Here is a 55012-nt window from a genome sequence, read left to right as displayed (position 1 = left end):
CTCGTCGAGGACGAGGTCGAGCAGACCTTGCGCAGTGAGGTGGGCCATCAGCCTCGAATCTAGGCGTTGCTGTCTGCGCTGTCGCGTGCAGGCTCCGTCTTGGTGGCCACGAAGCGGTAGCCGACGTTGCGGACCGTGCCGATCAGGGTCTCGTTGTCAGTGCCCAGCTTGGCCCGCAGCCGGCGTACGTGGACGTCGACCGTGCGCGTGCCGCCGAAGTAGTCGTAGCCCCACACCTCCTGCAGCAGCTGCTGGCGGGTGAACACCCGACCGGGGTGCTGGGTGAGGAACTTGAGGAGCTCGAACTCCTTGAACGTGAGGTCGAGCGTGCGGTTCTCGAGCTTGGCGGTGTAGGTCGCGTCGTCGATGACTAGGCCGCTGGAGGAGATCACGTGGCTCTCGTTGTCACCGTCGCGGCTGGCGGCGATGCGCCCGATGCCGAGGCGAAGGCGTGCCTCGAGCTCGGCGGGGCCGGCCGTCGTCAAGATGACGTCATCCATGCCCCAGTCGGAGGCCGCAACGGCGAGCCCGCCTTCGGTCAGGATCAGGATCAGGGGGCACTCGATGCCGGTCGTGCGGATGACCCGGGTCAGGCTGCGGACCTGCGCGAGGTCGTGGCGGCCGTCAACCAGGACGGCGTCGCACGGGGGTGCATCGAGCAAGGCACTCGCCTCGGCCGGGAGGATCTTGACGTGGTGGGGCAGCAGGGCGAGGGCGGGGAGCACCTCGACCGAGGACTGCGTGCTCTTGGTCAACAGGAGCAGGTGGGACATGGGGTGAGCCTCCGTGCCGCGTAGTAGCGGGTCCATCTATGCGAAAAGGCCAAGGTGAGTCACCATGGCCTCGTTGCATGGTCAACAATACGTCATGTGTCGGAGCAATTGCCAAAGCGTGACGTGAATGACAGTGACGTGACGGTGCACTACTGGGCCGCCGCACGGGCCGCCGCGGGCACCGCCGAGGAACGTCTACCGGCTGGCTCCCTGGCCGACCTCCTGACGGAGATCAGTCGCCGGCATGCTGACCGGGACCGGTTCGACGACGTGATCGCATCCTGCTCGATCCTCGTGGGTGAGACCCCCGTCGGTGGTCGGGATCATGCGACGATCCGGCTGCACCCCGGCGACACGGTCGAGTTCCTCCCACCCTTCGCGGGCGGTTGAGCGGCCAAGATGCAGCGGCGGGTGAGTCCGGCTGGCATCATGCGGAGGTGTCACGCATCGGGTCCACCCTCTTGTCTGTCGCGCTGGCGGGTGTCATCACGCTGGCCGCATACACCGATCCGCTGTTCGTGGCCGCGGCGGTCCTGCTGACCCAGGTGCTGATCGCACTGGCGCCGAGCGCGGTCGACGTGTCGGGTCGATCCATCCATTCACCGCACTTCATTGCTGCGCTGAGCGGCGGGGTGGTCGCCACGACTGTCACGCTCGCACCGGACCTGTTGACGGGAGCCGAAGGGGCGTCCGCAGAGGTCGTCGGCGTCACCGACTTCGGGACGCTGGCCGGGATCCTGCCGGCCATCACGGTCTCGCTGTTCGTCGCTCTCATCGCGCAGATGCTGCGGTCTGACGGCCGATCGGATCTCGTCCCATCGACGGCCTACGCGGTGACTCTCGGCGTCTTCGCCGCCCTCACTGCGGGGTGGATCGGGGCAGTGCAGTCGTTCGGCGATGCCGAGGTCGTGGCGGTCGGCGCGGCCAGCCTCGCCACGGGGCTGCTGGTGTGGCTGATTCCGATCGACCGTTGGGTGTGCGCGTCGCTCTCCGTCATCGCCGGGGCAGGCGCGGGTGCGGTGGTCGCGCACCAGGTCGACTCGCCGATGACGTGGCTGTTCGGGGTGACAATCGGCTCCGCGACGGCCTTGTTCGCGGTGCTCGGCCAGGTGCTGGGACGTGCGTGGGCCCGTGGGCACATGCACCCTTCGGCCAGCTGGGGGTTCCCCGGTGCGTTGTCGATCGCCCTCGCAGCGCCGCTGCTCTTTGTCGGTGGCCAGCTCATCAACGCCGGCTTCTGACCCGGGTCCGCCGGGCCGCGACGTAAACTCCTGACATGACCGGACTCATCGCGCTGCTTGCTGCCGTGGCGCTGACCGCGGTGGTCGCGGCGGCGGTCAAGGCAAAGAATGGCCGGTTCTCGGGTGCCAGCCCACGGCCTGATACGGAGATGCTCACTCGTGCCGACATCGGCACCGCCCTGGGTGAGCGCGCGACCCTGGTGCAGTTCTCGTCCGCGTTTTGCGCCCCCTGCCGAGCCACCCGCGTCCTCCTGACCGATGTCGCGGCCAAGGTCGATGGCGTCGTTGCGGTCGACATCGACGCCGAGGAGCATCTCGACATGGTGCGGCGGCTCAACATCATGCGGACCCCGACGGTCCTGGTCCTCGACGCATCCGGGGCGGTCACGACCCGCGCCTCGGGCCTCCCACGTCGCGAACAGGTGCTCGCGGCGCTCGGGGAAGCTGTCCAGGACGCCCGATAACGGCCTGCCATTGCAGACTGAGCGCCAACATGTGGGACACCTGCCCATATAATGAGACTCGGGAGTGAATTCCGGCGAGGTGGTCCCTACTCTGGAGTCATGTTCCAGACGACACACTTGACGCGGCGCCGGGCAGTGGACAACTGCCTCACGCGCTCCGCGCTGTGTCGAATGCGCTGACACCTCTCGTCCGTCAGTTCACGCACGCCCAGGGTCGATCCGGGTCGTGCCCCAGCGCAGGAGCAACATGTCCTCACCCGCACAGGTGGACCCGCGTGGTCTTCGCGCGGTCGCCGGCATCTCGGCGGCTGTCCTCGCTCTGGTGCTGGTGACCCCTGAGCCGATCAACGTGATCGTGCTGGCCGGCCAGGTCGCGGTGTTCGCCGTCGCGGCAGTGTTCGGCCTGAACCGGTCGCCCTACTCGATCCTGTTCGCCACGGTCGTACGTCCGCGGATCGGGCCACCGGCCGAGCTCGAGGACGCCCGTCCGCCGCGGTTCGCGCAAGTCGTCGGGCTCGGATTCACCGGTGCCGCCCTGATCGCCTTCCTCGCAGGGGCGACGACGGTCGGCTACATCGCCACGGCGTTCGCGCTCGTGGCAGCCCTGCTCAACGCAGCCGTCGGCCTGTGCCTCGGCTGCGAGCTCTACCTGGTGCTCCGCCGGCTCGCGCCGGCGACCGCCTGACAACTTCATCGGTCCCACAGCTATCCCACGCAACGTCAACCGCCCGCCAGGGCACACAACGGAGGTACAGCATGAGCCGCGAATCCGCGCTCGTCACCGCAGACTGGGTCGAGGAAAACCTCAATGACCCGACCATCGTCCTCGTCGAGGTCGACGAGGACGCCGAGGCATACGACAAGGGGCACATCCCCGGTGCCATCAAGCTGGACTGGAAGAAGGATCTCCAGGACGGTGTCCGCCACGACTTCGTGAGCAAGGACAAGCTCGAGGCGCTCCTGTCGGCCAAGGGCATCAGCAACGATGACACGATCGTCTTCTACGGCGGCAACAACAACTGGTTCGCCGCCTATGCCTACTGGTACTTGAAGTACTACGGCCACGACAACCTCCGCCTGCTCGACGGCGGTCGCAAGAAGTGGGAGCTCGACTCTCGCGAGCTCAGCGGCGACGTGCCGAGCCGCGAGGCCACGACGTATGCCGCCAAGGAGCCGAACGCCGACATCCGTGCGTTCCGTGATGAGGTCATCTCGGCGATCGGCACCAAGAACCTGATCGACGTCCGCAGCCCCGATGAATACGCCGGCCGCCTCCTGGCTCCGGCGCACCTCCCGCAGGAGGCCGCGCAGATCGGCGGTCACATCCCGACCGCCGGCAACGTCCCGTGGAGCAAGGCTGCCAACGACGACGGTACGTTCCGCAGCGACGAGGAGCTCAAGGAGCTCTACGCCGACGCAGGTCTGGACGACGCGAGGGACACCATCGCCTACTGCCGCATCGGCGAGCGCAGCTCCCACACCTGGTTCGTGCTCAAGGAGATCCTCGGCCACCAGAACGTCAAGAACTATGACGGATCCTGGAGCGAATACGGCTCTCTGCGCAGCGTGCCGGTCGCCCTGGGCGACGAGCCGGGTGCTGCCTGATGTGCGGCGCGATCAAGGGCGGACCCTCGCTCGACGGCGTCGACGTCCAGAACCAGGCCGTGATCCAGGGCATCGTCACTCGTGACGGTCAGCCGGTCGGCAACGCATACGTGCGCCTGCTCGACCGCACCGGCGAGTTCACCGCCGAGGTCCCGACCTCGGCAACGGGTCAGTTCCGGTTCTTCGCCGGCCCCGGCGAGTGGACGCTGCGCACCCTCGCACCCAAGGCCGTCTCGGTCGACAACGCCGTGACAGCCGCCAAGGGCCTCGTGGCCGAGGTGGCCGTCGGGGTCTTAGCTGCTTTGTGGCGGGGTGCCCGGTCGGCGCGGGGCACGCCTCGATCCATTTTCTCGCGGCGCTGCGTCTCAGCGATTCAAGCCTTCTGTGGGATCGTGGCGCTGTTCGGTCGCTCCTACGGTAGAGTCGGGCGTAACGGACTACTACAGATACTCGTTGTTCGCGGCGTACTGTGCTTTCACATGAAGGCGCGGGAGTAGCACTACGCGTTGGCAGCACCATCAAACTCGGACCCACTGGGAGCGCAATGTTCAAGATTCGCCTTGCAGGCGCAGCGGTAATCGCACTTGCGATGACCCTGTTGTCATCGGGAGTGGCTCAGGCATACCCCGACTGCGGGATCTCGCTGACTCTCAGCAGGTCGACTCTGGTCGGTGGCGGAACGTTCCAGTTCACCGCCGACTCGGGTGAGGTCGATTGCGACTGGACCGTCACCTATGACGGCAAGACCAGGACCGGTGACGGCCAAACGTTCTCCGGGTCGTTCAAGACTGATGTCGTCGACAAGAAGAGCACGTCCAAGATCCGGGCGACGTGCACGTTCGACAACGCGACAGCCGGCGCCCTTGCCAGCACAAGCACCTCCGCCGATGTGACCCCAGCCTTCTACTCAGCCGGTGCAGGCGAGTCGGTGCAGACCGCGACGCAGGTCTGCAAGGTCTCTGCCAACGTCACGCTCCTCCCCAGGGGCACCAGCCCGGCCGCGGCCGATGATGGACTGCTCCCGAACACCGGTGGCTCCAATCTCTGGATCCTCATGCTCGGTGGAGCCTTGGTTCTGGGTGGAGCAGGTGCGACTTACGCAGCGCGCCATCGCCACAACTCACACTGACCATCGGAACGTCCGCCGTCATGTGCGCCCTGCCACTGGGGCGTGGATGATTTTCGACCCACGGGGCCTGGCATGAGATTCCCCCAGCTTCCCGAGCGGTCGGGGCAGACGCGTGGATCCAACCATCTGCCGTGGTACCGGCGGGTCACCCGTGCGCAGGTCGGCCTCGCGGCCGTCGGGGTGCTGTCAGTCCTCGGTGTGCTCTTCGCGGTCCAGGCTGCCCAGGCGGGCTCGTCACTGCGATTGGCAGCCAACCAGGCAGAGGTCCTGCAGGGACAGATCGTCGCCGGTGACACCGAAGGGGCGCAGGCCTCACTGGGAGCATTGCAACAGTCGGCTGCGCGCGCGCGAGACCAGACAGACGGCCCACTGTGGGACGTCGGGTCCCGCGTGCCCTTCCTCGGCCAGAACGTGGCTGCCGTGCGGACCGTTTCGGAGGTCGTCGATCAAATAGCGACTGAAGCCATGCCGCCCGTGGTCGGGCTGTCTGAGCAGATCAACCTCAACGCTTTCAGTCCGCGCAACGGCCGGGTCGACCTCGAGACCATCCAGGAGATCCGCCCGTCGGTCATCGCGGCAGCCACGGCACTGACGTCCGCCGACGACAAGCTCAAGCAGATCGAGACCGACTCCCTCCTGGTGCCGGTGCGTGGACCCGTCGGAACGGTCCAGCGCAAGATCGCGTCGGCGCAGTCGGCGGCGGTGTCCAGCCGCACCGCAGCTCGACTGCTTCCATCGATGCTGGGCGCCAACGACACCCGCCGCTACCTCCTCCTGATCCAGAACAACGCGGAGATCCGCCCGACCGGCGGCATCGCCGGGTCCTTCGCGATTCTCAAGGCGGACAAGGGCAAGCTCTCGATGGGCAAGCAGGGTTCCATCCTGGACCTCCGGCCGTTCGAACGGCCGGTCCTGCCGATGACGGCGGACGAGTCCAAGATCTTCTCCTCGTCATTCGTCACCGATCTGCGAGACGCGAATCTCACACCGAACTTCCCCCGCACGGCCCAGATCACCCAGGCCATGGTCGACAAGGGCCTGGACGTCAACGTCGACGGGGTCATCTCGATTGATCCGGTCGCCATGGGTCTCATCCTCGGAGGAACCGGTCCGGTCCTGCTGACGGACGGCACGTTGCTCGACCAGAGCAACGCCGTCGATGTGTTGCTGAACGGTGTCTATCAGAAGTACCAGGACAATGTGAAGCAGGACGATGTCTTCGAGAGTGCAGCGCGAAAGATCTTCAATGTGGTCAAATCCGGGAAGGGCGACTCGCGCACCATCATCGGCGCCATGGTCAGCTCTGCCACCGAGAACCGGTTGTCCGTATGGGCGTCGAAGCCGGCGGAGCAGCGTGAGATCGCCAAGACCGGTCTGTCGGGGATCGTCGGGGGCGATGAAGGGGACACTCCGCATGTCGGTGTCTACCTGAGCGATGCTGCGGGCGGCAAGATGGCCTACTACCTGGACTACGCGACGACAGTGCGCGCAGGCCGATGCCTCGCGGGCGACATACAGGAGCTCACGACCGCGACCGAGCTGACCTCCAACGCTCCCCAGAATGCCAAGCGATTGTCGCCCTTCATCACCGGCATCGGGCTCTACACGCCCCGGGGGACGATGCGGATCAACATGCAGATCTATTCGCCGTTCGCAGGTGGCATCGTCTCCGTCCGGGTCAACGGCAAGCCGCAGACTGTCTATGCCGACCGACACCTCGGACGAAATGTCTCCAGCGTCGCGCTGGTGATCAAGCCCGGTCAGTCCTACAGCGTCACGACCTCGATGATCTCCGGCCGCGGCCAGGCGAGCGATGCGATCTTCTCGACCACCCCCGGTATCCGGCCGACCTTCAACGACTTCCGGGTCAAGTCGGCCTGCAGCTAGAGCGGCCGAACGTCAGCCGACCTCATCAGGTGGCCTGAGCACGTCGTCGGGATACTTCTTGAGGTAGGCCCGCAGATTGTCCTCACGGAATGCGGTGTACATCTCCTGCGACTTGGCTTCGTCGAGGCGCACGATGCTGCCCAGGGCGGGGTCCGTCTCGGTGCCGGCCACGGGAGCGGTCAAGAAGATGACGTCCTTGGTCTGCACGCCGCGCAGCGAGAGCGCGAGCCCGCGCATGTCGCCCGTGGTCCACTGCGAGTCGACCGTGAGGTTCTCGGTCAGTGCGCCGACGGTGTTGATGAGCTTGACCGGGTTGCGCATCGTGCCCTTGGCGAGGATCTTGCCCATCAAGGCCCGCAGGAAGTTCTGCTGGCGGGCGATGCGATCGAAGTCGCCGCGGAGCAGGCCGTAGCGGGTGCGGACGTATGCGAGCGCCTGCTTACCCTCCAGCTTCTGCTCACCCGCCTCCCACTGGATCTCCTGCTTGGGGTCGTAGAACGCCTTGGGGATCGTCACCGGGACGCCACCGACGGCCGTCGACAGGTCCTTGAACCCCTCCCAGTCGATGATCGCGAGATGTTTCATCCTCAGGTCGGTGAGGTGCTCGACAGTCGAGATCGTGCCTGACGGCCCGTAGGAGGAAAAGGCAGCGTTGATCTTTTCCTGGCCCTGCGCCTCGCCCTCTTCGTTGTAGATCGTCGTGACGGTGTCACGGGGGATCGACATCAAGAAGGCGTACTTTCGGTTGGCCGTGATGTGCACGATCATCAGGGTGTCTGAGCGGTACTTGCCGGCAGGCCACTCGGCCGCCTCGGCGTCCTGAGAGATCGAGGTGTCGGCGGACTCGCCATCGACCTTCTTGCCCTTGTCGGAGCCGATCAACAAGATGTTGAGCGCCTTGCCCTTGTCGGGGTCGGGGCGATCCTTCTCCTTGAGCTTGGGCTCGACCTTCTCGAGGTTGTCGAGCTTGTTGTTGAGCATGTAGGCGTAGGCGCCGGTGCCGACGATCACCAGACCGAACACGATGGCGAGGGCCACCAGGGCGCGAAAGGTCTTGCGGTGGCGTCGACGTAAGGAGTCGCCGTCGGCTCTCCGCTTGCCAGCGTCGCGGTAGCGGCTGCCGATCTTGCCTGCCATCGTGCTCCGTTCTCAGGGAATCCAGTCCATTCTGTCGGGTTGGACCAAGGCGGCCAAGTCGACTCCAGGTCATACCTCGAGGATCAGCGTGGTCGGACCGTCGTTCGTGAGGGAGATCTCCATGTCTGCTCCGAAGATCCCTTCCGCGACCGGCGCGCCCAGGTCTCGGAGTGCAGTACAGAACTGGTTGTAGAGCGGCTCTGCAACGGGTCCCGGCGCCGCAGCGGTCCAGGTGGGCCGGCGGCCCTTGCGCGCGTCGCCATACAGCGTGAACTGACTGACGACCAGGATCTCGGCCCCCACCTGGGCTGCCGACGTCTCATCGCGAAGGATGCGCAGGTTCCAGATCTTGGCGGCCAGGTGGGCCGCAGCCTCGGACGTGTCGTCATGGGTGATGCCGAGCAGGACCATCAGGCCGGTCCCGATCTGGCCCACTGCCCGGCCCCCGACATCGACGCGGGCCTGGGTGACTCGCTGCACGACGGCTCTCATGCCGTCACCCTATTGCGCCACCGTAGACTGGTATGTATGCCGTTCGAGATCCCATCCGACCTCCACCCCGACCTGATGCCGGTCGTGTGGCTGCTCGGCAACTGGCATGGTGACGGCCACGGCGACTACCCGACGATCGAGCCGTTCACCTACGAGCAGGACGTCGTGTTCGCTCACGACACCCGGCCGTTCCTGCACTACTTCAGCCGCACGTGGATCACCGATGACAAGGGCGACCGGGTGCGCCCTGGGGCCATCGAGACGGGGTTCCTGCGGCCCAAGACCGACGGTCAGCTCGAGCTCGTCCTCGCGCACCCCACGGGCTATGCCGAAGTCTGGTACGGCGAGATCGACGGCCCGCGCGTCACTCTTGCGACCGATGTCGTCGCGCGCACCTCCACGGCCAAGGACTACACCGCCGGACAGCGGATGTACGGACTTGTCGAGGGCGACCTGATGTACGCCTATGACATGGCAGCTGGTGGCCAGGAGATGCAGTCTCACCTGTGGGGGAGGCTCAAGCGTGTCTGACAGCCCGCTGCTCGCCCTGCCCGGCGCAGTGGGCGGAGACGCCCCGGACGGTGCAGTCGCGGCCCACTATGGTTCGATCTCCGCCGAGCAGCGCCGGTTGGCCGGGGGCGACACGTTCGTCGACCTGTCCCACCGGGACGTCGTCACGGTCACCGGACCCGACCGCCTGACCTGGCTCCACTCGCTGACGACGCAGTTCCTCGAGAACCTCGCACCAGGCATCCCCACTGAGGTCTTGCTGCTGTCGCCGCAGGGCCGCATCGAGCACGGCTTCTCCGGCGTCGACGACGGCGAGACGTTCTGGGCGCACACCGAGCCCGGGGCGGGTGCCGCGCTCGTAGCGTTCCTCGACCGCATGCGCTTCATGCTGCGCGTCGAGGTCACGTTGGTCAGCGACACCTGGGCGGTCATCGGCCGGCCCGGGTTGCGGTGGGAGATCCGACCACGTGCGTCGCTCCTCGACCTGCCCGCCGAGCTCGGCAGCCCGGTAGGGCTCTGGGCCTGGGAAGCTGAGCGCATCGAGGCGGGCGTGGTGCGGGTGGGCCTTGACACCGACGATCGGACGATCCCCAACGAGGTCGGGCTGCTCGGCGTCGCCGTGCACCTCGACAAGGGGTGCTACCGGGGCCAGGAGACCGTCGCGAGGGTTCACACCCTCGGTCGCCCGCCTCGTCGCCTCGTACGGCTGCTGCTCGACGGGTCGGTCGACCACCTCCCCGCGCACGGATCGGATGTCACGCTGGAGGGCGTTCGAGTGGGGTTCGTTGGCTCCTCAGCCCGGCACCACGAGCTGGGCCCGATCGCGCTTGCGGTGGTCAAGCGCAACGTCGATCCCGGGCCACGCTCCTGGCAGACGGCGTCGCCGCCAACCAGGAGCTGCTCGTCGACCCGGAGGCCGGCCTCCACGTCCGGCCGGTTCTGCGCTGATGTCCTCCCGGCGCTTCGCGATCCTGGGAGTCTGCACCGCCAACATCTGCCGATCGCCGATGATCGAGGTGTTGCTGCGTGCGCAGCTGGACCGCGACCAGTTCGAGGTGGCCAGCGCCGGGGTCCAGGGGTGGAACCGCCAGCCGATGGACGCCATGGCCGCGATGGAGCTCATGCGACTCGGTCACTCCGCGACCAACTTCCGGTCGCACGCGATCGACTCCTACCTGGTCGACTCGGCGGACCTGATCCTCACCGCGACCAGAGTGCACCGCTCTGAAGTTCTGGCGATGAACCCGCGCGCCCTGCGCAAGACATTTACCCTGATGGAGTTTGCCGCGCTCACCGCGCTCACCGCGCTGGTCGACGGTGACGACCCCCGCGCGCTCGTCGCGCAGGCCGCTCGGCAGCGCAGCAAGGCGCCAGCCAAGGTCGACATTGGCGATCCCTATCGCCGCAGCCCGGAGATCCACCGGAAGACTGCCGATCAGATCGCCGATGCGGTCCAGACGATCAGCAGCCGGCTCAACGCCTTGGCGACAGTGGCCTAGTTGCGGCGCGAGCCCCCCTTGCCCCCGCCGGTTGCCCGATCGAAGAACTCGGGTCCATACCCGTAGCCATAACGCGACAGCTCCTTGACCGGAGACATGTTGAGCACCGTGCCGAGCAGCCTTGCGCCCACCGACTGGAGGCGGTCCGTGGCGGCCCGCACCTCCTCTCGTCCGGTCTTCCCGTGGCGTACGACGAGGATCGCGCCGTCCGAGATGGATGCGAGAAGTGATGCGTCGGTGATTGGCAGCAACGGGGGGGCGTCGATCAACACGACGTCATAGCGATGGCGCAGCTCCGTGACGAGGGACCGCATGGCATTGGTCTGGATGATCTCGGACGGGTTGGGCGGAAGCGCTCCACTGGTGAGGACATCGAGCCCCGGCGTGGCGGCCGGCTGGATCGCGGCGTCGAGCGCGATGCGACCGACCAGGACAGTCGTGAGTCCGACGGACTTCTCGATGCCGAGATATTCGCTGACTCGAGGGCGTCGGAGGTCGCCTTCGACGAGCGCGACTTGTGTGCCGGTCTGGGCCAGCGCGATCGCGAGGTTGCACGCAGTGGTCGACTTGCCCTCCCCGGCCAATGAGCTCGTGATCGTGATGACCTTGTTGTCACGATCGATGTCGAGGAACTGCAAGTTGGTGCGCAGGATCCGGACTGCCTCGAACCGGGGATGCCCGGTCCCGAGGGACGTGATGAGCGGCGCCTGCACGGCGGCGCGGTCGTAGGCGATGGCACCCAGCACCGGGGCGCCCGAAACCTCCTCGAGCTCGGCCGGGGTGTGGATGCTGCGGTCCGCGGCCTGACGAGCCACTGCGATGACCAGACCGGCGAGCAGCCCCAGCAAGCCGCCGGCGACCAGCCAGGGCACGCGTGGCGGGCTCGAAGGATCCGCCGGCGTGGCCGCATCTTCGACGACCGACGCCGTCAGGTCGGTCTCCTGGGTGCCGACCCATTGGACGAAGGCGTCTGCCGCGGCTTGGCTGATGTCAGCGGCCTGCTGGGGCTGGCCGCTGGTCGAGGTCACCCTGAGCACCGAGGTGCCGGGCAGGACCTCGGCAGATATCTGCCGGTCGGTCGAGGTCGTGCTCCCGGGTAGCGAGAGTTGCTCGACGACACGGCCGGCGACGGTCCGTCCGCCAAGCACGTGTGCGTAGGACGCGACCGTGCGTTCGTCCGCGGCGTCGGTGCTCTGTGCAGCCGGCGGGGCTATCAGCACGTCGGCGTGAGCGGAGTAGCGCGCTGGGGCGAGGCTCAAGAAGAGGACTGCCAGCCCGATCCCGATCAGTGTCAGCAAGAGGATCGAGGGCCAGCGCCGAGCGATCGACGTGACGACGGTCGAGGGCCAGCGACGAGCGATCGGCCTGACGAGATGGCGTTGACTCACCGATGACTCCCCTTTGCACACGGATCCTTTCGGGCAGATTACGGCACTCAGACCCCAACGTGTGACTGATGGGTAACGAGGATTTGAATTGACGTAACCCATCGAATGAATGATCGTTTAACAGGCACAGGCAGCTCCTGCTGTGAGCGCCCTCCCCCGGAACTGAGTGACCATGGACTACACCCCAATCAGCACGCGCCGCGTGCTTGTGGCGTTCGCCCTCACGGCATTCGTCGCGTTGCTGCCGGTGTTCTATGTGTTGCTGCAGTCCGGACACGCCCCCCTTTCCTACTTTGTTGATGCCGATGGCGGCTACGGTGGGTTGGTGCTCGGGGCAGGGAGCGTCGTCCTGACGGCCTCGCTGATCGGAGCACTCATGCTCACGGTTGCTGTCGGCCGGCGCATGGTCCGGCGGCCGTCCCGAGCGTGAGCCTCGGGATCGATCCCGCCACCGAGCAGGCAGCCGGGTGGGACGGGAGAGAAGTGGAGTCCTCGGCAGACCATCGCGGCACCGACTGGGAGCGCCGCTATGGACGCATCCTGGTGTTCTCCGATCTCGTCGTCCTCGCCTGGGTCTTTGCGACGGCCCATGTGATCTGGGCGACGAGCCTGCCTCCGGGACTGAACCGTCCCTTTGGTCCCGGACCGGTCATTGCGTCATTCACGTTGCTGGTCCTCTGGCACGGTGTGCTGACGGTCGCCGGTACACGGGACTTCCGGGTGTTCGGTGCGGGTCCCGAAGAGTACAAGCGGGTCTTCAACTCGACTCTCGTGGTGTTCGCCGTGATCGCCTTCGTCGGCTACATGATCAAGTTGTCAGTGCCTCGAACGTACGTCGCGGTGCTCATACCATTCGGATTGATCCTCCTGTCGTTGAGCAGGTGGTCGTGCCGGCAGTGGCTGTTGGTTCGGCGTCAGCATGGCGAGATGACGCACGACGCGATCGTCGTCGGCAGCATCGAGGCGGTCGAGCACCTCGCGGAGGTCATCGGCCGCAACGTGGTCTTCGGCTACCGGCTGTCCGGTGCGTGCGTCACGACCCCCGACCCGCCAACCCATGTTGCGGGGGTCCCGGTGCTGGGTGGCGTCGACGGACTGACCGAGACGGTCGCAGAGTCGGGCACCAACGCCGTCATCATCACCTCATCGGATGCGATGCACCCCGACATGGTGCGCCGGCTCGGCTGGGACCTCGAGGGCCACGACATCGAGATCATCGTGGCGCCGTCTCTGGCCAACATCGCCGGACCGCGGGTCCACATCCGCCCGGTCGCCGGTCTGCCGCTGCTTCATGTCGAGCAGCCCTCCTACCGGGGCGCACGACGATGGGCCAAGGCACTGTTCGACACAGTCGGCAGCCTGACGTTGCTCCTGCTCTTCTCGCCCGGCCTCGTGGTTCTTGCGATCGCCGTCAGGCTGACCAGCGCGGGCCCCGTCTTCTTCGTGCAGGAGCGCGTCGGTCGTGACGGCAGGACGTTCGGCATGATCAAGTTCCGAACCATGGTCGAGGGTGCCGACGGCATGCTTGCGGACCTGCAACCGGACACCGGCAACGTCGTGATGTTCAAGATGCGCGATGACCCGCGGGTGACGCGTGTGGGCCGGTTCCTGCGGCGGTATTCATTCGATGAGCTGCCGCAGCTGTTCAACGTGATCAAGGGCGACATGAGCCTGGTCGGTCCTCGGCCACCGCTGGCCTCGGAGGTCTCGGCGTATGCCGCCGAGGCGCACCGGCGCCTGCTCGTACGCCCTGGGATGACCGGGCCGTGGCAGATCTCCGGGCGCGCGGACCTGGACTGGGAGGAAACCATCCGACTTGATCTCTACTACGTCGAGAACTGGTCGCTGGTCGGCGACATGCTGATCCTGTGGAAGACGTTCCGCGCCGTGGTGTCCTCCGCAGGCGCCTACTGAGGCCAATCACACCCTCGGTGAGTTTCTCCGAACCCGGGAGTGACCGATATCGTTGGCAGTGGGCGCACACGTTCTCACCCGACCTTGGCATGCATGTGGCTGCCGACAGGTTGCACGGGACTTGACCGATCCGGTCCCGCGTCACCTACTCAGGAGCCTCCATGACCACCGAAACACCTGTCGAGACGCCGACTTTCGCGGACCTCGGCCTCGTCGACACCTTGGTCGACCGCCTCTCTTCGCTCGGCTACGAGACGCCTACCCCGATCCAGTCCCGCGCCATCCCCACGCTGCTCGAGGGCAAGGACGTGGTGGGCCTGGCCCAGACCGGCACCGGCAAGACAGCGGCGTTCGCTCTGCCGATCCTGCAGAAGATCGATCCGGCCAATCCCAAGACCCAGGCAATCGTCCTCGCGCCGACCCGTGAGCTCGCGCTCCAGGTCTGCGAGGCCATCACGGCCTATGCGATCAACATCCCGGGCATCCGCGTCCTGCCTGTCTACGGCGGGCAGGGCTATGGGTTCCAGCTGTCCGGGCTGCAAAAGGGTGCCCACATCGTGGTCGGCACGCCCGGACGGGTCATCGACCACCTCCAGCGGGGCAGTCTCGACCTGACTTCGCTGGAGTACCTCGTGCTCGACGAGGCGGACGAGATGCTCAACATGGGCTTCGCCGAGGACGTCGAGCGGATCCTCGCCGACACCCCGGAGTACAAGCAGGTCGCGCTGTTCTCGGCCACGATGCCGCGCCAGATCCGCAGCCTCGCCAAGAAGTATCTCCACGACCCGGTCGACATCGCGACGCCCAAGGCGACGACGTCGACCGCGACGGTCCGTCAGCGCTGGATCCAGGTCTCGCACCACCACAAGCTCGACGCGTTGACGCGTCTCCTCGAGGTCGAGACCGGTGACGGGATGCTGGTCTTCGTGAGGACCAAGTCGGCAACCGAAGAGCTGGCCGACAAGCTGCGCAGCCGGGGCTATTCCGCTGCCGCGCTCAACGGTGACCTGGTCCAGGCGCAGCGGGAGCGCACCGTCGCCCAGCTCAAGTCCGGCGGGATCGACCTGATCGTCGCGACCGATGTCGCGGCGCGGGGTCTCGACGTCGACCGCATCACGCACGTCGTCAACTACGACATCCCGCACGACACCGAGGCGTATGTCCACCGGATCGGCCGCACGGGCCGGGCCGGCCGCACGGGGGAGGCGATCTTGTTCGTGACCCCTCGTGAGCGCCGCATGCTCTCGGCGATCGAGAAGGTTTCGGGACGGCCGGTCGAGGAGATGTCGGTCCCGACAGCCGAGGAGGTCAACGAGCGTCGTGCGGGCCGGTTCGCCCAGGCCATCACGTCGAGCATGGGATCGCCACAGTTCCACGCCTTCCGGGCACTCGTCGAGGAGTACGTCAGCGAGAACGATGTCTCGATGACCGACGCCGCCGCAGCGCTCGCGGTGATGAGCCAGTCGGACAAGGACTTCTTCCTGCGCCCCGATCCGCCCAAGGCACCCCCGCGTGAGCGGGCCAACCGGGACGAGGGGGGCGAGCCGCGCAGGAAGCCCGCGGGCTTCGATCGCAGCGACCGGCTCCCCGCCGAGGGATCCGCGGTCTATCGCGTCGCGGTCGGCAAGCGCCACAAGATCGGCCCGTCGGCGATCGTCGGCGCGCTCGCCAACGAGGGCAGCCTCAAGCGCTCGGACTTCGGCAAGATCACGATCGGCACTGAGCACACCCTGGTGGAGCTCCCGGCCGACCTGCCCGACGCGGTGTTCGAAGCGCTGGCCAACACCCGCATCTCAGGCAAGCTCATCGACCTGCAGCTCGACGACGGCCCGCCGATCAAGCGCACCCGTGAGGACCGCAAGCCGTATGCCAAGAGGTCCGATGCGAAGAAGCCGTACGTCAAGAAGCCTTACGTCAAGAAGCCTCATGACACGAAGGCCCCCGGCAAGAGCCCGGACGCAGGTCAGAGCACACGCAAGCCACGGCACAAGTGATGCTGCGGCTCGAAAATCCCTCGCGGGCCTACGACTGGGGATCGCGGGCTGACATCCCGCAGTTCATCGGCCGGGTTGCCGGCGATGAGCCGTTGGCCGAGATCTGGATGGGCACACATCCATTGGGCCCCTCGATGGTGCAGGGTGGCGATCGCACGATGACGCTCCTGGAGGCCGCCGGCGAGCTCCCGTTCATGTTCAAGATCCTGGCCGCCGACCGCCCGCTCTCCCTGCAGGTCCATCCCAACGAGGCGATGGCGCGGGTCGGGTTCGATGCCGAGGAGGCCCAGGGGGTGCCGCTCGACTCGCCCGCACGGACCTACAAGGATCCGCACCACAAGCCGGAGATGGCCTACGCGCTGACGACGTTCGACACCTTGGTGGGTTTTCGGCCGACCGCCGAGATCCTGCGGGTGCTCAACGGCATCGACACACCACTGGGCCGAAGCCTTGCCGACGACCTGCACGCCGCCCCGGGATTCGGCGGAATCGTGCGCCTCGTCGAGCGGCTCCTGACCGAGGACGTCACTGCCGAGGAGATCAGTCACGTCGTGGCCCGCTGCCGCGCCCTCGTCGACCAGGGCATCGATGTCAAGCGTGCGTACGTGACGGCCGTCGAGATCGCGGAGCACTATCCCGATGATGTCGGAGTCGTGATCTCGCTGACGCTCAATCGGTTGACCCTGCAGCCCGGCGAGGCGGCCTTCCTCGGCACCGGCATCATCCACGCCCACCTTCGCGGCATGTGCCTGGAGGTCATGGCGGCATCGGACAACGTGCTTCGCGCGGGTCTCACGAGCAAACCGCTGGACCCCGAGGGTCTCATCAAGTGCCTTGACAAGGGGATGTCGCGCCTGGCCCGGGTGACCCCCGAACCATTCGGCTTCTCGACCGATGTCTTCAGTCCAGATGTCCGGGAGTTCGCCTTGGCGGTCAGCCAGTGCTCCCGCGCCGAACCTGCGGGCACGTTGCTGCCGGCAGCGGCGCAGCGCATCGTGGTGTGCACCGGGGGAGAGGTCGAGGTGGTCAGCAGCTCGGGCGAGCGACTCAAGCTGGGTCGCGGCGACTCGGTCTTTGCGGGTCCGGACGACGGCGAGATCCGGGTCGTCGGCACGGGTGAGGTCGCGCAGGCCTACACGCCCACGCCGGACACCGTCGCGGGCGAGCTGATCGACCTCGTCCCGCCCTACAGCGAGAGGCAGCTCAGACGAGGTCGGCGCGGCCGCGGCTCGACAGCTCGCTGACGACTTCCTTGACCCGCTGGGCGTGCTCGCGGGTCGTGACGAGCAGGGCGTCGGACGTACGCACGACGATGACATCACGCAGGCCGACCACGGCGATCGTGGTGCCGTCGTCGGCTATCGCCAGGCCCTCGGCATCGACCCACACGGTGTCGGATGATGACATGCCGCCGATGTCGTGCAACGCCGCGTAGTCACCGACATCGTTCCAGTCGAATGCGCCCGGCACGACCGCCATGCCGCCCTGGAGGGACACCGGCTCCGCGATCGCGTGGTCGATCGCGATCTTGGTCAGGCTCGGCCACACCTCATCCAGCACCTGTTGGCGACGCTCGGTGTGCCAGGAACCGGCGATCGTGGCCAGCCCGGCGTGGAGCCCTGGCTGCAGACTCGCGAGGTGCGTCAGCAGCACGTCGGTCCGAGTCACGAACATGCCACCGTTCCAGCTGTGCACCCCGCTCGCGACATAGGCGGCAGCGGTCGTGGCATCGGGCTTCTCGACGAACCTCGTGACGGCTCGGGCCGAGCCCGCGCCGTCCACGGTCAGCTGGTCTCCGGACTCGATGTAGCCGAAAGCGGTCGACGGGCCGACGGGGGTGATGCCGATCGTGGTGATCAGCCCGGTGTCCGCCACCGCCACTGCCTGCCCGATGGCCTCGGCGAAGGACACCTGATCGTCGATGATGTGGTCCGCGGCGAACGACCCGATGATCGCGCCCGGGTCGGATGCGCCGATCACTGCGGCAGCCAGGCCGATCGCAGGCATCGAGTCGCGAGGGGACGGCTCGACCAGGAGCCCGGTGAGCTCAGGCAGCTGCTCACCGATGGCCTGGGCATGGGCCGCGCCGGTCACGACGTGGATGCGCTCCGGGGGAATCAGGTCGGCCAACCTGTCCCAGGTCTGCTGGAGCAGCGACCGGCCCGAGCCGTCGAGATCGAGCAGGAACTTGGGCCGTGAGGCCCGCGACAGCGGCCAGAGCCGGGTGCCGGCACCACCGGCAGGGATGACGGCGTGGAACGTGTCGAGGCTGACGGGTGAAGGTGCGGGCACCCGGTCATACTAGGGCGCGTGGATGTTCTTGCCGAGATCGTGCGTTCGGGGCTCGTGGAGAGTCGTCATCGGGGTGTCGCCGTGGGGGTGGATCCGGCCGGGGAGGTGACCTGGTCGATCGGTGATCCGGGAACCGTCGTGTTCCCTCGCTCGTCCAACAAGCCGATCCAGGCGCTCGGAATGTTGCGCGCCGGGCTGCCGCTCGACGGGCGCCTGCTGGCACTCGCCTCGGCCAGTCACACTGCCGAAGCGTTCCACCTCGAGGGGATCCGCGAGATCCTGACATTGGCCGGCCTTGACGAGTCGGCGCTGCAGACCCCGCCGTCGTACCCGCTGGACCCTGATGTGCACAACGACTACCTGCGGGCCGGCGGCGTACCCGCGCCGATCTGCATGGACTGCTCCGGCAAGCACGCGGCGATGCTGCTGACCTGCGTTGCGAATGACTGGCCGACCGACTCCTACCTCGAATTTGCGCACCCGCTCCAGCAGGTCATCACCGAGACATTCGCTGAGCTGACCGACGGACCGCCGTCGGTCATCGGCATCGACGGGTGCGGGGCTCCGCTGTTGGCGACCTCGCTGCGGCAGCTCGCCCGCGCGGTCGGACGGATCGTCCAGTCGCCGCCCGGCTCCCAGGGCGCGCGGCTCGTGGACGCCATGACAGCCCATCCCGCGTACGTCAGCGGGAGCCGGCGCCCCGAGCGCGCGCTGATGCAGGCCTTTCCGGGCCTGGTCGCGAAGTGGGGTGCCGAAAGCGTCTACATCGTGGGGTCGCCAGACGGCTCGGCGTTCGCGGTCAAGATCGAGGACGGCGCGGAGCGTCCTGTTTATGCCGTCATGGGTCGGATGCTCGAGCTGGCTGGTCTCAACCACCCCGTGCTGCGTGAGAGGCCCATCATCCTGGGCGGCGGCAAGCAGGTCGGAGAGATACGCACGACCTTCTGACCTGCAACGATGCGTGTGATTCAGGTCGCAAGCAGGTCTGCTTGCATTTGCTAACTTTTGCAAGCAGACTGAGGTCATGGCCAAGTTGAGCATGCAGAAGACCGTCGAAGGACTCGGCGAATATCTGCGTGAGCAGCGGGGTCAGGCACAGATGTCGCTTCGACAGCTGGCCGAGCTCACGGACGTGTCCAATCCGTATCTCAGCCAGATCGAGCGCGGTCTGCGCCGACCTTCGGCAGAGGTCCTGCAGCAGATCGCCAAAGCGTTGAGGATCTCCGCCGAGTCGCTCTACGTTCGCGCCGGCATCCTTGATGCTGACGAGAGCGGAGCGCGCATGGTCGAGGACGCCATCGCTCTCGACCTGCGCCTCACCGAGCGTCAGAAGACTGCGCTGCTCGATATCTATCGCTCCTTCGTCGGCACTGACGAAGCATCGGACACCGAGCTGGCCGCAACAGTGACCGAAGCCAATCAGGAGGAAAACGAATGACCATCACAGACACCATCAACGCCCAGGTGAAGTCCATCGTCGAGGACGTCGAGGGACTTCTCGAGACGCTCAGGAAGGTCGACCTGCAAAAGCAGGCCCAGGACCTCACGCAGACCGCAGTCGGCACCGCCAGCGTCGCGTACACCGACTTCGTCAAGAAGGGTGAGGAGCTCCTCGCCAAGGCCAAGAGCCTCAAGGTCGATGATCTGCGCAAGAGTGTCGACAACAGCGTCGACGACGTCACCAAGACGGCCAAGGGCTTCGCCGACGATGCGCAGAAGCGTGCCGAGCAGCTCGTCACGGACGCCAAGACCCAGGTCACCAAGGTGACCTCGAAGGCTCCGACGACGGCCCGCAAGGCTGCCGAGAAGGTCGACACGACCGTCAAGAAGACGCCTGAGCCGGCCAAGAAGGCCCCGGCGGCCAAGAAGACGTCCGCCAAGAAGGCGCCTGCTGCCAAGAAGGCGCCGGCCAAGACGACCGCTGCCAAGAAGACGTCGGCGGCCAAGACGACTGCTGCCAAGAAGACGTCGGCGGCCAAGACGACTGCTGCCAAGAAGACGTCGGCGGCCAAGACGACTGCTGCCAAGAAGGCCCCGGCCAAGAAGGCCTGATCCTTCTCGCCGACAGAGGCGGGTCCCGTCCGGGACCCGCCTCTTCGGCTGCCCGATAACCTTCGATCATGTTCGAGATCGAGAGCGGCGTGATGATCGTCCTATCCATCGCGCTCTTCGCAGCCAAGGGTTTCGCGTTGGTCGACTGCGTCGCCCGGCCATCGGCCCAGTTCACCTACATCGAGACGCTCCCCAAGCAGACCTGGCTCATCATCCTCGTGCTCGCCGTTCTGGCCCACGTGTTCTGGTGGGCGCCGCTCGGAATCCTCAACCTGATCGGCACGGTCGCAGCGTTGGTCTATCTGGCTCAGGTGCGCGGCTCGGTCTCCCGCTAGCGATTGGCCTCGCGCCAGCCGACTCGCGTACGGTTGGAAGGTTGCACCGCACACCTATCGTTCGGGGAATTCGCATGGAACAACACACAACATCCTGGCGTGACCGCATCGACCCGATCGTCTTCTCGGCGACCGGCGTGATTGCCATCGGCTTCGTGATCTGGGGCCTCGTGAGCACTCCCAGCCTCGGCAACGCCTCGTCGACCGCGCAGGACTGGGTCATCACCAACACAGGTTGGTTCTTCGTCCTGAGCTCGACATTCTTCGTGATCTTCGTGATCTGGCTCGCCGCGAGCAAGTACGGGCGAATCCCGCTCGGAAAGGATGGCGAGGAGCCCGAGTTCCGTACGGTCTCGTGGATCGCCATGATGTTCAGCGCAGGCATGGGGATCGGCCTGATGTTCTGGGGCGTCGCCGAGCCGCTCTCGCACTTCGCGACCCCACCCCCGGGCACGGCCAAGGCCGAGTCCGAGGAAGCGCTGCAGACCGCGATGGCGACCACGATGTTCCACTGGGCGCTCCACCCGTGGGCGATATATGCCGTCGTCGGCATCGCGATCGCCTACGGCACGTTCCGCAAAGGCCGCTCCCAGCTCATCTCCTCGGCGTTCCGGCCGCTGATCGGCGCACGAGCAGAGGGTCCGATCGGCCGAATCATCGACATCCTCGCGATCTTCGCAACGCTGTTCGGCTCGGCGGCGTCGCTGGGCCTCGGTGCCCTGCAGATCGGCAGCGGCATCGAGTTCAACGGCTGGGTCGACAGCGTCGGCGAGGTCACGCTCGTGGCAGTCATCGTCCTGCTCACGATCGCGTTCATCGCGTCGGCTGTCTCGGGTGTCGCCAAAGGCATCCAGTGGTTGTCCAACGTCAACATGGTGTTGGCCCTGGTGCTGGCCCTGTTCGTCTTCGTCGCTGGACCGACGCTCCTGATCCTCAACCTGCTGCCGACCGCCCTCGGCGACTACGCCACGCAGATGAGCAGCATGGCATCGAGGACGGCCGCCAGCGGCGACGCCGCGATGGAGGAATGGCTCGCTGGATGGACGATCTTCTACTGGGCGTGGTGGGTCTCGTGGACGCCCTTCGTCGGCATGTTCATCGCCCGCATCAGCCGGGGTCGTACGATCCGACAGTTCGTCACGGGCGTCCTGATCGTGCCCTCGCTCGTGAGCCTTGTGTGGTTCGCGATCTTCGGTGGAACGGCGATCGACATCCAGCGCAAGACCGGCGACCTCGTCGGCAAGGCCGGTGCGGTCGACACCGACTCGGCGCTGTTCGCGACACTCGACCATCTGCCGCTGGCCTCGGTGTCAACTGTGCTGGTCATGGTCCTGGTCGGCATCTTCTTCGTGTCCGGTGCCGACGCGGCCTCGATCGTGATGGGCACCCTCAGCGAGAAGGGCTCACTCGAACCATCCAAGCGGACGGTCATCTTCTGGGGCACCGTCATGGGCGGAGTCGCAGCGATCATGCTCGTGATAGGCGGTGACGATGCGCTCACCGGACTGCAGCAGATCACGATCGTCGCCGCGGTGCCGTTCGTGCTGGTCATGGCTGCCTTGTGTGTCTCCCTCTACAAGGACCTGCAGACCGACCCGATGATCGTCCGCCATCGCAGAGGGGCCGAGCTCGTCGAGGAGGCCGTCGTGACCGGTGTCGAGGAGCACGACGGCGAGTTCGTTCTCGTCGTCGAGCCGACCTCGGGAGACTCGCGCTAGTCCTCGGCGTCGGCCGGGCCCGTGCGGTCAGCGGCCAGGGCGGGCGGGGTGCAGCCACCGGGTGATGATGACGCGCAGCATGCCGAGATCATCGTCTGACGGCACGTCCGGATGTGCCTCGCGCACCGCCCGGTAGGCGATCACCAGGCCGGCCAGCCACCTCGCGGTATCATCGGCGTGCAGCTCGCGATCGACCGAGCCATCGGCGATGGCCTGGGTGCACAGCGCCGCAAAGGTGCGCTCACCTTCTGCAGCAACGGGCAGGTGGGGGTTGTCGGCGAGGTGGTCGACCAGGTCGAGCAGCCGGTCCCACGCGGTCTCAGTCATGGGGTGGACGTTAACGGACCGCGGGTGCCTGCGCTGACTAGAACAGACGTTCGATCTGACGTATGATCGGCGGATGGAGGACTACTTCCAGGGGTCGCTGCTCGATGCGGGTCAGGCGGCTGGCCTGGGACCCCTGGCGGCCAGTCGGACGGTGTTGACCCGCGGAGCGTGGGTCGACGTCCTGTCCGGCTGGGTGACGGGGTCCGATGAGCTCTTCCTCCGGCTGCAGGCTGAAGTTCCGTGGCGGGCCGAGAACCGCGAGATGTACGACCGCGTGGTCGATGTGCCCCGCCTGTTGTGCCACTACGGTGTCGGCGCGCCCCTGCCAGATCCATTGCTGACCGCGGCTCAGGAGAGATTGAGCGACCACTACTCGGTCGAGCTCGGCGAGCGCTTCGCGACGGCCGGGCTCTGCTATTACCGCGACGGCCGCGACAGCGTCGCGTGGCATGGTGATCGGATCGGGCGTGGCCGCTCGGCGGACACGATGGTCGCGATCGTCTCCCTCGGCGCCGCCCGTCGGCTGTCGCTGCGACCGCGCGGCGGCGGCGACCAGATCGGCTTGTCCCTCGGCCACGGCGACCTCGTCGTGATGGGCGGGACCTGCCAACGTACGTGGGATCACGCGATCCTCAAGACCGCCAAACCCGTCGGACCGCGCATCAGCATCCAGTTCCGCCCCACGAACGTCCTCTAACCCGGGCGGTGAGTCAGCGACCTATCGGCAGAGCGGGCGGTGAGCTGGCGACCTTTCACATGCTTTGAAAGGTCGCCAGGTCACCGTTCCACAGGGCCACGCAGCGCCGTCGCCCTCCACAGACCGCAGCGCAGTGAGCTCGTCGCACACGACGGAGGAGTCGAATGAGCACATGCCGCCGATACCCTCAGTTCCCGCTGCTTTGCGGCACAACCCGTTTCATGTCCGCGAGGCTCGACTCTTCGGGGTCTCCGAGCGCCAGCTGCGTGGCAGGAGCTGGCGCCGACTCTTCCCGCGCGTGTGGGTGCATGCCGATCACGCCATGGGCCAGTTCGATTGGATCGCGGCCGCTGCGCTGGCGATGCCAGAGCGAGCCCAGATCAGCCACGTCAGTCGGATTCAGACCTTGGGGCTCGATGTCGGTTCGCACCGCCCGTTCCATTTCACCGTCAGCGGCGACCTGCATATCGACCTTGATGACATCTTCCTGCACCGGACGGAGGTTTTGCCGCCGCTTGATGACGTCGGTGTGACACCGGCCTCGGCCTTCATTCAGTACTGCGCTGACGCGCGAATGATCGATGCGATCAAGGTGGGGGACTGGTTGCTGCACCATCGCCACATGTCAGTCCTTGAGGTGGCTGAGCTCGCCCGGCGAGACCACTGGCGGCCGGGGGCGCGTCACGTACGCCGGGTCCTACCCCATCTCGATGGCGCGGCACGCTCGTTGAAGGAGTCAGAGTCACGGGCGATCGTGGTGTTCTCAGGGCTGCCGTCGCCCGAGGTCAACGCCGAGCTGGTCGTCAACGGTCGTAGGCTCGGCTGCGTCGATCTGCTGTTCCGGTTGTGGATGCTGGTGCTCGAGTACGAAGGTCGCCAGCACGCCGAGACGCCCCAACAGTTTGGCATCGACATCGCCCGGTATGCCGGGTTCCGGGACGAGAACGTCGCATATCTGCAGATCACGAACGAGATGCTTCAACAGCCCCGCGCCCTGGTGCTGAGGGTCCACCACATGCTGGTGGATCGTGGCTACGCCGGTGCGGCTCCCATATTCGGGGCGAGGTGGCGTTCGTTGTTCGAACCCATCGCTGCGCGGTCAAACCTGCGGGCGGTGAGCTAGCGACCCTTCCGAACTCGTTATAGGTCGCTGACTCACCGCTGGGCTAGGCGATAGGTCGCTAAGTCACCGCTGAGGGGGGGGGGTTACTTCTTGGCGTTGGAGCGGTTGGCTCGGTTGCGCTGGGTCCCGTCGAGGATGATCTTGCGGATTCGGACGTTGGCGGGAGTGACCTCGACGCACTCGTCCTCGCGGCAGAACTCCAGCGACTGCTCGAGCGACAGCTTGCGCGGCGGCACGAGCTTTTCGAACTCATCGGCGTTGGAGCGGACGTTGGTCTGCTTCTTCTCCCGGACGATGTTGATGTCCATGTCGTCCGCGCGCGAGTTCTCGCCGACGATCATGCCCTCATAGACCTCGGTCGCGGGCTCGATGAACAGCGTGCCGCGCTCCTGGATGTTGGTCATGGCGTAAGACGTCGCAGCCCCGGCGCGGTCGGACACGAGCGAGCCGGAGGGGCGGGTCGAGATCTCACCGGCCCACGGCTCGTACTTCTCGAACGTCTGGTGCGCGATGCCGGTGCCGCGGGTGTCGGTGAGGAACTCGGTGCGGAACCCGATCAGACCGCGTGCCGGCACGATGAACTCCATGCGTACCCAGCCGGTGCCGTGGTTGATCATCTGCTCCATGCGGCCACGGCGTACGGCCAGCAGCTGGGTGATCGTGCCGAGGTATTCCTCGGGGGCGTCGATCGTGAGGCGTTCCATCGGCTCGTGCAGCTTGCCGTCGATCTCCTGGGTGACGACCTGCGGCTTGCCCACCGTGAGCTCATATCCCTCGCGGCGCATCTGCTCGACGAGGATCGCCAGGGCGAGCTCGCCGCGGCCCTGCACCTCCCAGGCGTCGGGACGGGCGGTCTCGAGGACCTTGATCGACACGTTGCCGATGAGCTCACGGTCCAGGCGGTCCTTGACCAGGCGCGCCGTGACCTTGGTGCCCTTCTCGCGGCCGGCGAGCGGGGAGGTGTTGGTGCCGATCGTCATGGAGATGGCGGGCTGGTCGACCGTGATGAGCGGCAGCGCGACGGGGTTCTCGGCGTCGGCGAGTGTCTCACCGATCGTGATCTCCGGGATTCCCGCGATCGCGACGATGTCTCCGGGTCCTGCGCTCTCACCGGGGACGCGTTCGAGCTCCTTGGTCACGAGCAGCTCGGTGATCTTGACCTTTTCGACCGTGCCGTCGTGCTTCATCCACGCGACCTGAGCGCCCTTCTTGAGGGTGCCTTCGAACACGCGGACCAGCGCGAGGCGGCCGAGGAACGGCGAAGCGTCGAGGTTGGTGACGTGCGCCTGCAGCGGCGCACCTTCGGTGTACTCGGGTGCGGGGACGGCATCCATGATCGTCTGGAACAAGGGGATGAGGTTGTCGCTGTCCGGCATGCCCCCGTCTTCGGGCTGCGTGAGCGAGGCGCGGCCGGCGCGGGCCGAGGCGAAGACGACCGGGAAGTCGAGCGCGCCCTGGTCGGCCTGATCGTCGAGCAGATCGAGGAACAGCTCGTATGTCTCGTCGACGACCTCACCTATGCGCGCATCCGGGCGGTCGACCTTGTTGACGACGAGCACGACGGGCATCTTGGCGGCGAGGGCCTTGCGCAGCACGAACCGGGTCTGGGGGAGGGGTCCTTCTGAGGCGTCGACGAGTAGCACGACCGCATCGACCATCGACAGGCCTCGCTCGACCTCGCCACCGAAGTCGGCGTGGCCGGGGGTGTCGATGATGTTGATCGTCACACCGCCGTCGGGGGCGCCGGGGCCGTTGTAGCGCACCGCGGTGTTCTTGGCGAGGATCGTGATGCCCTTCTCGCGCTCGAGGTCGCCGGAGTCCATGGCCCGCTCGGCGAGCTGATGGTGCTCGTCGTAGTTGCCCTGCTGCTGCAGCATGGCGTCGACCAGCGTGGTCTTGCCGTGGTCGACGTGGGCGACGATTGCGACGTTGCGCAGGTCAGAGCGGATGGGCATACGAAAATTGTCCTCAGCGTGGGGAATGCTCACAGATCACGGAGCCTTGACATTCTACGGGTGCTGACCGCTCCGAGACGAATCGTGGTCACACGGAAGTAGCAAGTCGTTCACAAAGATTTCATTTGATCAAAGGTTGCGTAACAGTTATGATTTAGGAATGGCCACTTCAGCGGACGAGCTCTATGCCGCACTCGAGGACTTCGTGATGCGTCTGATGAATCTCGCCGAGGCTGATGGCATGGACGCGTTGATCGAGCTCGACCTCTCGTTCTCACAGGCCCGCATGCTGTTCCTGCTGGCCAAGCGGGGCGAGCCGATGCCGATCCACACGATCGCCACGGCGCTGGGACTGTCGGATGCGGCAACCGGGCGCAATGTCGACCAGCTCCTCAAGCTCGACGTCGTCGAGCGGCGTGAGAGCGCCGAGGACCGTCGGGTCAAGCTCGTCTCACTGACCCCGGCCGGAGAAAAGCTCAGCCTGCAACACATCGACTCCAAGCGTGAGTCGATCAAGGCCTTCACGGCAACACTGCCCGAAGACCAGCGCGACAACCTGCATCGCGCGCTCAGCGACATCCTCGCCGGCGACACCCTGCGCCGGCACACACATCAGGAGAACTGCCTATGACCTCCCCCACCGGACAGATCGACGACAGCGACAAGATCACCCCGGATCTCCTCAAGATCGCCGGTGTCGTCGTGATCGGCGCGATCATGTCGATCCTCGACGTCACAGTCGTCAACGTCGCGCTGCCGACGTTCCAGACCGAGCTTGCCAACGATGGTGAGCCGCTCGCCTACTCGACCGTCGCCTGGACCGCGACGGCCTACATGCTCGCGCTCGCGGCGGTCATCCCGCTCACCGGCTGGGCCGCTGACCGATTCGGTACCAAGCGCCTCTACCTGACTGCGATCGCGCTGTTCACGATCGGTTCGCTGCTGTGCGCGACGGCGTGGAACATCGAGGCGCTCATCAGCTTCCGCGTGCTCCAGGGCCTGGGTGGCGGCATGTTGATGCCGCTCGGCATGACGATCATGACCAAGGCCGCGGGCCCGCACCGCATGGGCCGCCTGATGGCGATCCTCGGCATCCCGATGCTGCTCGGCCCGATCATGGGTCCGATCCTCGGTGGTGTCCTCATCGACGCCGCATCGTGGCACTGGGTGTTCCTCATCAACCTGCCAATTGGCATCGGCGGTTTGATCTACGCCCAGCGCGTCCTGCCCAAGGACGCCCCGGAGCCGAGCGAGTCGCTCGACGTGGTCGGCATGGTCCTGCTGTCGCCGGGCCTCGCCACGCTGCTCTACGGCGTGTCGTCGATTCCGGAAGAGGGCACGGTGGCCGCCACGAAGGTCCTCCTGCCCATGATCATCGGAGTCATCCTGATCGTCTCGTTCGTGTTCTGGTCGTTCAAGCCGAAGCATCCCCTGCTCGACCTTCGACTGTTCAAGGACCGCAACCTCACGGTGTCGATCATCACGATGTTCCTGTTCGCCGCGGCGTTCTTCGGCGCGCTGCTGCTGGTGCCGACCTACTTCCAGCAGGTCGACGGCTACTCGGTCAAGAAGGCCGGTCTGCTCATCGCAGCACAGGGCATCGGCGCCATGTTGACGATGCCGATCGCCGGTGCGCTCACCGACAAGATGCCGGTCGGCCGCATCGTGCCGTTCGGCTTCCTCGGCATCATCGTCGGTGTCTTCGGGCTCGCACAGAGCACCGACCCGGGCACGTCCGACTGGACCATCATGGGCTGGCTGTTCGTGACCGGCCTAGGCATGGGCGCGACGATGATGCCACTGTTCACCTCGGCGCTCAAGACCCTCAAGGCGGCTGACGTCGCCCGTGGGTCCACGCTGCTCAACGTGACGCAGCAGGTGGCCAGCGCCACCGGCATCGCGACGATCTCGGTCGTCCTGACCAACGCCATGAAGAGCGGCGACGTCCTCGCTGGCTCCGAGAAGCTTCCGGGAGTCGAGGGTGGCCTCACGGCCGCGCAGCTGGCTGCGGGGTCGAACACCGATCGGGGCGCAGGGCTCGTCGACGCGCTGAACGTTCCTGCCTCGGTGGTGGCGCAGGGCTTCCAGGATCTGGCCGATGCGTTCGCATCGTCCTACTGGGTCGCCTTCTTTGTGCTGGTCGCGACCCTCGTGCCCGTTGCCTTCCTGCCGCGCAAGCGCGAGAAGTCGCGCCTGCTCGAGGACGACGACGCAGCTGGCACGCCGCCGGTCATGATGCACTGACGCACCTCTGACGTACGAAGGCCCCGCCGGGATCCGGCGGGGCCTTCGTACGTTGGACTGGAGTCAGGTCTCGCGGTGCACCTTGTGCTGGGCGGCCTGGGCGACCGGCTTGAGCACCATGAGGCCGACGTTGACGTGCTGCGGCCGAGTGGCGACCCAGACGATGGCGTCGGCGATGTCCTCGGCAACCAGTGGATTGCGCACCCCGGCATAGATCGCGTCGGCCTTGGCCTGGTCGCCGCCGAACCTCTTCAAGGAGAACTCGTCAGTCTGTACCATGCCGGGGGCGATCTCGGTGACCCGTACGGGCTGGCCGTTGAGCTCGAGCCGCAGCGTCTCGGTCATGACCGCCACACCATGCTTGGCCGCGGTGTAGCCGCCGCCACCCTCGTATGCGGTGCGGCCGGCGGTCGAGCCGAGGTTGATCAGCGTGCCGGCTCCGCTGGCGACGAGTGCAGGCAGCAGGGCGCGGGTCACGAGCAGCGTGCCGATGACATTGACTTCGTACATCTGGCGCCAGTCGTCGGCGCTGCTCGCGGCGACCGGGTCGGTGCCGACCGCGCCACCGGCGTTGTTGAGCAGCAGGTCCAGCGACGGCCCGACCGCATCGGCCAGGGCCGCGACCTGGGTCTCGTCCGTGACGTCGCACGTAATGGCGGAGCCACCGATCTCGCCGGCCAGCGCCTGGATGCGATCGGTGCGCCGTGCGACACAGAAGACGTGGAAGCCGGCCCGGGCGAGGGCGCGAGCGGTGGCAGCGCCGATGCCGCTGCTGGCTCCGGTGACGACAGCGGTGAGCATGGCGACATCGTGCCAGACGCCCGCGCAGGTGCAGGCTGGGCCTCGGGTGAGACGATGGAGGCGAAAGGCGGGCTGATCGATGCTCAAGCGAATCGCGATGCTCTCGGCGCACACCTCGCCGCTCGAACAGCCGGGCGATGGCGATGCGGGCGGCATGAATGTCTATGTGCTCGAGCTCTCCCGCCAGCTCGCCTCCCGCGGGATCGAGGTCGAGATCTTCACCCGCGCGACGTCGCGTCACCAGCCCCAGACGGTCGACGCCGAGCCCGGCATACGGGTGCACCACGTGGCGGCCGGACCGTTCGAAGGCCTGCAGAAGAATGACCTGCCCTCTCAGCTCTGCTCGTTCGTGCGCGACGTGCTGCGTGCCGAGGTCGAGCGGGAACCCGGCCACTTCGACCTCGTCCACTCGCACTACTGGCTGTCCGGCCAGGTCGGCACCGTCGCCCGTGAGCGGTGGAACGTCCCCCTGGTCCACACGATGCACACCATGGCCAAGGTCAAGAACGCGATGCTGGCAGAGGGCGACTCGGCCGAGCCGATCGGTCGCATCTACGGCGAGGAGGAGATCGTCCGTTATGCCGACCGGTTGATCGCCAACACCGCGGAGGAGCGTCGCGAGCTCATCGAGATGTATGACGCCGAGCCCGAGCGGGTCGCCGTGGTGCACCCCGGTGTCGACCTCGAGGTCTTCCGCTCAGGTCGGCAGGCGCAGGCGCGTGCGACCCTCGGAGTGCCCGACGATGCCGCCGTCCTGATGTTCGCCGGGCGCATCCAGCCGCTCAAGGCGCCCGATGTCGTGCTCAAGGCCGCCGCCCAGCTGCTCGACCGTGACCCGACCCTGCGCGGGCGACTCGTCGTTGCGATCGTCGGTGGAGCATCCGGGGCCGGCCTCGACCAGCCGACCTTCCTCGCGGATCTCAGCGAAGAGCTCGGCATCCGAGGCGTGGTCCGCCTGGTCCCCACCGTGAGCCAGGCGGTGCTGGCCGACTGGTATGCCGCAGCGTCGGTCGTGTGCGTGCCGTCCCACAACGAGTCCTTCGGACTGGTGGCGATCGAGGCGCAGGCCTGCGGCACACCGGTCGTCGCCGCCCGGGTGGGCGGTCTCTCAACCGCAGTGTCCGACGGCGTCACCGGTGTCCTGGTCGACGGCCACGACCCGGCCGACTACGCCGCCGCGCTGCACCCGTTGCTGACTGATCCGGAGCTGCGTGACGCGATGGGCGACAAGGCGGTCCGGCATGCGGAGAGCTTCGGGTGGGACGTGACGGCCGAACGTACGCTGAGGGTCTACGAGGAGGCGATCGAGTCGCACCGCGAAAGCCAGGGGGAGCAGCAGGCATGACTGATGCAAGGACGACGATCGTGGCGGCCCTGGAGGCTGCGGAGCTGGACTTCACCGAGCACCGCCCCGGCTCGTTCGAGGTCACGCTGCCGGGGGAGCGCAAGCTGCAGACCGCGTGCCGGCTCGAGATCGGCAAGCACTCGCTCGGCATCCACGCCTTCGTGTGCCGCAACCCTGACGAGAACCACGAAACGGTCTATCGCTGGCTGCTGGAGCGCAACCTCAAGATGTTCGGCGTCGCGTTCGCGGTCGACTCGGCCGGCGACATCTATCTCGACGGACGGCTGCCGCTGCCCGCCGTGACCGCGGATGAGGTCGACCGGGTCCTCGGCGCGGTGTTGACGTATGCCGACGAGTCGTTCAACACGATCCTCGAGCTGGGCTTCGCGTCCTCGATCCGCAAGGAATGGCAGTGGCGGGAGTCCCGGGGTGAGTCCACCCGCAACCTCGATGCGTTCAAGCACCTCAAGCCGTGAAGGCGACTGTCTTCGCCGACGTCACGGACCCGTGGGCATACATCGGGGCGACCCGGTTCGAGCGTGCCGCGGCGATGTTCTCGATCCTCACCGGTGAGCCGGTCGAGCTGACCCTGCGCGCCTTCCAGATCGACCCCGATGCTCCGAGCGAGGGGCGGCTGTTGATGGACGCCGCCGCCGATGAGCTGGGTGGTCTCGACAAGGCCGAGTTCGTCAACGTCCAGGTCACCGCGGCGGCAAGGATCACCGGCATCGACCTCAACTTCGACGACGCGGTGCAGGCCAACTCCTTCGACGCGTGGCGGTTGCTGACCTGGGCCGACGAGGCCGGTCCTGGGTTCCAGCGCGACCTGGCCCATCAGCTGTGGCGGGCGCACTTCCTGGAGGGTGCCGACATCGGCGATCCGTTCACGCTGGCCACGCGGGCGGCCCTGGTGGGCCTCGAGCTCGAGACTGCCGAAGCGCTCCTGGCCAGCGCCGAGTATGCCGACGAGGTCCGGGCCCAGGTCTCGACCGGGGAGTCGTTGGGTATCACGCAGCTCCCCTATGTCGTGGTCGAGCAGCGATGGACGCTTGCGGGCATCCACTCACAGAACGACTACGTGCAGGCCCTCAACCACACCTATGCCGAATGGAAGGCCGCCCCGCCTCCCGCCGGTTGACCCCGTGCGATCGTGACCCCATAGGCTCGTCGTCATGAGCACCTTGATCCTTCTGCGCCACGGTCACAGCGAGTGGAACGCCAAGAACCTCTTCACGGGCTGGGTCGACGTCGACCTCAACGAGCAGGGTCTGGCCGAGGCGGCGAGGGGCGCCGAGCTGCTGGCGGACGCGGGTCTCGCGCCCGACGTGCTGCACACCTCGCTGCTGCGTCGGGCGATCCGCACCGCGGAGATCGTCCTCGACGGCATCGATCGCCACTGGATCCCCGTACGCCGGTCGTGGCGGCTCAACGAGCGCCACTACGGTGCCCTGCAGGGCAAGGACAAGAAGGCCACGCTCGAGGAGTTCGGCGAGGAGCAGTTCATGCGGTGGCGCCGTTCCTATGACACCCCGCCGCCGCCGCTGGACGATGACTCGGAGTTCAGCCAGGCATCCGATGTGCGCTATGCCTCCCTGCCTGACGAGCTCCTGCCGCGCACCGAGGCGCTCGCCAATGTGCTCGACCGGATGCTCCCCTACTGGTATGACTCGATCGTCCCGGACCTGCTTGATGGTCGTGTCGTGCTGGTGACGGCACACGGCAACTCGCTGCGTGCGCTCGTCAAGCACCTCGACGGGCTGTCCGAGGAGGCCGTCGTCGGGCTGAACATCCCGACCGGCATCCCGCTGGTCTACGAGCTCGATGACGACCTCAGGCCGACGGTCGAGGGTGGTCAGTACCTCGACGCCGATGCAGCAGCAGCCGCGATCGCCGCCGTGGCCAACCAGGGTCGCTAATTCCCCGCGTCGCGTTGGTTGAGTAGGAGCCGCCCGCGGCCGGCGTCGAAACCCGGTGGGCTGACCTTGGAGCGTTACGACGCCGAGTCACGTGGCTTTCGCCTCACAGTCGTCTGGAGTGCCGTCAACTCGCCGTTCGCTCAACACCTCGAAGCCGGTCGAGTAGGACACGGCGTCGGCGCGAACCGCGACGGGCTACCCAGGCGACACATCCGGAATACAGGGTGAGTAAGGCCAGTGTCGCTAGCAGGGTGATGACCTTCCCTGTGGTGGTTGTCTCGCCGTCGTCGAGCACGCTGGTGACGTTGACCCAGACGATGAGACCAACAACAGCGACGCTGGGAATCCAGGCGTACCAGCGACGTCGCTGCTCCTTGTCGAATTGCGTGGCAAGCAGGGCGGACCAGGTGCCTCGCTCCGCGTCTTCCGGCACCTCTCCCGATCGCAAGGCGCGGACGAAAAGGCGATATTGACCGCGACCGCCGAGCCGCCGGTCGCCGATCCATCGGGCTCCCAACCGCAACCCGCCGATCACCACCACTAGAGGAAGGATCGACCCGAAGATCGCGATCGCGGACCGGCCGTCCATGGATCCTCCCGACGCGTCCGTGCGCGGCGTGATTTCGCCGATCGGGTCAGGCTAGCGGACACCAGAGCCGGTTCAGGACGTTCTGCTTCGTGAGGGAGGTTGGGCCGGTTGGACGCAGCCTGCGGCCGACTTATCGAAACCTCCGAGGTAACAGTTAGGAAATGTTGGGACGTCGGGCTATCTGGTTTCGGGCCGGGCGGGCTTCGCCGCGATGGTCAACCTGATTCCTGACATCCCGCGTCCTACTCGCTTCGCTCGGCCAGAGCTCGGGACTACGAGTCGTACTTGTAGCCCAGGCCTCGGACGGTGGTCAGCGTCGTGGGGTTGGTCGGGTCGGGTTCGATCTTGGCCCGGAGGCGCTTGACGTGGACGTCGAGGGTCTTGGTGTCGCCGACGTAGTCCGCTCCCCACACCCGGTCGATGAGCTGCCCGCGGGTCAGCACCCGGCCAGGGTTGCGCAGGAAGTATTCGAGCAGCTCGAACTCCTTGAGCGGGAACTTCGTCGCCGCGCCGTCGATCGTCACGAGGTGCCGGTCGACATCCATGCGCACGTGGCCCTGCTCGAGGGAGGCGTTGTCGTCGACCTCTTCGGTCAGGCCGCGGCGGAGCACCGCGCGGATGCGGGCGACGAGCTCGCGGGGGGAGTAGGGCTTGGTGACGTAGTCGTCGGCACCGAGCTCGAGTCCGACGACCTTGTCGACCTCGGTGTCCTTGGCGCTGACCATGATGATCGGCACCGACGAGACCTGGCGCAGCGCACGGCACACCTCAGTGCCGGACAGACCCGGAAGCATCAGGTCGAGCAGCACGATGTCCGCGCCGCCGCGATCGAACTCGGTCAGCGCGTCGGGCCCGGTCTCCGCGATCGCGACCTCGAAACCCTCCTTGCGCAGGACGTAGGACAGCGCCTCGCTGTAGCTTGTCTCGTCCTCGACGACCAATACCTTCGTCACGCGTTTTCCCCATCCATCTCTTGGCTGTGCTTCGGCAGGACCAGCGTGAAGGAGGAGCCGAGCCCCTGCTCGCTCCACACCTCGACTGTGCCGCCGTTGCTGGCTGCGACGTGCTTGACGATCGACAGACCGAGCCCGGTGCCACCTGTGGCGCGGGCGCGGGCCGGATCGACGCGATAGAAACGCTCGAAGATGCGATCGAGCTCTCCGCCCGGGATGCCGATGCCGTTGTCGGCGACGGTCAGGCGTACGTCCTGGCTGTCGAGCGTCGCGGTCACCGTGACGCGCGATCCGTCCGGGCTGTATGTCACGGCATTCTCGACCAGGTTGCTGACCGCGGCGTGCAGCTGGGCCCGGTCGCCGTGGACGAGCAGGTCGGGCTGCACAGAGGTCACGATCTCGATGTTCTTGTGCTCGGCCTCGGTGGCGGAGTGCTCGGTGGCTTCCGAGACCAGCTCCCCGATCTTGATCGTGGTTGCCTCATCGCTCAGGATGTCGTTCTGCAACCGCGAGAGGTCGATGATCTGCTGCACGAGGCGGGTGAGGCGCTCGCTCTCCAGGTGCATACGGCCGGAGAAGCGGACGACCGCCTCGGGGTCGTCCTTTGCCTCGCCGACCGCCTCGGCCAGGAGGTTGAGTGCGCCGACGGGAGTCTTGAGCTCATGGCTGACGTTGGCGACGAAGTCGCGTCGGATCGACTCGACCCGGTGCTCGCGGGTGCGGTCGTCGGCGAGCACGAGGATCAAGCGCGACGTCAGGGGGGCGACGCGCGCGTGCACGTGCGAGGTGGTGCCGCGGCGCGGCTGCAAAGAGACGTCGGCCTCGCGGACCTGGCCGTCGCGGCGGACCTGGCGGACGAGGGACATGAGCTCTTCGGGCTCGATTCGGTCATCGTGAACGATGCCCATCGCCACGGCCGGAGCGGACGCCTTGACGACAGTGTCCGAAGAGTCGATCAGCACGGCCGACGACGAGATGACCGACAGGACGAGATCGGCGCCGGGCGGCACCAGAGGTGCTGACTCCTCGGGCACGGTGGTCTCGCGGCGCTCGCTGTAGCGCCAGAGATACGTGATCATCGCGCCGATGACAGCGCCGATCGCCCCCGCGATCAACAACCCTGCACTGGTGTCCACAAATCCGATCGTAGAGGGCAATTCGTTCCCAGTAGGCACTCTGGACACTGCAGCGACGACGCTTTTGGTTGCTGTTCACATCGCGTTCACCGGAGGTCGCCTTCCGTTCATCCGGGCTGCCTAACGTCAGTGGCATGCGCGATCAGTATTACGAACAGCTCGATGCCATCGTCGACGACCTGGTGAATCTGACCGGGACCGTCCGACGTGCGGTTGCCGATGCGACCAAGGCGTTGCTCGAGGCAGATGCCCAGATCGCCGAGTCCGTCATCGCCGGCGACAAGGACATCGACGAGGCGACCGAGATCATCGAGGAGCGGACACTGCTGCTGCTCGCGACCCAGCAGCCGGTCGCGACCGACCTCCGGCAGCTCGTCGCGACTCTGCGGATGCTCACCGACCTCCAGCGCATGGGCGACCTCTCGGTGCACGTCGCGAAGGTGGCCCGCCGACGTATGCCTGACTCGGCAGTACCGGTCCACCTGCACCCAACGATCGTCCAGATGGCCGCTGTCGCGGACTCGATGATCGACTCCGCCTCGCGGATCGTGGCCAATCGCAACGTCGATGCCGCGACCCAGCTCGAGGACGAGGACGACGAGATGGATCGCCTGCGCAAGGACTTGCTGCGCTCGCTGCTGGGTGACAGCTGGACGTACGGCGTCGAGCCGGCCGTCGACCTCGCCCTGCTCGGCCGCTACTACGAGCGCATCGGTGACCACGCCGTTTCGATGGCCCGCCGCGTCGTCTACCTCGTCACCGGCCGCTTGTCCTGACTCAGACGTACGAAAGGCCCCCTCCCCGGTCGGGAGGGGGCCTTTCGTTGCGGTGCGTGGCTTGTCGAGCCGGTCCTACTCGGAGTCGACGCCCTCTGCGCCCCTCCTGGCCACCTCGTTGACCTCGGCGGGTTCGGCGGGTTCGCCGCCGGCGACCTGCTCGTACTCCGCAGTGCGGGCGACGACCGGAGCCTCGATCGTGACCGGGGCGGCGTCGCTGAAGGTCAGGGTCACCTTGACGTAGGCGCCGGTTGCCGCGTCGCTGACCAGGAACCCGCCGGCATCGGCTGCACCGCCAACGACCGACAGGACGTCGGCTTGCAGAGGCAGCAAGGTCTTGGTGCTGCTGACTTCGAGGGGTTGGTCATCGAGGGTCGTCACCTCCACCGAGGACAGGGTCTGGTCGGCGTTGCCGTTGTTGACGATGGAGGTGGAGAACGTGGCGGAACCGTCCTCGTTGGCAACGAGCAGCGTGTTGAGAACGTCCATCTCGCCGTGGTGGTTGGCGCCGACCCCGGCCTGGTAGCGCTGGTTGGTCTGGGCGTCGAAGCCCGTGCCGCAACCACCGAGGGTCAGGGCGGCCGTCACGGCCAGGGCGGCGGCCGCGATGCGGCGACGGCGTACGGTGCTCGTGCTCACCAGTTCACTGCTTTCGGTCGGTAGATCATGCGTCGAACGGTCCGGGAGAAGCGTATCCGAGAGGCCTGTTGAGATTCCCTTTGACCTGTCGCGATGTCGTCTGGTATGGCGTCGATGGACTGAAACGGCAGGGAGTGCCGTCGCCCGCGCATGTTAGACTGGTCACCTACGAAGGGTGTTTTCTCTATGACGTTTGCTGTCGGCGAAACCGTTGTCTATCCCAATCACGGCGCTGCAGTCATCGAGGCCATCGAGACCCGGACGATCAAGGGCGAGGACCGTGAATACCTCGTCCTGCGCATCGTCTCGCAGAACGATCTGGTTGTCCGCGTACCCGCGTGCAACCTTGACCTGGTCGGAGTTCGCGACGTTGTCGACGAGGCCGGGCTGGAGCGGGTGTTCGGGGTCCTGCGTGCTGAGCATGTCGAGGAGCCGACCAATTGGTCTCGGCGCTACAAGGCCAACCTCGAAAAGCTGCACTCCGGTGATGTGCTCAAGGTTGCCGAGGTCGTCCGCGACCTGTGGCGCCGCGACCACGAGCGGGGGCTGTCCGCCGGCGAGAAGCGCATGCTGGCCAAGGCCCGCCAGATCCTGGTCTCCGAGCTCGCGCTCGCGGAGAAGACCAACGAGGACAAGGCCGAGACTCGTCTCGACGAGGTCCTCGCCTCCTGACCTGAGCGCTCCGCGCCTGCAAGACATACGAAGCCCCCACCTCGCCGAGGTGGGGGCTTCGTCGTACTCAGCGGGCCAGCCGGGGGCGGTGAGCTAGCGACCTGTCGCCCGGTCGGGCGGTGTCCTAGCGACCTTTCCGGGTGCCCGACAGGTCGCTGAGTCACCGCTCCTCCCATTGACAGGTCGCTAAGTCACCGCCCCACGGGTCAGCGGGGGAGTACGAGGGCGGTGGCGATCGCGGCGATGCCTTCACCACGGCCTGTGAGGCCGAGGCCGTCGGTCGTGGTCGCGGAGAGACTGACCGGGGCGCCGAGTGCGTCGCTCAGTACGCGCTGGGCCTGCTCGCGGCGGCGCCCGATCTTGGGACTGTTGCCGATCGCCTGCACCGACACGTTGCCGACCAGCCAGCCGCGCTCGCGCAGGCGGCGGGCGGTCTCGACGAGGAAGTCGACACCGGAAGCTCCGGCCCACTCCGGATCGCCTGTGCCGAAATGGCTGCCGATGTCGCCGAGCCCGGCCGCCCCGAGGACCGCGTCAACCATCGCATGCGCGACACAGTCGCCGTCCGAGTGCCCGTCGAGCCCTTGCTCCTCATCAGGCCACTCGAGCCCGGCGAGCCACATCGCGCGCCCCGGCACGAGTCGATGTACGTCGGTGCCGATGCCGATACGTGCGGATGTCACAGGTTGATCATGCCGTACGTTCGGCGGAACTCGGCTTTGCAGGCGACGATGGTTTGGTGACATCTAGGGCAAGCATCGTCAGCGGAGTCCTCGCAGCAGCTGCGGCGATCGCGGCAGGCGAAGGGCTCGCGGCACTGTTCAGCCTGCGGGAGTCACCCTTGCTCGCGGTGGGTCAGACCGTCATCGAGCTGACCCCCGGCCCCATCGCAGAGGGGATCATCGGAGTTGTCGGTCAGGCCGACAAGCCCCTGGCCATCGCGAGCGTCGTGGTCGCAATCCTGCTGCTGGGCTCGCTCGTGGGCCGATGGTGGCTGCCGCATCGCCTGCGGGCATTCCTGCTGGTCACGGCCCTCGTCGTGCTGACCTCGGCCGCGGTTCTGTCACGCCCCTACGGTGGGGTTGCCGGAGTCTTCGTCAGCGTTGCCGCAGGCGTCGTGGTCTTGGGGGTGCTCGAGCTGCTCCTGAGGGAGCGCCGCCACGTGCAGGCCGACATCGCCCGGCGGTCCTTCATCCGTACGGCTGCGGTCATCGCTGTCGCCACGGTGTTCGTCGGCGCGGCGGGGGAAGTCATGGCCTCGCGCCGTCGCCGTAGGCAGGCCGTCGAGCAGGTCCGCGCTTCACTCAAGCTCCCGTCGCGCAGCGCTGCAGTCCCTGCGGGCGCCGACCTCGGTGTCACGGGCCAGAGTCCTTGGCTGTCGACCAACCGCGACTTCTATCGGATCGACACGGCGCTGCAGCCACCCCTGATCGACCCCGAAGGCTGGACCCTGCGCATCCACGGCATGGTGGACAGGGAGCTGACGCTGACCTACCAGGACCTGCTCGACCGCGGCCTCGAGGACGCCTGGATCACGATCTGCTGCGTCTCGAACCCGGTCGGTGGCGACCTGATCGGCAACACGGTGTGGGGCGGGGTGCCCATCAAGGACATCCTCGCCGAGGTCGGCATACAGGACGGCGCTGATGCCCTGCTGTCCACGTCGGATGACGGCTGGAACTGCGGGACGCCGCTCGAGGCTCTGACGGACGGGCGCAACGCGCTGCTGGCGCTGACGATGAACGGCGAGCCGCTACCGATTCCGCACGGCTTCCCCGTACGCCAGGTGGTCCCGGGCCTGTACGGCTATGTGTCGGCGACGAAGTGGGTCGTGGACTGGGAGATAACCCGGTTCGCGGACTTCGAGGCCTACTGGACCCAGCGCGGCTGGGGCGAGCGTGGACCGATCAAGACAGAGTCGCGCATCGACGTGCCCGGCAACGGCGAGACGGTCGATGCCGGTATGACGACGGTCGCCGGCGTCGCGTGGGCGCAGCAGGTCGGTGTCGAGGGGGTCGAGATCAGGATCGATGGCGGACAGTGGCAGAAGGCCACTCTCGGCAAGGCGCCGAATGTCGACACGTGGGTGCAGTGGACCACTCAGTGGGATGCGGAGCCGGGCGAACACCTGATCGAGGCGCGCGCGACCAACGCCGACGGCGTCCCGCAGACCGAGGAGGTCGCCGACGTGCTGCCCGATGGGGCCACGGGCTACCCGCGGATCGGCGTCAAGGTGACGTGAACCCCCGCGGGCAGATCGCGCTTCGGCGCTCCGTCACCGGTGTGTCGCGGTGCCGACGAACCGTGAGCTACCAACGGGTGGTGTCGGACGGCAGGTCCCGGCTCGTCGTGCGGGTGACATAGACGACGCCGCCGCTGCCTCGGAGCCAGGCCCTCTCGAACTGAGACCGTGTATATATGCGACGAACCGTGGAGTTCTTGGCGGCGGCCGGATCGTTGACGATGACATTGCCGGCGGCGGTGAAGCCGCGGATCACGAGCAGGTGACCGGGGGAGGACGAGATCGGTGCGCCGTCGAGGCCGCCCCTGCTGAAGGCGATCGACGCGACCAAGGGGATGCCGGCCTTGATGAAGGCCTCCGCGTCGCGCAGGGTGTGCAGGCGGGTGACGAAGGAGTCGAGCGAGTGCTCCGCGGCGTATGCGGTGTTGAACGGCCAGTTGCCGGTGCCCTCATAGGCGTAGTCATACGTGTAGCGGGCGGCGTGGTCGACGAAGCCGTCGGCGTAGGACGTCCAGGCGTAGTCGGCGGGCTTCGGCCCGTGGCCGAAGTAGCGCATGACCATCGACGTCGACGTCGGCGAGCACCAGGCCTCTCCTCCACCTCCCCACTGGGGGTACTCGCCGCGGTGGATCATCTGCGATGACTGCGGAACAGCGAGCTCCTTGCCCGACGTCATGCTCGTCGAGCTGGTGCCGACCGTGCGGGCGGTGTAGCTGGCGGCGATCCCGTTGGCGGCATAGAGCGTCGGGCCCGTCTCGGCCGTGACATGGCGCATCAGCTGGACCCGCATCTGCCAGCCGCTGAAGGTCTTGGTGCTGTTGGCGAGGATCGTGTCGGTCGAGAGCTTCGCGAGGTCGTCGGCCTGGGTGGGGTATGACGTGCGTTTGATGTGCGAGGTGGCCGAGGCGTAGCGGGCGACGCTGTCCCAGCTGCCGATCGTCGATCCGCTTCGGACGCGCACCTCGACCTTCGCCCACGTGCCTGCTGGTGTGCGAATGCTCCAGGAGGGGATCAGGCTTCGCGCGGAGAATCCGGTGCTCTGCCAAGGTGAGGTCCACAAGCCACGGTCGTAGCGCTTGGCACCACCTGCGACCCGTGGGTCGTCGTAGCTGATGACCGAGGTGCCGGTGCCGAGGGTGACCGAGTCGGTCTTGGCGGCGAGCCCGACCGAGGTGCCCTTGGCGAAGTCGCTCGTGCTCGTCCAGCGGGCGAATGCCGCCTTGTCGGTGGTCGCCGCTGAAGCGGTCGCGGCGGGCACGAGGGCGAGGCCGAGCGCCGCGACGACGATCAGCCGAATGGGGGAAGGCATCGTCCCATAGTAGGTGACAGATGGGGCTTGTGGGGCGGATGTGACAACAGGGAAAGCCGGTAGGGCGGCGAGCACGCGGCCGGACGGCACCGCCGAAGCCGATAGGCTTGCCCTGTGGCATTCCAGCTCTATGACACTGCGTCCCGGCAGATCAGCCCCCTCGTCCCGGTCCACCCAGGGCGGGTGTCGATCTATCACTGCGGGCTCACGGTGCAGGGCCCACCGCACATCGGGCACATCCGCAAGGAGGTCGTCTTCGACGTCCTGCGGCGCTGGCTCGAGCGCTCCGGCCTCGATGTCACGATCGTGGCCAACGTGACCGACATCGACGACAAGATCCTCGCCAAGGGTGATGAGCAGGGGCGTCCGTGGTTCGCCGTCGCCTATGAGAACGAGCGCGCGCTGCACGCTGCCTACGAGGTGCTCGGCTGCGTCCCTCCGACATACGAGCCGCGGGCGACCGGTGTCGTGCCCGAGATGATCGAGATGATGCAGACGCTGATCGACCGGGGTCATGCCTATGCCGCCCAGGACGGCTCGGGCGACGTCTACTTCGACGTACGCTCCTGGCCGTCCTATGGCGAGCTTTCCAACCAAAGGGTCGACGACATGCTGCCGGCCGAGGACGCTCCGCCCGAGGGCAAGCGTGACGGACGTGACTTCGCGTTGTGGAAGGGGCACAAGGAGGGCGATCCGGAGTCTGCGTCCTGGCCGACGCCGTGGGGGCGGGGACGCCCGGGCTGGCACCTCGAGTGCTCGGCGATGGCGTCGAAGTTCCTGGGTGAGGAGTTCGACATCCACGGTGGGGGCCTGGACCTGCGCTTCCCGCACCATGAGAACGAGCTGGCCCAGTCGCGCGCGGCCGGTCAGGCGTTCGCCAAGGTTTGGATGCACAACGCGATGCTCAACCCCGCCGGCTCCAAGATGTCCAAGTCGGTCGGCAACACGTTGCTGGTCAGCGAGGTCGTCAAGCGGGTCCGGCCGATCGACCTGCGCTACTACCTCGCGGCTTCGCACTACCGGTCGATCGTCGAGTTCTCCGAGGAGTCGCTCGCCGAGGCCGCGACGGCGTTCCAACGAATCGAGGGATTCGTACGCCGGGCCGCCGAGCTGTGTGGACCCGGCGAGCTGGGCATACCGTGCGCCGACTTCGTCGCGGCGATGGACGACGACCTCTCCGTGCCGGCCGCCCTGGCCGCCGTGCAGGCAACACTGACCGAGGGCAACAAGCTGCTTGCTGGCGGCGACAGTCCCGCCCTTCGCGGCGTGCTGGCGAGCGTACGGGCCATGCTCGACGTGCTCGGATTGGATCCGTTGTCGCCGACGTGGGACCGTGGAGGTGACGGTGCGGCGCACGCACAGGTGATCGACTCCCTCGTAGGCGGTCTGCTCGAGCAGCGCCACGAGGCTCGGGCCAACAAGGACTTCGCAGCGGCGGACCGGGTGCGTGACCAGCTCACCGCCGCCGGCATCGAGATCGAGGACACTCCGCAGGGCGCGAGATGGTCCGTGAAGGGCGACAACTGACATGCCAGGCAACAGCAAGCGCAGAGGCGCGATCAAGAAGACCGGCAAGGGCAACCCCACCGCCGGCTCCGGCGGTCGGCGCCGGCAGGGGCTCGAGGGCAAGGGTCCGACCCCGCGCGCGGCCGACCGGCCGAACCACAAGGTCTACAAGATGAAGAACGCGACCGACAAGCGCGAGGCGGCCAGGCCCAAGCGCAAGCAGGGCGATGCCGCCGAGTGGGTCGCCGGTCGCAACTCGGTGCTCGAGCTGCTCAGGGCGACGGTCCCGGTGCACGCGCTGTATGTCGCCGAGGGCACCGATCGGGACGAAAAGGTCCGCGAGATCTTCAAGCTCGCCGCCGACCAGCACGTCAGCCTGCTCGAGATCGCCCGCATCGAGCTCGACAAGCTCACCGGTGGTGCCGTGCACCAGGGCATCGCGGCCAAGCTCAACGCCTACGAATATGCCAACCCCCAGGACCTGCTCGACTTCGCCGCGGATCGCGATGAGCCCGCGCTGATCGTGGTCCTCGACGGTGTCACCGATCCGCGCAACCTCGGCGCGATCATCCGCTCCGCCTCAGGGTTCGGCGCGCACGGCGTCGTCATCCCCGAGCGCCGTGCCGCCCAGATCACCGCCGCGGCCTGGAAGACCTCGGCCGGCGCAGCAGCCCGGGTGCCGGTCGCCCGGGTCACCAACCTGACCCGCACGCTCAAGCAGTTCCAAGAAGATGGCTGCATGGTGATCGGCCTCGCCGCCGACGGCACGGTCGCCATCGGTGAGTCCCAGATGGTCGACGGTCCCGTCGTGGTCGTGATCGGCAGCGAGGGCAAGGGTCTGTCCCGCCTGGTCGGCGAGACGTGCGACGAGATCGTCTCGATCCCGATGGCAACCGGCCTCGAGTCGCTCAACGCCGGTGTCGCGGCTGGCATCGCGCTCTACGCGATCGCCCAGGTCCGCGCCTGATCTGGCAACCCTCTCCCAGCGGTGGATCTGCAACCTGACTCGGTGGGGCGGTGGATCTGCAACCTCATTCAGGCTCAGAAGGTTGAAGATCCACCTGCGGCAGAGGTCCGCGCCTGATCAGCCCAGGACACGATCCAGGTAGTCGTTGCTGAACGTACGCTCGGGGTCGAGCTGGTCACGGACGGCCACGAAGTCGCCGAACCTGGCGTATCGCTCGGCGAAATAGCCCGCGTCGAGGGTGTGGATCTTGCCCCAGTGCGGGCGGCCCTCGTATGCGGTGAAGATGTCCTGGGCGGCCGCGAAGTAGGCCGCATAGTCGCTGCGGACGTACTGGTGCACCGCGACATAGCAGTTGTCACGGTCGTGGGCGGTCGACATCCACACGTCGTCGGCCGCCGTGAACCGGACCTCGATCGGGAACGAGATGTTTTCGTGGCCGGCGCCGAACCACGACGTGAGCTCGGCCAGGACGTCGGGCAGGGCCTCGCGCGGCATCGCGAACTCGGCCTCGCGGAACTTGACGGTGCGGGTCGAGACGAACACGTTGTAAGAGTCGTCGACATACTCACGCGCACTGACCATCGATGCCGCGACCGAGTTGACCCGCGGGATCCACCCACGCTTGCGGGCGACGACACGGTTCATCGCCTCGTAGGCCGTGTTGCTGAGGAGCTCGTCGTCGAGCCAGTGCCGGAAGCGGCCGAGCGGCTTGCGCTCGGTGCCCTCGGGCACGCGGTTGTTGCGCTTGATCAGCGCCTTCTCGGTGTGCGGGAACCAGTAGAACTCGAAGTGGTCGTTGTCCTCGACGAGATCATCGAGCTGGTGGAGCACTGCGGGCAGCGGCATCGGTTCCTCGCGGGCGTGCAGCAGGAATGCCGGTACGCATTGCAGCGTCACCTCGGTCACGATGCCGAGCGCTCCCAGGCTCAGCCGCGAAGCGCCGAACCACTCGTGTCCCTCGTCGATCTGGAGCACCTCGCCGTCGCCGGTGACGAGTTGCACGCCGACCACCGCGGCGGAGATGCCGAACAGCCGCCCACCCGTGCCGTGGGTGCCGGTCGACACGGCGCCGGCGACCGACTGCGGGTCGACGTCGCCTAGGTTGGGAAGGGCGAGACCCAGAGCGTTGAGCTGCGGGTTGAGCTCATGCAGCGAGATGCCGGCCTGCACGCGTACGCGCGCCGACGCAGCATCGTGGGCCAGGATCTTGTTCATCCGGTCGAGCCGCAACAAGATGCCGTCGGTCGCGGCGATTGCTGTGAACGAGTGGCTCGCACCGACCGCCTTGACCTTGAGACCGTCCGCGGCAGCCCGGCGGACGATGGCCGAGACCTCGGCGACCGAGGCCGGGTGCTCGATGCTGATGGGGTGGGTCTGGACGCTGCGGCCCCAGTTGGTCCAGGTGTTCTGGGTGCTCATCCGAAGTTCTTGCCCTCTCCGCGATAGGTCGGCGTGAGCGTTGCCCTGCCGTTGCCGGAGATGATCGCGACCTCATCGAAGCGTTCGCACATCTCACCGGCCTTGGCATGGCGCATGACGACCCGGTCGCCGATGTGCAGATCCAGTGCGGCGGGACCCTTGACCGGGCTCTGGACCTCGCCGGCCCCCTCGGTCCCGACGGCCTTGAGCCCCGGTGGCCAGGTCGGGGTGGGTTGCCGGTTCTTGTTGGTGGCCCCCGAAGCGATGTAGCCCCCGCCGAACAACGTCGCGATGTCGGGAGCGGGCTTGCGCACGACCGACAGCGCGAAATATGCCGCGGGGCGTGGCTCGAAGGCGTCGTAGCCGTCGAACAGGGTCGGCACGAACAGGCCTGATCCGGCAGTCAGCTCCGTGATGACCGGGTCGGCCCCACCGACCTCCAGGCTGCCGCTGCCGCCGGCGTTGACGATCTCGAGCGTGGCATGGTCGGACACTGCGTCGACGACCTTGGCCCTGCGGTCGAGCAGCTCGGCGGCCGAACGCTTCTTGATCAGGCGGACGGCGGGGGACGAGTCGGGCAGCCCGGCGATCTGCGCGTCATAGAACATCACACCGACCAGGTGGAATCCCGGTCGAGCCGCGATCGCCGACGCCAGCGCGCCGGCCTCGGCGGCGGAGTGGACGGGGGAGCGGCGCACACCGAGATGGGCTGGTCCGATCTTGAGCGAGGCATCCACGTCGATGCATACGCGGATCGCCGGATGGCCCGCGCCGAGCAGGCTGTCGATGTGGTCGAGCGCCTCGACGCTGTCCACCATGACGGTGATCTGCGCCAGCCGCCGCCCGTCGTCCACGAGGTAGTCCAGCGCGGAGCGGCTCGTCGTGGGATAGGCCAGGAGCACGTCGTCGATCCCGTTGTCGACGAGCCAGTTGGACTCCGCCAGCGAATAGGACATGACGCCGGCAAATCCGTCGCGCGCCACCGTGTCCTTGATGATCGAGCGAACCCTCACGGACTTGCTGGCGACCCGGATCGGCACGCCGTTGGCGCGGCGGACCAGATCGGTCGCGTTGGCCCACAGGGATGGCTCGTCGATCACGGCGAACGGGGTGTCCAGGTCCTGGGTGGCGGAGAGCAATCGGGCGAAGCGTTCGGAGTCGACCGATTTTTGGCTGGAGAGTTCTGGCACCTGGTCAGTATGTCGCACGGTAGGTGCGGCATCCGGTCACGGACAATGGGCTGATGCGCAAGCTCCTGGCACTCCTCCTGGCCATCGCGACGCTGTCTGCCGGTTGCAGCGCAGGGTCTGATGATCCCGACCCGAGGCCCGCACTCAGCAAGGGCGAGACCATCAGCCTGGCGTCGCTCGGACTCGACTGGCCCCGAGCGACGGGCACGCTGACTCCGCCCAAGCGACCTGCGACTCCGGCCGGCTTCGATGACGTCGATCTCGATGAGATGGCCAAGGTGCTGACCAAGTGGGCAACCGTCGCCGCGCTCGATGACGCCGTCTGGCAGGACAACGATCCGCGTCCCGCGGTGGCCGCCACGCTGCCCAAGGCCGCCGGCTCGACACTCCGCAAACAGGTCAAGGACGCGGTGTCGCCGCACCTGGCTGTGGCCAACGTCTTTGCCGACGATGTCTCGATCATCGGCAAGCCGCTCGTCACCTCGGCGTGGAAGGTGTCGAAGGACAAGGACGGCAAGGGCAAGTCATATATCTTGCTCGAGCTGCAGACCCGCACGGCGTACGAGGTGCGGAGCGGCGACGGCCCGACCCGTGTGATCGGGGTGCTTCGGGTCCACGGCCTCAGCGCCTATGCCGACACGACCGACGACTTCGGGGTGGGCGGCGGCTGGCAGGAGTACGGCGCCGGGGACTGCGCGCTCGCGCTGGACGATGAGCTGCGACCCGAGAGCGATGGCGCCGATGCGCTCAAGGACCTCAAGACGTTCACTCGAATCGGCGACGGGTCGAAGCTCGAGATGCCCGAGCTCGGCGTGCAGGAGCAGGTCGATGACGAGTATCTCAAGCGGTGCCGTGAAGGCCAGGTCTGAGCCATCGCTAGGATGGTCCCGGGCTTCGGCCCGTATGCCTCTGTAGCTCAGTTGGTAGAGCGCCTCACTTGTAATGAGGATGTCGCGGGTTCGAATCCTGTCGGAGGCTCAGGGAAAATTGAAGTTGGTTGTGAGAGATCTCTTGAAGGATCACGCGGTGGCCGCGTCTGTCCATCCAGACGATGAACTCGGCGACCGCCCTACCCTATGAGAGACGTAACTGTCACTGCGACTTGCCAGGTGCACTTAGCGACCAATCCAACCCGTCGGTCAGTCGATGCCTTCGACAATGCGGAGATCGCGCTCGACGCCGTCGGAGAGAGTCACCAGCGCCTTCTGGTAAGCCTCACTCTCGTGTGCCGCGACGGCCTGTTCGAAGCTGTCGAACTCGATCAGAATGACGCGCTGCGTGTTTCCGGCGCCGTGGGCGACGACTCGACCCCCACGGGACAAGACTCGCCCGCCTCCAGCGCGGACGGCCGGACCGGCCAGTTCGTCGTAGGCAGTCAGCTTCTCAGGATCGAAAATTGCGATGTAAACACTGACCCAGTAGCCCTTAGCCATGGAAGTCTCCTGTGTTCGGTGCGCCGACGACCATAGGTCGGTTTCAAGTGGCCGGATGCCCTGCTACCCAACTCACACTATCACCCGTTGCCTCTAAAAAGAAAGCACGTCAACAGCCGAGTCGGTTGCAGCTTCTTTGCGCCGCAGGGTTAGTGATCGGACCCTAGTCAGCGTCAGGAGGCTTGGCTCGAGAGACCTTTCGGGACCACGTGCGGGACCAGTCGAAAAGCGGTTGCATCGAAGTCACGAGAGACTCACCGAGATCCGTGAGGGCGTATCCATCGCCTTGATGTGTCACGAGAAGATTGGCCGAGAGCTCTGCTAGTCGCTTGGCCAAGACACTGGAGGAGACATCGTCGCAAGCGCTCCGGAGGCCGCGGAACGTCACTGGCTCTCCCGCGAGGTGCAGCTCCCAGATGATGCGAAGTGCCCAGCGCCGCCCGGCTAGGTCGAGGAGCGCCATGATGGGACGCCCAGACTTGGAACCCCGAACGGGCCGGGGTGGCCAAGGCGGAGAGTCATTCACAGCCCGCAGCCCCTTTGCGCGTTTCGCAGCAACCTCCGAACCAGATTCATGCCTCTACCCTAGAGGCAACTCTCCGAAACGCTCAGATCGGTTTGTCGCCGCCGCGACGATTCCCCGACCGAGACCATCGGGCGCGACAGACGGGCCTGACGGGTGGGCCTGACGGGCGGCGTTGATCGGCAACTCCAAGTTGGGCATCGGAGCGCTCCAACTCCCAGATGATCCTGGGCGTCCAGAGCCGACCGACGAGGTCAAAGAGGGACACGACCGGGCGGCCGGTCGCTGAGTCGCGGACAGTTTGCCCAGCGAGAGAGCTGGGAGCCGTCACAACTTGAACACCCCTCGGGCGTTCTCCGAAAGGAAGTTTTCAAGGGCAGCCGGCGGCAGATCCAACTGGCGCGCCTCGTCGGCGCAGCGCTCGATCGGGAGTTGCGGGAAGTTGCTGCCGAACAGCACCTTGGTTTGGCCGTAGGTCGCTGCAAAGTGCACCAGCGCTGGCGGATAGTAGCGGGGCGCGTGTGCAGAGGTGTCGATGTAGACGTTGGCATGCTTCCACGCCAACCCGATCATCTCCTCGGTCCATGGGTGGCCGATGTGGCCAGCGACGATCGTCAGGTCGGGAAAGTCCAAGGCAACACGGTCGAGGTAGGGCACCGGTCGCCCGGGCTCTGAGGGCATCGCGGGTCCTGTGTGCCCAACCTGGGTACAAAAGGGCACCCCCAACGCGACGCACTTGGCGTAGAGCGGGTAGTACAGCCGGTCGTCGGGAGGTCGATCCCAGAGCCACGGCACCACGCGCAAGCCGACGAATCCGAGGACTGTGATCGCACGGTCGAGCTCGGCGATCGCGGCCATCGGGTGCTCGAGATCGACTGCGGCGATGCCGGTGAATCGGTCAGGGTGTGCGCTGACCACCTCGGCCACTTCGTCGTTGGACAACACCCATCCACCTGGGCGGTGCCAGGCGCTGAGCAGCAGGCGCTCGACGCCAGCGTTGTCCATCGCCTTCAGGACGTCGTCGACCACGACACCATGCTTGAGCGCCTCGGCGGTACCCGAGCGCTCAAAGAGGTTGGCCACCTCGGGGACGATCTGGTCCGGCCGGGTAGGCAGTTGCGCCCAAACGTCGATTATCCCCATCGCGTCAGATCGATCGGCTAGGCAGTGGAGACTCAGCAAGGAGGTCGCTCATCGCTGAAAGGGCGAACCCAAGTGCGACGTAGGGGCGCAACATGAGAGTTGCCTCCGCCAGCCGCCCGGCCGCGTCGAGGTCTTCGCACAGCACACCTTGGAGCTCGTGGTCACCCACCTTTGCAGTCATCCTCGTCGTGCGCTCGGAATGGCCCATGGGGGGCGTGTCTGCGCCGTCGATGCCGACGACCCGTAGGTGGCTCAGTGCCTGGGCGATGAGTCGGACCAGGTGCCCGACATCGTCTCGCCCCTCGTACTCCGCATAGGGGCTACGGAAGCGCACTCCTTCGCTCAACAACTCTTCAAGTCCTGCCAGGTCCGGGCGTAACAGAACGTCAATCAACCAACGCGGTGAGTCCATGCCTCTAATATAGAGGCATGGATCTCAGTATGTCCACGAGGCAGGACGGGTGTACGCCGAACCGCGGGGCCGGGGTGCGGTCGGCGGGCGGCCGGCTCCGTGACCGCCGTCTGGTGATGTACACGCTAATTTCGCAGGCCCTTGTTAGGCGGCACCATGCCCTGCCTACGCGAGCCGTTGTGGAAACGTTCTTCGTCCCGGCGGGCAATGTGGGTCTGACACTGCGGGAGCAACCTACTCGCTACGGCCCTTCACATTCGCTGTTCTCGCCGACGCCGCGGACGACCGAGACGACTTCGTTGCAGGAATTCGACTGCTATCCGTCGTGCTGAGCATCAGCATGATCGCCTTCTCTGGACTGATGGTTTACCTGCGACGCCGTGGCGTTTTCCGGACCGATGTACTCGACCCTGGACTATTCGAGCTGGCCTGTCGATTGGGCATCACCGTCTGGGCCTGGCCCCTCCTCGCGTTCCTGCTCTCATTCGTGATCGGCCCGTTCGCCCTCGTGCCTATCGTCATCTTCATGATCGTCTCGCTGATACCGATCGAAGCCCTTCCTGCCGGAGCACGAGAATGCTCCTGCGTCGGGGATAGGCAACGCGCACTCAAGTGACGAACCGACGCAGTTGTTCCACCTCGACCCAGATGCGTGGGCTGGGTCCAGGGCCTTAGCTCATAACCCAGAGGTCACAGGTTCAAATCCTGAACCAGCACACTTGTGATGTCGCAAGAGATAGGCAAGTCCCGAACCTGCGGAAGCGGGTTCGGGACTTGCTATTTGCGCGGTTGGTAGTCGCGTTCTGGGTCGATGGTCAGCTCGCGGAGCAGTTCGCCGGTGACGGCATTGATGATCCTCACTTCGAGGTCCTGAACGAGCAGGATGATGTGGGTTCGGGCGTGGGTTCGGCCGACGCCGATGTGGTGGAGTTTGCCGTTGACCCGCAGGGTCACGGCGCCTGTTTTGTCGATGCGGTCGTGACGGATCCGGTCATGGGTTTCGCGGTCTCGGCTGTCGCCTGGCAGAGCTTTCGGCATGGTGTCGAACAGGGCCGCTGGGGTTGCTTGGTGCGGCAATGAGCGATGAGGTCGGCGGTGGTTGTATTCGTCGACGAACGCGTCGAGCAGAGTCTGCAGTTGCTCGATTGTTTCCGGGCGGAAACTTTGCGCGCGGAGCCACTTCTTGAGTGTCTGCTGGAATCTCTCGACTTTGCCCTGGGTCGTGGGGTGGTTGGGTCGGCCGTTCTTCTGGACCACGTGCAGTCGTCTGAGTTCGTGCTCGAAGGCATTGCGGCCGCCTTGGCGTCCGAGGCCGGCGAGTCTGACGGTGAACACCATCCCGTTGTCGGTCAGCGTTGAGGCTGGAATTCCGGCGGTTTTGACAGCTGCTCGGAACTTGGCCAGCACGATCGGTGTGGTGACCCTTCGGTGGGCGGTGACGCTAATGGCGTAGCGGGTGCAGTCGTCGAGCCAGCTCAGGATCTCAACATCGACGCCGTCGATGAGGCGGTAGTGGGTGAAGTCTGATTGCCAGGTCTCGTTGGGCATCGCGGCTTGGAAGCGGACGTTGAAGCGCCCTAGGTTCTCTGCCGCTCCTATACGGGTTGCGGCTCTCGGTTGAGAGCAGCGTAGTGGGCTTGCTCGAGCTCGGCGGGTGGGACGTTTCCCAGGGTCGAGTGGAGCCTTCGGTTGTTGTACCAGTCGACCCAGCCGGCGGTCGCGTACTCGACGTCGGCGATGGTCTTGTAGGGGCCTTCGTGGAAGACGGTCGTGCGGATGCACTCGGCCTTGTAGAGGCCGTTGATCGTCTCCATGAGGGCGTTATCGTAGGCGTCGCCGACCGATCCGATCGAGGGCCGAATCTCCTCCAGAGCGAGGTGCTCGGTGAAGCGGATGCTGGTGTATTGACTTCCGGCGTCGGCGTGGCAGATCAGTTCGCCGGCCGTGATTGGGTGTCCGTCGCGGTCTCGCTGCCACAGCGCCATCCGCAGCGGGATCATGACGAGTTCGGTCTCCTTGGACGTCGAGGCGTGCCAAGCCACGATCCGTTGGGCGAAGACGTCAACGATGAACGCGACATAGACCCACCCTGCCCACGTCCTGACATACGTGAAATCGGTGACCCAGACGCGGTTCGGAGCCGCGGCCGTGAAGTCACGATCGAGCAGGTCGCCGGCGCGTTTTCCGTCCTTGGCCGGGATCGTGGTCCGGATCCCCTTGTCCCTGCGAACACCAGACAAACCCAGCGTCCGCATCGCCCGGTCAACCGCCCCCGCGGAGGCATCCGCGATAACGGTGCGGCGCAGATAGGCGGTCATCTTGCGGCGCCCATACAAGCCCTCGGGGGCCAGTTTGCGCACCACCACACCATCAGCATCGACGGCCACATTCCAGGCGATGTCACGCACCGCGTCAACGACACGGGCGTCGCTGATCGTCCTCGCCGCTGGGACAGCGATCCGCCAGTCTCGGTAGGTTCTCGCGGCGACCTGCACGCCCTGCTGACGCAGGACCCGACAGATCGACTCGACCGCGTGACCCTGCGACCTCATGGTGTCGATGAATCCGGACATCATCGGTTGCGGGGGTCGAGTTCCCCCGCGAAGAAAGTCGTCGCTGCTTTCAAGATCGCAACGTCTTCACGCAACTGCCGATTCTCTGCCTTGAGCCTCTTGATCTCAGCCAGCTCCGCAGAGCTCAGGCCATCGCGGTGTCCGCCGTCGATCTGGGCCTGCACGACCCACCTGCGGACGGTTTCTCGGCCAACACCAACCTGGCGGGCGACCGCAGATGAAGCCGCGGTCAATGACGGGTACTCACCGAGATGGTCATTGACCAGCCGAACAGCTCTGGCCCGGACCTCGGGATCGATCTTCTTGGGCATGTGCTCATCCTTTCAACTCAAAAGGATGCGGCGGGGAACCTGGGGCGCTTCACGTAGGAGGACTTGGGGCGCTTCTTCGGCTCAGGGACCACGAGGCCGGCTTTGGTCAGGTGTCGGCTGATCGTGGCGGCCGAGACTGTGATGTTGTGGTGATGTGTGAGGTGCCACTTGATGGTGTCGGGGCCGGCGTCCAGACCTGCCGCGGAGAGGTCTTGTCGCAGTCTGACGATCAGTTCGACAGTCGTCGCTGGTGTCGCGGCTGGCGCCGTCTTGGGTCGTCTCGAGCGGGGCTCGAACGCGGCCTCGCCGTCGACCCGGTAGCGGGCCATGAGGCGTGAGACCCAGGCCTCAGACAGTCCATAGGTGCGGGCGGCTTGGGCTTGCGACAGGCCTTGGACGGTGATCGCGGTGATGACGAGGCGGGCTTTGGACACCTCCGAAAGGGTGGCCGGGAGTCTTGCCTATGTCTTGAGAGATCTCTTGCCTATGTCCTGAACCAGCACACTGAACCAGCACACTGTGTGATGTCGCAAGAGATAGGCAAGTCCCGAACCTGCGGAAGCGGGTTCGGGACTTGCTATTTGCGCGGTTGGTAGTCGCGTTCTGGGTCGATGGTCAGCTCGCGGAGCAGTTCGCCGGTGACGGCATTGATGATCCTCACTTCGAGGTCCTGAACGAGCAGGATGATGTGGGTTCGGGCGTGGGTTCGGCCGACGCCGATGTGGTGGAGTTTGCCGTTGACCCGCAGGGTCACGGCGCCTGTTTTGTCGATGCGGTCGTGACGGATCCGGTCATGGGTTTCGCGGTCTCGGCTGTCGCCTGGCAGAGCTTTCGGCATGGTGTCGAACAGGGCCGCTGGGGTTGCTTGGTGCGGCAATGAGCGATGAGGTCGGCGGTGGTTGTATTCGTCGACGAACGCGTCGAGCAGAGTCTGCAGTTGCTCGATTGTTTCCGGGCGGAAACTTTGCGCGCGGAGCCACTTCTTGAGTGTCTGCTGGAATCTCTCGACTTTGCCCTGGGTCGTGGGGTGGTTGGGTCGGCCGTTCTTCTGGACCACGTGCAGTCGTCTGAGTTCGTGCTCGAAGGCATTGCGGCCGCCTTGGCGTCCGAGGCCGGCGAGTCTGACGGTGAACACCATCCCGTTGTCGGTCAGCGTTGAGGCTGGAATTCCGGCGGTTTTGACAGCTGCTCGGAACTTGGCCAGCACGATCGGTGTGGTGACCCTTCGGTGGGCGGTGACGCTAATGGCGTAGCGGGTGCAGTCGTCGAGCCAGCTCAGGATCTCAACATCGACGCCGTCGATGAGGCGGTAGTGGGTGAAGTCTGATTGCCAGGTCTCGTTGGGCATCGCGGCTTGGAAGCGGACGTAGGAGGACTTGGGGCGCTTCTTCGGCTCAGGGACCACGAGGCCGGCTTTGGTCAGGTGTCGGCTGATCGTGGCGGCCGAGACTGTGATGTTGTGGTGATGTGTGAGGTGCCACTTGATGGTGTCGGGGCCGGCGTCCAGACCTGCCGCGGAGAGGTCTTGTCGCAGTCTGACGATCAGTTCGACAGTCGTCGCTGGTGTCGCGGCTGGCGCCGTCTTGGGTCGTCTCGAGCGGGGCTCGAACGCGGCCTCGCCGTCGACCCGGTAGCGGGCCATGAGGCGTGAGACCCAGGCCTCAGACAGTCCATAGGTGCGGGCGGCTTGGGCTTGCGACAGGCCTTGGACGGTGATCGCGGTGATGACGAGGCGGGCTTTGGACACCTCCGAAAGGGTGGCCGGGAGTCTTGCCTATGTCTTGAGAGATCTCTTGCCTATGTCCTGAACCAGCACACTGAACCAGCACACTGAACCAGCGCACTGCCCCCACTACCAAATTTCAGGTCCTAGTTCCCTTGAGGATGCGGCTAGCCCTCTGGTCGTGGACCTGGCCGAACCAACCCGTGGTCGAACGCGAAAACCACCGCTGCGGCCCGGTCACGAAGGTGTAGTTTGGCGAACACATGGCCGATGTGCGACTTGACCGTCCCCTCGCTGAGAGTTAGGCGGTCGGCGATCTCGGCGTTGCTCAATCCTGTGCCGATCAGCTCGAGCACCTCGACTTCGCGCGGGGTCAGCGCGTCGAGCCCGCCCGATGGCATCGGGGGCGCTCCGTCGCGGTATGTGGCGAGCACCTTGCCGGTCACGGCTGGGTCGAGCCATGACCCGCCCTCAGCGACTGTCTGTACGGCGCGCTGCAGGTCCTCGGCGGGCACGCCCTTGAGCAGGAATCCGGCGGCGCCGGCACGCAGGGCGGCGGCCAGGATCTCCTCGTCCTCAAATGTCGTCAGCACCAGCACGGGCGGGGGGGGGGGGGGGGGGGGGGGGGGGGGGGGGGGGGGGGGCGGGGGGGCGGGGG

60 protein-coding genes, 1 tRNA gene and 2 pseudogenes (1 of these 63 cut by a window edge) are annotated in these 55012 nt (G+C 66.4%); 36 read left to right on the top strand and 27 right to left on the bottom strand.

Annotated elements, in window-relative coordinates:
• Both WKF39_RS14405 and WKF39_RS14400 read right to left on the bottom strand, forming a co-directional pair.
• Positions 1-48 carry the 5' portion of a carboxyl transferase domain-containing protein gene (locus WKF39_RS14405; RefSeq protein ID WP_340389606.1) on the bottom strand. It extends 1377 nt beyond the left edge of the window, so 48 of the gene's 1425 nt are visible here — the first part of the coding sequence; its start codon is at positions 46-48; the stop codon falls past the left edge of the window.
• 11 nt (positions 49-59) lie between these two features.
• On the bottom strand, positions 60-773 hold the full coding sequence (locus WKF39_RS14400; protein ID WP_340389604.1) for a response regulator transcription factor: 714 nt from the start codon (positions 771-773) through the stop codon (positions 60-62).
• Positions 774-896: 123 nt separating this feature from the next.
• Here WKF39_RS14400 and WKF39_RS14395 point away from each other — a divergent pair, with 123 nt between their 5' ends.
• The 8 genes and pseudogenes from WKF39_RS14395 (at position 897) to WKF39_RS14360 (ending at position 7099) form a co-directional block, all read left to right on the top strand.
• Positions 897-1163, top strand: coding sequence for a MoaD/ThiS family protein (locus WKF39_RS14395; RefSeq protein ID WP_340389602.1), 267 nt, complete (start codon positions 897-899; stop codon positions 1161-1163).
• Between the two features lie 47 nt (positions 1164-1210).
• Complete coding sequence (locus WKF39_RS14390; RefSeq protein WP_340389600.1) at positions 1211-2014, top strand: hypothetical protein; 804 nt, start codon at positions 1211-1213, stop codon at positions 2012-2014.
• Positions 2015-2049: 35 nt separating this feature from the next.
• The gene (locus WKF39_RS14385) at positions 2050-2478 is read left to right on the top strand and encodes a thioredoxin family protein (RefSeq protein WP_340389598.1); all 429 of its coding nucleotides are present in this window, start codon (positions 2050-2052) and stop codon (positions 2476-2478) included.
• A 247-nt stretch (positions 2479-2725) separates the two neighbouring features.
• Positions 2726-3163, top strand: a complete 438-nt coding sequence (locus tag WKF39_RS14380) for a DUF4395 domain-containing protein (RefSeq protein ID WP_340389596.1) — start codon at positions 2726-2728, stop codon at positions 3161-3163.
• Between the two features lie 71 nt (positions 3164-3234).
• On the top strand, positions 3235-4083 hold the full coding sequence (locus WKF39_RS14375) for a sulfurtransferase (RefSeq protein ID WP_340389594.1): 849 nt from the start codon (positions 3235-3237) through the stop codon (positions 4081-4083).
• Positions 4083-4376 (top strand): annotated as a pseudogene (locus WKF39_RS14370) (DUF1416 domain-containing protein); the annotation flags it as partial. The gene WKF39_RS14375 and the pseudogene WKF39_RS14370, both read left to right, overlap by 1 nt.
• A gap of 251 nt (positions 4377-4627) precedes the next feature.
• On the top strand, positions 4628-5212 hold the full coding sequence (locus WKF39_RS14365; RefSeq protein ID WP_340389592.1) for an LPXTG cell wall anchor domain-containing protein: 585 nt from the start codon (positions 4628-4630) through the stop codon (positions 5210-5212).
• A gap of 72 nt (positions 5213-5284) precedes the next feature.
• Positions 5285-7099, top strand: coding sequence for a DUF4012 domain-containing protein (locus WKF39_RS14360; RefSeq protein WP_340389590.1), 1815 nt, complete (start codon positions 5285-5287; stop codon positions 7097-7099).
• 12 nt (positions 7100-7111) lie between these two features.
• Here WKF39_RS14360 and WKF39_RS14355 read toward each other — a convergent pair whose 3' ends face one another.
• The gene (locus WKF39_RS14355; protein ID WP_340389588.1) at positions 7112-8236 is read right to left on the bottom strand and encodes an LCP family protein; all 1125 of its coding nucleotides are present in this window, start codon (positions 8234-8236) and stop codon (positions 7112-7114) included.
• A gap of 69 nt (positions 8237-8305) precedes the next feature.
• Positions 8306-8728, bottom strand: coding sequence for a D-aminoacyl-tRNA deacylase (gene dtd, locus WKF39_RS14350; protein WP_340389586.1), 423 nt, complete (start codon positions 8726-8728; stop codon positions 8306-8308).
• Positions 8729-8764: 36 nt separating this feature from the next.
• On the opposite strand from dtd, the gene WKF39_RS14345 reads away from it, so the two are divergent.
• The 3 genes and pseudogenes from WKF39_RS14345 to WKF39_RS14335 all read left to right on the top strand — a co-directional run bounded on the left by WKF39_RS14345 (position 8765) and on the right by WKF39_RS14335 (position 10737).
• Positions 8765-9259, top strand: a complete 495-nt coding sequence (locus WKF39_RS14345) for an FABP family protein (RefSeq protein ID WP_340389584.1) — start codon at positions 8765-8767, stop codon at positions 9257-9259.
• Positions 9195-10186: pseudogene (locus WKF39_RS14340) on the top strand (folate-binding protein). The gene WKF39_RS14345 and the pseudogene WKF39_RS14340 overlap by 65 nt, the downstream one beginning before the upstream one ends.
• Positions 10186-10737, top strand: coding sequence for a hypothetical protein (locus tag WKF39_RS14335; protein ID WP_340389582.1), 552 nt, complete (start codon positions 10186-10188; stop codon positions 10735-10737). Before WKF39_RS14340 ends, WKF39_RS14335 begins: the two are co-directional and overlap by 1 nt.
• On the opposite strand, the gene WKF39_RS14330 is transcribed toward WKF39_RS14335, so the two are convergent.
• Positions 10734-12125, bottom strand: a complete 1392-nt coding sequence (locus tag WKF39_RS14330; RefSeq protein WP_340389580.1) for a polysaccharide biosynthesis tyrosine autokinase — start codon at positions 12123-12125, stop codon at positions 10734-10736. The genes WKF39_RS14335 and WKF39_RS14330 overlap by 4 nt on opposite strands.
• Positions 12126-12297: 172 nt before the next feature.
• Between WKF39_RS14330 and WKF39_RS14325 the strand changes: the two genes are divergently transcribed.
• The 4 genes from WKF39_RS14325 to manA all read left to right on the top strand — a co-directional run bounded on the left by WKF39_RS14325 (position 12298) and on the right by manA (position 17277).
• The gene (locus WKF39_RS14325) at positions 12298-12555 is read left to right on the top strand and encodes a hypothetical protein (protein ID WP_340389578.1); all 258 of its coding nucleotides are present in this window, start codon (positions 12298-12300) and stop codon (positions 12553-12555) included.
• Positions 12552-14039 (top strand): sugar transferase, encoded by a 1488-nt coding sequence (locus tag WKF39_RS14320; protein ID WP_340389576.1) that lies wholly within the window; start codon positions 12552-12554, stop codon positions 14037-14039. The genes WKF39_RS14325 and WKF39_RS14320 overlap by 4 nt, the downstream gene beginning before the upstream one ends.
• A 161-nt stretch (positions 14040-14200) precedes the next feature.
• On the top strand, positions 14201-16033 hold the full coding sequence (locus tag WKF39_RS14315; RefSeq protein WP_340389574.1) for a DEAD/DEAH box helicase: 1833 nt from the start codon (positions 14201-14203) through the stop codon (positions 16031-16033).
• Positions 16033-17277, top strand: a complete 1245-nt coding sequence (manA, locus tag WKF39_RS14310; protein ID WP_340389572.1) for a mannose-6-phosphate isomerase, class I — start codon at positions 16033-16035, stop codon at positions 17275-17277. Before WKF39_RS14315 ends, manA begins: the two co-directional genes overlap by 1 nt.
• On the opposite strand, the gene WKF39_RS14305 is transcribed toward manA, so the two are convergent.
• Positions 17237-18325, bottom strand: a complete 1089-nt coding sequence (locus WKF39_RS14305) for a mannose-1-phosphate guanylyltransferase (RefSeq protein WP_340389570.1) — start codon at positions 18323-18325, stop codon at positions 17237-17239. The two genes, manA and WKF39_RS14305, sit on opposite strands and share 41 nt — an antisense overlap.
• 18 nt (positions 18326-18343) lie before the next feature.
• Here WKF39_RS14305 and WKF39_RS14300 point away from each other — a divergent pair, with 18 nt between their 5' ends.
• The 5 genes from WKF39_RS14300 (at position 18344) to WKF39_RS14280 (ending at position 22430) form a co-directional block, all read left to right on the top strand.
• Positions 18344-19273, top strand: a complete 930-nt coding sequence (locus WKF39_RS14300; protein ID WP_340389568.1) for an asparaginase — start codon at positions 18344-18346, stop codon at positions 19271-19273.
• A gap of 76 nt (positions 19274-19349) precedes the next feature.
• Positions 19350-19763 (top strand): helix-turn-helix domain-containing protein, encoded by a 414-nt coding sequence (locus tag WKF39_RS14295; RefSeq protein ID WP_340389566.1) that lies wholly within the window; start codon positions 19350-19352, stop codon positions 19761-19763.
• A complete protein-coding gene (locus tag WKF39_RS14290; protein WP_340389564.1) occupies positions 19760-20377 on the top strand; it encodes a hypothetical protein in 618 nt (205 codons plus the stop codon). Before WKF39_RS14295 ends, WKF39_RS14290 begins: the two co-directional genes overlap by 4 nt.
• Positions 20378-20445: 68 nt before the next feature.
• Entirely contained in the window at positions 20446-20712 is a 267-nt protein-coding gene (locus WKF39_RS14285; protein ID WP_340389562.1) for a DUF2516 family protein, read from the top strand.
• A gap of 74 nt (positions 20713-20786) precedes the next feature.
• Entirely contained in the window at positions 20787-22430 is a 1644-nt protein-coding gene (locus WKF39_RS14280; RefSeq protein WP_340389560.1) for a BCCT family transporter, read from the top strand.
• A 27-nt stretch (positions 22431-22457) separates the two neighbouring features.
• Here the strand turns inward: WKF39_RS14280 and WKF39_RS14275 are convergent, their stop codons facing one another.
• Positions 22458-22757, bottom strand: a complete 300-nt coding sequence (locus WKF39_RS14275; RefSeq protein WP_340389559.1) for a hypothetical protein — start codon at positions 22755-22757, stop codon at positions 22458-22460.
• Positions 22758-22830: 73 nt separating this feature from the next.
• Here WKF39_RS14275 and WKF39_RS14270 point away from each other — a divergent pair, with 73 nt between their 5' ends.
• Positions 22831-23454: an alpha-ketoglutarate-dependent dioxygenase AlkB gene (locus WKF39_RS14270; RefSeq protein ID WP_340389557.1), complete on the top strand. Its 624-nt coding sequence runs from the start codon at positions 22831-22833 to the stop codon at positions 23452-23454.
• Between the two features lie 187 nt (positions 23455-23641).
• Here WKF39_RS14270 and WKF39_RS14265 read toward each other — a convergent pair whose 3' ends face one another.
• Positions 23642-24076, bottom strand: a complete 435-nt coding sequence (locus tag WKF39_RS14265) for a hypothetical protein (RefSeq protein ID WP_340389555.1) — start codon at positions 24074-24076, stop codon at positions 23642-23644.
• Here WKF39_RS14265 and WKF39_RS14260 point away from each other — a divergent pair, their 5' ends adjacent.
• Entirely contained in the window at positions 24077-24577 is a 501-nt protein-coding gene (locus WKF39_RS14260) for a hypothetical protein (RefSeq protein WP_340389553.1), read from the top strand.
• 83 nt (positions 24578-24660) lie between these two features.
• On the opposite strand, the gene typA is transcribed toward WKF39_RS14260, so the two are convergent.
• Entirely contained in the window at positions 24661-26532 is a 1872-nt protein-coding gene (gene typA, locus WKF39_RS14255) for a translational GTPase TypA (RefSeq protein WP_340389551.1), read from the bottom strand.
• Between the two features lie 160 nt (positions 26533-26692).
• Here typA and WKF39_RS14250 point away from each other — a divergent pair, with 160 nt between their 5' ends.
• On the top strand, positions 26693-27163 hold the full coding sequence (locus tag WKF39_RS14250) for a MarR family transcriptional regulator (protein ID WP_340389549.1): 471 nt from the start codon (positions 26693-26695) through the stop codon (positions 27161-27163).
• On the top strand, positions 27160-28776 hold the full coding sequence (locus WKF39_RS14245; protein ID WP_340389547.1) for a DHA2 family efflux MFS transporter permease subunit: 1617 nt from the start codon (positions 27160-27162) through the stop codon (positions 28774-28776). The genes WKF39_RS14250 and WKF39_RS14245 overlap by 4 nt, the downstream gene beginning before the upstream one ends.
• A gap of 63 nt (positions 28777-28839) precedes the next feature.
• Here the strand turns inward: WKF39_RS14245 and WKF39_RS14240 are convergent, their stop codons facing one another.
• A complete protein-coding gene (locus tag WKF39_RS14240; RefSeq protein ID WP_340389545.1) occupies positions 28840-29577 on the bottom strand; it encodes an SDR family NAD(P)-dependent oxidoreductase in 738 nt (245 codons plus the stop codon).
• 79 nt (positions 29578-29656) lie between these two features.
• Here WKF39_RS14240 and mshA point away from each other — a divergent pair, with 79 nt between their 5' ends.
• The 4 genes from mshA to WKF39_RS14220 are packed head-to-tail and all read left to right on the top strand — an operon-like array spanning position 29657 to position 32838.
• The gene (gene mshA / locus WKF39_RS14235) at positions 29657-30922 is read left to right on the top strand and encodes a D-inositol-3-phosphate glycosyltransferase (RefSeq protein WP_340389543.1); all 1266 of its coding nucleotides are present in this window, start codon (positions 29657-29659) and stop codon (positions 30920-30922) included.
• The gene (locus WKF39_RS14230; protein WP_340389540.1) at positions 30919-31398 is read left to right on the top strand and encodes a YbjN domain-containing protein; all 480 of its coding nucleotides are present in this window, start codon (positions 30919-30921) and stop codon (positions 31396-31398) included. The genes mshA and WKF39_RS14230 overlap by 4 nt, the downstream gene beginning before the upstream one ends.
• Complete coding sequence (locus tag WKF39_RS14225) at positions 31395-32060, top strand: DsbA family oxidoreductase (RefSeq protein ID WP_340389538.1); 666 nt, start codon at positions 31395-31397, stop codon at positions 32058-32060. The genes WKF39_RS14230 and WKF39_RS14225 overlap by 4 nt, the downstream gene beginning before the upstream one ends.
• Positions 32061-32094: 34 nt before the next feature.
• On the top strand, positions 32095-32838 hold the full coding sequence (locus tag WKF39_RS14220; protein ID WP_340389536.1) for a phosphoglyceromutase: 744 nt from the start codon (positions 32095-32097) through the stop codon (positions 32836-32838).
• Positions 32839-32962: 124 nt separating this feature from the next.
• On the opposite strand, the gene WKF39_RS14215 is transcribed toward WKF39_RS14220, so the two are convergent.
• From WKF39_RS14215 to WKF39_RS14205, 3 genes are all read right to left on the bottom strand, one after another.
• A complete protein-coding gene (locus tag WKF39_RS14215; RefSeq protein ID WP_340389534.1) occupies positions 32963-33427 on the bottom strand; it encodes a hypothetical protein in 465 nt (154 codons plus the stop codon).
• 272 nt (positions 33428-33699) lie between these two features.
• The gene (locus WKF39_RS14210; RefSeq protein ID WP_340389532.1) at positions 33700-34380 is read right to left on the bottom strand and encodes a response regulator transcription factor; all 681 of its coding nucleotides are present in this window, start codon (positions 34378-34380) and stop codon (positions 33700-33702) included.
• Complete coding sequence (locus WKF39_RS14205) at positions 34377-35516, bottom strand: ATP-binding protein (RefSeq protein ID WP_340389530.1); 1140 nt, start codon at positions 35514-35516, stop codon at positions 34377-34379. The genes WKF39_RS14210 and WKF39_RS14205 overlap by 4 nt, the downstream gene beginning before the upstream one ends.
• A gap of 134 nt (positions 35517-35650) precedes the next feature.
• On the opposite strand from WKF39_RS14205, the gene phoU reads away from it, so the two are divergent.
• Positions 35651-36292 (top strand): phosphate signaling complex protein PhoU, encoded by a 642-nt coding sequence (gene phoU, locus WKF39_RS14200; protein ID WP_340389527.1) that lies wholly within the window; start codon positions 35651-35653, stop codon positions 36290-36292.
• Positions 36293-36367: 75 nt separating this feature from the next.
• Here phoU and WKF39_RS14195 read toward each other — a convergent pair whose 3' ends face one another.
• On the bottom strand, positions 36368-36931 hold the full coding sequence (locus WKF39_RS14195) for a hypothetical protein (RefSeq protein WP_340389525.1): 564 nt from the start codon (positions 36929-36931) through the stop codon (positions 36368-36370).
• 186 nt (positions 36932-37117) lie between these two features.
• Here WKF39_RS14195 and WKF39_RS14190 point away from each other — a divergent pair, with 186 nt between their 5' ends.
• A complete protein-coding gene (locus WKF39_RS14190; RefSeq protein WP_340389523.1) occupies positions 37118-37603 on the top strand; it encodes a CarD family transcriptional regulator in 486 nt (161 codons plus the stop codon).
• Positions 37604-37809: 206 nt separating this feature from the next.
• On the opposite strand, the gene ispF is transcribed toward WKF39_RS14190, so the two are convergent.
• Positions 37810-38286, bottom strand: a complete 477-nt coding sequence (gene ispF / locus WKF39_RS14185; RefSeq protein WP_340389521.1) for a 2-C-methyl-D-erythritol 2,4-cyclodiphosphate synthase — start codon at positions 38284-38286, stop codon at positions 37810-37812.
• Positions 38287-38342: 56 nt separating this feature from the next.
• Between ispF and WKF39_RS14180 the strand changes: the two genes are divergently transcribed.
• On the top strand, positions 38343-39845 hold the full coding sequence (locus WKF39_RS14180) for a molybdopterin-dependent oxidoreductase (protein ID WP_340389519.1): 1503 nt from the start codon (positions 38343-38345) through the stop codon (positions 39843-39845).
• A 67-nt stretch (positions 39846-39912) separates the two neighbouring features.
• Here WKF39_RS14180 and WKF39_RS14175 read toward each other — a convergent pair whose 3' ends face one another.
• Entirely contained in the window at positions 39913-41154 is a 1242-nt protein-coding gene (locus WKF39_RS14175) for a peptidase C39 family protein (protein ID WP_340389517.1), read from the bottom strand.
• Positions 41155-41268: 114 nt separating this feature from the next.
• On the opposite strand from WKF39_RS14175, the gene cysS reads away from it, so the two are divergent.
• Complete coding sequence (gene cysS, locus WKF39_RS14170) at positions 41269-42681, top strand: cysteine--tRNA ligase (RefSeq protein WP_340389515.1); 1413 nt, start codon at positions 41269-41271, stop codon at positions 42679-42681.
• A 1-nt stretch (position 42682) separates the two neighbouring features.
• On the top strand, positions 42683-43627 hold the full coding sequence (rlmB, locus tag WKF39_RS14165; protein WP_340389513.1) for a 23S rRNA (guanosine(2251)-2'-O)-methyltransferase RlmB: 945 nt from the start codon (positions 42683-42685) through the stop codon (positions 43625-43627).
• Positions 43628-43744: 117 nt separating this feature from the next.
• Here rlmB and WKF39_RS14160 read toward each other — a convergent pair whose 3' ends face one another.
• Both WKF39_RS14160 and WKF39_RS14155 read right to left on the bottom strand, forming a co-directional pair.
• Positions 43745-45046, bottom strand: a complete 1302-nt coding sequence (locus WKF39_RS14160; protein WP_340389511.1) for a D-arabinono-1,4-lactone oxidase — start codon at positions 45044-45046, stop codon at positions 43745-43747.
• A complete protein-coding gene (locus WKF39_RS14155) occupies positions 45043-46236 on the bottom strand; it encodes an alanine racemase (protein ID WP_340389509.1) in 1194 nt (397 codons plus the stop codon). Before WKF39_RS14155 ends, WKF39_RS14160 begins: the two co-directional genes overlap by 4 nt.
• A gap of 53 nt (positions 46237-46289) precedes the next feature.
• Here WKF39_RS14155 and WKF39_RS14150 point away from each other — a divergent pair, with 53 nt between their 5' ends.
• On the top strand, positions 46290-47105 hold the full coding sequence (locus tag WKF39_RS14150) for a hypothetical protein (protein WP_340389507.1): 816 nt from the start codon (positions 46290-46292) through the stop codon (positions 47103-47105).
• Positions 47106-47141: 36 nt separating this feature from the next.
• Positions 47142-47214 (top strand) — tRNA-Thr (locus tag WKF39_RS14145).
• A gap of 161 nt (positions 47215-47375) precedes the next feature.
• Here WKF39_RS14145 and WKF39_RS14140 read toward each other — a convergent pair.
• The 4 genes from WKF39_RS14140 to WKF39_RS14125 all read right to left on the bottom strand — a co-directional run bounded on the left by WKF39_RS14140 (position 47376) and on the right by WKF39_RS14125 (position 49747).
• Positions 47376-47669 (bottom strand): DUF1330 domain-containing protein, encoded by a 294-nt coding sequence (locus tag WKF39_RS14140; protein ID WP_340389505.1) that lies wholly within the window; start codon positions 47667-47669, stop codon positions 47376-47378.
• Positions 47670-47832: 163 nt separating this feature from the next.
• Positions 47833-48132, bottom strand: coding sequence for a winged helix-turn-helix transcriptional regulator (locus WKF39_RS14135; RefSeq protein ID WP_340389503.1), 300 nt, complete (start codon positions 48130-48132; stop codon positions 47833-47835).
• A 387-nt stretch (positions 48133-48519) separates the two neighbouring features.
• The gene (locus WKF39_RS14130; RefSeq protein ID WP_340389501.1) at positions 48520-49275 is read right to left on the bottom strand and encodes an amidohydrolase family protein; all 756 of its coding nucleotides are present in this window, start codon (positions 49273-49275) and stop codon (positions 48520-48522) included.
• A gap of 64 nt (positions 49276-49339) precedes the next feature.
• Positions 49340-49747, bottom strand: coding sequence for a nuclear transport factor 2 family protein (locus WKF39_RS14125; RefSeq protein WP_340389499.1), 408 nt, complete (start codon positions 49745-49747; stop codon positions 49340-49342).
• 340 nt (positions 49748-50087) lie between these two features.
• Between WKF39_RS14125 and WKF39_RS14120 the strand changes: the two genes are divergently transcribed.
• Positions 50088-50363, top strand: coding sequence for a hypothetical protein (locus WKF39_RS14120; RefSeq protein ID WP_340389497.1), 276 nt, complete (start codon positions 50088-50090; stop codon positions 50361-50363).
• Positions 50364-50524: 161 nt separating this feature from the next.
• On the opposite strand, the gene WKF39_RS14115 is transcribed toward WKF39_RS14120, so the two are convergent.
• The 5 genes from WKF39_RS14115 to WKF39_RS14095 all read right to left on the bottom strand — a co-directional run bounded on the left by WKF39_RS14115 (position 50525) and on the right by WKF39_RS14095 (position 54947).
• The gene (locus tag WKF39_RS14115) at positions 50525-51295 is read right to left on the bottom strand and encodes an integrase core domain-containing protein (RefSeq protein ID WP_340389495.1); all 771 of its coding nucleotides are present in this window, start codon (positions 51293-51295) and stop codon (positions 50525-50527) included.
• A gap of 47 nt (positions 51296-51342) precedes the next feature.
• Positions 51343-52631 (bottom strand): IS3 family transposase gene (locus WKF39_RS14110; protein ID WP_340386007.1). Its coding sequence is split into 2 segments (ribosomal slippage): positions 51343-52358 and positions 52358-52631, totalling 1290 coding nucleotides; the frame shifts between segments, so codons are not numbered across the junction.
• Positions 52632-52648: 17 nt separating this feature from the next.
• Positions 52649-53065 carry a helix-turn-helix domain-containing protein gene (locus WKF39_RS14105; protein ID WP_340389493.1) on the bottom strand — a complete coding sequence of 139 codons (417 nt, stop codon included), beginning with the start codon at positions 53063-53065 and terminating at the stop codon, positions 52649-52651.
• Positions 53066-53208: 143 nt separating this feature from the next.
• Positions 53209-54378, bottom strand: a complete 1170-nt coding sequence (locus WKF39_RS14100) for an IS481 family transposase (protein WP_340388430.1) — start codon at positions 54376-54378, stop codon at positions 53209-53211.
• A 143-nt stretch (positions 54379-54521) separates the two neighbouring features.
• Positions 54522-54947, bottom strand: a complete 426-nt coding sequence (locus WKF39_RS14095) for a response regulator transcription factor (RefSeq protein ID WP_340389491.1) — start codon at positions 54945-54947, stop codon at positions 54522-54524.
• Positions 54948-55012 lie beyond the last annotated feature (65 nt).

The organism is Aeromicrobium sp. (genome assembly GCF_037719875.1).
Lineage (GTDB): Bacteria > Actinomycetota > Actinomycetes > Propionibacteriales > Nocardioidaceae > Aeromicrobium.
This window is presented reverse-complemented; position numbering and strand designations above follow the sequence as displayed.

What these genes read in the sequence shown, in the direction of transcription:
- WKF39_RS14400 (WP_340389604.1), bottom strand. Translation starts at nt 773, where the DNA reads ATGTCCCACCTGCTCCTGTTGACCAAGAGCACGCAGTCCTCGGTCGAG.
- WKF39_RS14385 (WP_340389598.1), top strand. Translation starts at nt 2,050, where the DNA reads ATGACCGGACTCATCGCGCTGCTTGCTGCCGTGGCGCTGACCGCGGTG.
- WKF39_RS14380 (WP_340389596.1), top strand. Translation starts at nt 2,726, where the DNA reads ATGTCCTCACCCGCACAGGTGGACCCGCGTGGTCTTCGCGCGGTCGCC.
- WKF39_RS14375 (WP_340389594.1), top strand. Translation starts at nt 3,235, where the DNA reads ATGAGCCGCGAATCCGCGCTCGTCACCGCAGACTGGGTCGAGGAAAAC.
- WKF39_RS14365 (WP_340389592.1), top strand. Translation starts at nt 4,628, where the DNA reads ATGTTCAAGATTCGCCTTGCAGGCGCAGCGGTAATCGCACTTGCGATG.
- WKF39_RS14360 (WP_340389590.1), top strand. Translation starts at nt 5,285, where the DNA reads ATGAGATTCCCCCAGCTTCCCGAGCGGTCGGGGCAGACGCGTGGATCC.
- WKF39_RS14355 (WP_340389588.1), bottom strand. Translation starts at nt 8,236, where the DNA reads ATGGCAGGCAAGATCGGCAGCCGCTACCGCGACGCTGGCAAGCGGAGA.
- dtd (WP_340389586.1), bottom strand. Translation starts at nt 8,728, where the DNA reads ATGAGAGCCGTCGTGCAGCGAGTCACCCAGGCCCGCGTCGATGTCGGG.
- WKF39_RS14345 (WP_340389584.1), top strand. Translation starts at nt 8,765, where the DNA reads ATGCCGTTCGAGATCCCATCCGACCTCCACCCCGACCTGATGCCGGTC.
- WKF39_RS14335 (WP_340389582.1), top strand. Translation starts at nt 10,186, where the DNA reads ATGTCCTCCCGGCGCTTCGCGATCCTGGGAGTCTGCACCGCCAACATC.
- WKF39_RS14325 (WP_340389578.1), top strand. Translation starts at nt 12,298, where the DNA reads ATGGACTACACCCCAATCAGCACGCGCCGCGTGCTTGTGGCGTTCGCC.
- WKF39_RS14315 (WP_340389574.1), top strand. Translation starts at nt 14,201, where the DNA reads ATGACCACCGAAACACCTGTCGAGACGCCGACTTTCGCGGACCTCGGC.
- manA (WP_340389572.1), top strand. Translation starts at nt 16,033, where the DNA reads ATGCTGCGGCTCGAAAATCCCTCGCGGGCCTACGACTGGGGATCGCGG.
- WKF39_RS14295 (WP_340389566.1), top strand. Translation starts at nt 19,350, where the DNA reads ATGGCCAAGTTGAGCATGCAGAAGACCGTCGAAGGACTCGGCGAATAT.
- WKF39_RS14290 (WP_340389564.1), top strand. Translation starts at nt 19,760, where the DNA reads ATGACCATCACAGACACCATCAACGCCCAGGTGAAGTCCATCGTCGAG.
- WKF39_RS14285 (WP_340389562.1), top strand. Translation starts at nt 20,446, where the DNA reads ATGTTCGAGATCGAGAGCGGCGTGATGATCGTCCTATCCATCGCGCTC.
- WKF39_RS14280 (WP_340389560.1), top strand. Translation starts at nt 20,787, where the DNA reads ATGGAACAACACACAACATCCTGGCGTGACCGCATCGACCCGATCGTC.
- WKF39_RS14275 (WP_340389559.1), bottom strand. Translation starts at nt 22,757, where the DNA reads ATGACTGAGACCGCGTGGGACCGGCTGCTCGACCTGGTCGACCACCTC.
- WKF39_RS14270 (WP_340389557.1), top strand. Translation starts at nt 22,831, where the DNA reads ATGGAGGACTACTTCCAGGGGTCGCTGCTCGATGCGGGTCAGGCGGCT.
- WKF39_RS14260 (WP_340389553.1), top strand. Translation starts at nt 24,077, where the DNA reads ATGTCAGTCCTTGAGGTGGCTGAGCTCGCCCGGCGAGACCACTGGCGG.
- typA (WP_340389551.1), bottom strand. Translation starts at nt 26,532, where the DNA reads ATGCCCATCCGCTCTGACCTGCGCAACGTCGCAATCGTCGCCCACGTC.
- WKF39_RS14250 (WP_340389549.1), top strand. Translation starts at nt 26,693, where the DNA reads ATGGCCACTTCAGCGGACGAGCTCTATGCCGCACTCGAGGACTTCGTG.
- WKF39_RS14245 (WP_340389547.1), top strand. Translation starts at nt 27,160, where the DNA reads ATGACCTCCCCCACCGGACAGATCGACGACAGCGACAAGATCACCCCG.
- WKF39_RS14240 (WP_340389545.1), bottom strand. Translation starts at nt 29,577, where the DNA reads ATGCTCACCGCTGTCGTCACCGGAGCCAGCAGCGGCATCGGCGCTGCC.
- mshA (WP_340389543.1), top strand. Translation starts at nt 29,657, where the DNA reads ATGCTCAAGCGAATCGCGATGCTCTCGGCGCACACCTCGCCGCTCGAA.
- WKF39_RS14230 (WP_340389540.1), top strand. Translation starts at nt 30,919, where the DNA reads ATGACTGATGCAAGGACGACGATCGTGGCGGCCCTGGAGGCTGCGGAG.
- WKF39_RS14220 (WP_340389536.1), top strand. Translation starts at nt 32,095, where the DNA reads ATGAGCACCTTGATCCTTCTGCGCCACGGTCACAGCGAGTGGAACGCC.
- WKF39_RS14215 (WP_340389534.1), bottom strand. Translation starts at nt 33,427, where the DNA reads ATGGACGGCCGGTCCGCGATCGCGATCTTCGGGTCGATCCTTCCTCTA.
- phoU (WP_340389527.1), top strand. Translation starts at nt 35,651, where the DNA reads ATGCGCGATCAGTATTACGAACAGCTCGATGCCATCGTCGACGACCTG.
- WKF39_RS14190 (WP_340389523.1), top strand. Translation starts at nt 37,118, where the DNA reads ATGACGTTTGCTGTCGGCGAAACCGTTGTCTATCCCAATCACGGCGCT.
- WKF39_RS14175 (WP_340389517.1), bottom strand. Translation starts at nt 41,154, where the DNA reads ATGCCTTCCCCCATTCGGCTGATCGTCGTCGCGGCGCTCGGCCTCGCC.
- rlmB (WP_340389513.1), top strand. Translation starts at nt 42,683, where the DNA reads ATGCCAGGCAACAGCAAGCGCAGAGGCGCGATCAAGAAGACCGGCAAG.
- WKF39_RS14160 (WP_340389511.1), bottom strand. Translation starts at nt 45,046, where the DNA reads ATGAGCACCCAGAACACCTGGACCAACTGGGGCCGCAGCGTCCAGACC.
- WKF39_RS14150 (WP_340389507.1), top strand. Translation starts at nt 46,290, where the DNA reads ATGCGCAAGCTCCTGGCACTCCTCCTGGCCATCGCGACGCTGTCTGCC.
- WKF39_RS14140 (WP_340389505.1), bottom strand. Translation starts at nt 47,669, where the DNA reads ATGGCTAAGGGCTACTGGGTCAGTGTTTACATCGCAATTTTCGATCCT.
- WKF39_RS14135 (WP_340389503.1), bottom strand. Translation starts at nt 48,132, where the DNA reads ATGGCGCTCCTCGACCTAGCCGGGCGGCGCTGGGCACTTCGCATCATC.
- WKF39_RS14125 (WP_340389499.1), bottom strand. Translation starts at nt 49,747, where the DNA reads ATGGACTCACCGCGTTGGTTGATTGACGTTCTGTTACGCCCGGACCTG.
- WKF39_RS14120 (WP_340389497.1), top strand. Translation starts at nt 50,088, where the DNA reads ATGATCGCCTTCTCTGGACTGATGGTTTACCTGCGACGCCGTGGCGTT.
- WKF39_RS14115 (WP_340389495.1), bottom strand. Translation starts at nt 51,295, where the DNA reads ATGCCCAACGAGACCTGGCAATCAGACTTCACCCACTACCGCCTCATC.